This is a genomic window from Streptomyces sp. CB01881, assembly GCF_002953255.1.
Lineage (GTDB): Bacteria > Actinomycetota > Actinomycetes > Streptomycetales > Streptomycetaceae > Kitasatospora.
The window spans coordinates 2,039,781-2,097,451 of sequence record NZ_CP026498.1; the positions used below are offsets into that span (position 1 = coordinate 2,039,781).

Annotated in this window: 44 protein-coding genes and 1 pseudogene (1 of these 45 only partly in view); 18 read left to right on the top strand and 27 right to left on the bottom strand. The window is 76.0% G+C overall.

The genetic code is table 11. The features are described 5' to 3' along the window. Window positions 1-17: 17 nt before the first annotated feature. The 9 genes from C2142_RS08940 to C2142_RS08980 form a co-directional block, all read right to left on the bottom strand. The gene (locus tag C2142_RS08940) at window positions 18-245 is read right to left on the bottom strand and encodes a hypothetical protein (protein ID WP_148641895.1); all 228 of its coding nucleotides are present in this window, start codon (window positions 243-245) and stop codon (window positions 18-20) included. A gap of 168 nt (window positions 246-413) precedes the next feature. Then, complete coding sequence (locus C2142_RS08945; protein WP_148641896.1) at window positions 414-707, bottom strand: hypothetical protein; 294 nt, start codon at window positions 705-707, stop codon at window positions 414-416. Beyond that, window positions 704-1,459, bottom strand: coding sequence for a cupin domain-containing protein (locus C2142_RS08950; RefSeq protein ID WP_148641897.1), 756 nt, complete (start codon window positions 1,457-1,459; stop codon window positions 704-706). The genes C2142_RS08945 and C2142_RS08950 overlap by 4 nt, the downstream gene beginning before the upstream one ends. Window positions 1,460-1,685: 226 nt before the next feature. Continuing rightward, window positions 1,686-2,096, bottom strand: coding sequence for a hypothetical protein (locus C2142_RS08955; protein ID WP_148641898.1), 411 nt, complete (start codon window positions 2,094-2,096; stop codon window positions 1,686-1,688). After that, the gene (locus C2142_RS08960; protein WP_148641899.1) at window positions 2,093-2,542 is read right to left on the bottom strand and encodes a hypothetical protein; all 450 of its coding nucleotides are present in this window, start codon (window positions 2,540-2,542) and stop codon (window positions 2,093-2,095) included. Before C2142_RS08960 ends, C2142_RS08955 begins: the two co-directional genes overlap by 4 nt. Before the next feature lie 138 nt (window positions 2,543-2,680). Continuing rightward, window positions 2,681-3,805 carry a hypothetical protein gene (locus C2142_RS08965; RefSeq protein ID WP_148641900.1) on the bottom strand — a complete coding sequence of 375 codons (1,125 nt, stop codon included), beginning with the start codon at window positions 3,803-3,805 and terminating at the stop codon, window positions 2,681-2,683. A gap of 181 nt (window positions 3,806-3,986) precedes the next feature. Next, window positions 3,987-4,445, bottom strand: a complete 459-nt coding sequence (locus tag C2142_RS08970) for a hypothetical protein (protein ID WP_148641901.1) — start codon at window positions 4,443-4,445, stop codon at window positions 3,987-3,989. Beyond that, window positions 4,442-5,167 carry a cupin domain-containing protein gene (locus tag C2142_RS41480; RefSeq protein ID WP_148641902.1) on the bottom strand — a complete coding sequence of 242 codons (726 nt, stop codon included), beginning with the start codon at window positions 5,165-5,167 and terminating at the stop codon, window positions 4,442-4,444. Before C2142_RS41480 ends, C2142_RS08970 begins: the two co-directional genes overlap by 4 nt. Next, the gene (locus tag C2142_RS08980; RefSeq protein WP_148641903.1) at window positions 5,151-6,395 is read right to left on the bottom strand and encodes a sedoheptulose 7-phosphate cyclase; all 1,245 of its coding nucleotides are present in this window, start codon (window positions 6,393-6,395) and stop codon (window positions 5,151-5,153) included. Before C2142_RS08980 ends, C2142_RS41480 begins: the two co-directional genes overlap by 17 nt. Window positions 6,396-6,731: 336 nt before the next feature. Between C2142_RS08980 and C2142_RS08985 the strand changes: the two genes are divergently transcribed. The 7 genes from C2142_RS08985 to C2142_RS09015 all read left to right on the top strand — a co-directional run bounded on the left by C2142_RS08985 (window position 6,732) and on the right by C2142_RS09015 (window position 15,135). Continuing rightward, window positions 6,732-8,054 (top strand): alpha/beta family hydrolase, encoded by a 1,323-nt coding sequence (locus C2142_RS08985; protein WP_148642296.1) that lies wholly within the window; start codon window positions 6,732-6,734, stop codon window positions 8,052-8,054. A gap of 262 nt (window positions 8,055-8,316) precedes the next feature. Beyond that, window positions 8,317-9,531: a 4-hydroxyphenylpyruvate dioxygenase gene (gene hppD / locus C2142_RS08990; protein WP_148641904.1), complete on the top strand. Its 1,215-nt coding sequence runs from the start codon at window positions 8,317-8,319 to the stop codon at window positions 9,529-9,531. A 55-nt stretch (window positions 9,532-9,586) separates the two neighbouring features. Further along, window positions 9,587-10,786: a cupin domain-containing protein gene (locus tag C2142_RS08995; protein ID WP_148641905.1), complete on the top strand. Its 1,200-nt coding sequence runs from the start codon at window positions 9,587-9,589 to the stop codon at window positions 10,784-10,786. After that, the gene (locus C2142_RS09000; protein ID WP_206670945.1) at window positions 10,783-11,667 is read left to right on the top strand and encodes a hypothetical protein; all 885 of its coding nucleotides are present in this window, start codon (window positions 10,783-10,785) and stop codon (window positions 11,665-11,667) included. The genes C2142_RS08995 and C2142_RS09000 overlap by 4 nt, the downstream gene beginning before the upstream one ends. Further along, window positions 11,664-12,884: a fumarylacetoacetase gene (fahA, locus tag C2142_RS09005; protein ID WP_148641906.1), complete on the top strand. Its 1,221-nt coding sequence runs from the start codon at window positions 11,664-11,666 to the stop codon at window positions 12,882-12,884. The genes C2142_RS09000 and fahA overlap by 4 nt, the downstream gene beginning before the upstream one ends. Before the next feature lie 225 nt (window positions 12,885-13,109). Next, window positions 13,110-14,174 (top strand): enoyl-CoA hydratase/isomerase family protein, encoded by a 1,065-nt coding sequence (locus tag C2142_RS09010; RefSeq protein ID WP_148641907.1) that lies wholly within the window; start codon window positions 13,110-13,112, stop codon window positions 14,172-14,174. A 172-nt stretch (window positions 14,175-14,346) separates the two neighbouring features. Then, window positions 14,347-15,135 carry an enoyl-CoA hydratase gene (locus C2142_RS09015; protein ID WP_148641908.1) on the top strand — a complete coding sequence of 263 codons (789 nt, stop codon included), beginning with the start codon at window positions 14,347-14,349 and terminating at the stop codon, window positions 15,133-15,135. Window positions 15,136-15,300: 165 nt separating this feature from the next. On the opposite strand, the gene C2142_RS09020 is transcribed toward C2142_RS09015, so the two are convergent. After that, on the bottom strand, window positions 15,301-17,151 hold the full coding sequence (locus C2142_RS09020) for an NAD(P)-binding protein (protein ID WP_148641909.1): 1,851 nt from the start codon (window positions 17,149-17,151) through the stop codon (window positions 15,301-15,303). 256 nt (window positions 17,152-17,407) lie between these two features. Here C2142_RS09020 and C2142_RS09025 point away from each other — a divergent pair, with 256 nt between their 5' ends. After that, window positions 17,408-18,007 (top strand): HdeD family acid-resistance protein, encoded by a 600-nt coding sequence (locus C2142_RS09025; protein WP_148641910.1) that lies wholly within the window; start codon window positions 17,408-17,410, stop codon window positions 18,005-18,007. 38 nt (window positions 18,008-18,045) lie between these two features. Here the strand turns inward: C2142_RS09025 and C2142_RS09030 are convergent, their stop codons facing one another. Both C2142_RS09030 and C2142_RS09035 read right to left on the bottom strand, forming a co-directional pair. Further along, complete coding sequence (locus C2142_RS09030; RefSeq protein ID WP_148641911.1) at window positions 18,046-18,732, bottom strand: DUF6461 domain-containing protein; 687 nt, start codon at window positions 18,730-18,732, stop codon at window positions 18,046-18,048. A 92-nt stretch (window positions 18,733-18,824) separates the two neighbouring features. Then, window positions 18,825-20,279, bottom strand: coding sequence for a CoA transferase (locus C2142_RS09035; protein ID WP_241002463.1), 1,455 nt, complete (start codon window positions 20,277-20,279; stop codon window positions 18,825-18,827). A 328-nt stretch (window positions 20,280-20,607) separates the two neighbouring features. On the opposite strand from C2142_RS09035, the gene C2142_RS09040 reads away from it, so the two are divergent. Further along, entirely contained in the window at window positions 20,608-21,366 is a 759-nt protein-coding gene (locus C2142_RS09040) for an MBL fold metallo-hydrolase (RefSeq protein ID WP_148641912.1), read from the top strand. 193 nt (window positions 21,367-21,559) lie between these two features. On the opposite strand, the gene C2142_RS09045 is transcribed toward C2142_RS09040, so the two are convergent. Next, window positions 21,560-22,822 carry a cytochrome P450 gene (locus tag C2142_RS09045; RefSeq protein WP_148641913.1) on the bottom strand — a complete coding sequence of 421 codons (1,263 nt, stop codon included), beginning with the start codon at window positions 22,820-22,822 and terminating at the stop codon, window positions 21,560-21,562. Between the two features lie 90 nt (window positions 22,823-22,912). Continuing rightward, window positions 22,913-24,247 (bottom strand): bifunctional GNAT family N-acetyltransferase/ATP-binding protein, encoded by a 1,335-nt coding sequence (locus tag C2142_RS09050; RefSeq protein WP_148641914.1) that lies wholly within the window; start codon window positions 24,245-24,247, stop codon window positions 22,913-22,915. Window positions 24,248-24,656: 409 nt separating this feature from the next. Here C2142_RS09050 and C2142_RS09055 point away from each other — a divergent pair, with 409 nt between their 5' ends. Further along, window positions 24,657-25,508, top strand: a complete 852-nt coding sequence (locus tag C2142_RS09055; protein WP_148641915.1) for a hypothetical protein — start codon at window positions 24,657-24,659, stop codon at window positions 25,506-25,508. 264 nt (window positions 25,509-25,772) lie between these two features. Here the strand turns inward: C2142_RS09055 and C2142_RS39550 are convergent, their stop codons facing one another. Continuing rightward, a complete protein-coding gene (locus C2142_RS39550; RefSeq protein ID WP_148641916.1) occupies window positions 25,773-26,135 on the bottom strand; it encodes a zf-HC2 domain-containing protein in 363 nt (120 codons plus the stop codon). A 79-nt stretch (window positions 26,136-26,214) separates the two neighbouring features. Between C2142_RS39550 and C2142_RS09065 the strand changes: the two genes are divergently transcribed. The 4 genes from C2142_RS09065 to C2142_RS09080 all read left to right on the top strand — a co-directional run bounded on the left by C2142_RS09065 (window position 26,215) and on the right by C2142_RS09080 (window position 31,045). Continuing rightward, the gene (locus tag C2142_RS09065) at window positions 26,215-26,805 is read left to right on the top strand and encodes a sigma-70 family RNA polymerase sigma factor (RefSeq protein WP_241002464.1); all 591 of its coding nucleotides are present in this window, start codon (window positions 26,215-26,217) and stop codon (window positions 26,803-26,805) included. 264 nt (window positions 26,806-27,069) lie between these two features. Next, a complete protein-coding gene (locus tag C2142_RS09070; protein ID WP_148641918.1) occupies window positions 27,070-28,452 on the top strand; it encodes an MFS transporter in 1,383 nt (460 codons plus the stop codon). Window positions 28,453-28,499: 47 nt separating this feature from the next. Then, window positions 28,500-29,837 (top strand): cytochrome P450, encoded by a 1,338-nt coding sequence (locus C2142_RS09075; RefSeq protein WP_148641919.1) that lies wholly within the window; start codon window positions 28,500-28,502, stop codon window positions 29,835-29,837. A 104-nt stretch (window positions 29,838-29,941) separates the two neighbouring features. Next, complete coding sequence (locus C2142_RS09080; protein WP_148641920.1) at window positions 29,942-31,045, top strand: isocyanide synthase family protein; 1,104 nt, start codon at window positions 29,942-29,944, stop codon at window positions 31,043-31,045. Here C2142_RS09080 and C2142_RS09085 read toward each other — a convergent pair. The 4 genes from C2142_RS09085 to C2142_RS09100 all read right to left on the bottom strand — a co-directional run bounded on the left by C2142_RS09085 (window position 31,030) and on the right by C2142_RS09100 (window position 34,653). Next, window positions 31,030-31,851, bottom strand: coding sequence for an ABC transporter ATP-binding protein (locus C2142_RS09085; RefSeq protein WP_148641921.1), 822 nt, complete (start codon window positions 31,849-31,851; stop codon window positions 31,030-31,032). The genes C2142_RS09080 and C2142_RS09085 overlap by 16 nt on opposite strands. Next, the gene (locus tag C2142_RS09090) at window positions 31,848-32,882 is read right to left on the bottom strand and encodes an iron ABC transporter permease (RefSeq protein WP_241003153.1); all 1,035 of its coding nucleotides are present in this window, start codon (window positions 32,880-32,882) and stop codon (window positions 31,848-31,850) included. Before C2142_RS09090 ends, C2142_RS09085 begins: the two co-directional genes overlap by 4 nt. Before the next feature lie 81 nt (window positions 32,883-32,963). Next, entirely contained in the window at window positions 32,964-34,052 is a 1,089-nt protein-coding gene (locus tag C2142_RS09095) for an ABC transporter substrate-binding protein (protein ID WP_148641923.1), read from the bottom strand. Between the two features lie 190 nt (window positions 34,053-34,242). Continuing rightward, complete coding sequence (locus C2142_RS09100) at window positions 34,243-34,653, bottom strand: hypothetical protein (protein WP_148641924.1); 411 nt, start codon at window positions 34,651-34,653, stop codon at window positions 34,243-34,245. 271 nt (window positions 34,654-34,924) lie between these two features. Here C2142_RS09100 and C2142_RS09105 point away from each other — a divergent pair, with 271 nt between their 5' ends. The 3 genes from C2142_RS09105 to C2142_RS09115 all read left to right on the top strand — a co-directional run bounded on the left by C2142_RS09105 (window position 34,925) and on the right by C2142_RS09115 (window position 37,723). Then, a complete protein-coding gene (locus C2142_RS09105) occupies window positions 34,925-35,671 on the top strand; it encodes a helical backbone metal receptor (RefSeq protein ID WP_148642299.1) in 747 nt (248 codons plus the stop codon). Between the two features lie 114 nt (window positions 35,672-35,785). Continuing rightward, window positions 35,786-36,802 carry a lytic transglycosylase domain-containing protein gene (locus C2142_RS09110; RefSeq protein ID WP_148641925.1) on the top strand — a complete coding sequence of 339 codons (1,017 nt, stop codon included), beginning with the start codon at window positions 35,786-35,788 and terminating at the stop codon, window positions 36,800-36,802. Window positions 36,803-37,114: 312 nt separating this feature from the next. Beyond that, on the top strand, window positions 37,115-37,723 hold the full coding sequence (locus C2142_RS09115) for a hypothetical protein (protein ID WP_148641926.1): 609 nt from the start codon (window positions 37,115-37,117) through the stop codon (window positions 37,721-37,723). A gap of 233 nt (window positions 37,724-37,956) precedes the next feature. Here the strand turns inward: C2142_RS09115 and C2142_RS09120 are convergent, their stop codons facing one another. The 8 genes from C2142_RS09120 to C2142_RS09155 form a co-directional block, all read right to left on the bottom strand. Further along, window positions 37,957-40,443, bottom strand: coding sequence for a hypothetical protein (locus C2142_RS09120; RefSeq protein ID WP_148641927.1), 2,487 nt, complete (start codon window positions 40,441-40,443; stop codon window positions 37,957-37,959). Between the two features lie 207 nt (window positions 40,444-40,650). After that, window positions 40,651-42,195 carry a lipase maturation factor family protein gene (locus tag C2142_RS09125; protein ID WP_148642300.1) on the bottom strand — a complete coding sequence of 515 codons (1,545 nt, stop codon included), beginning with the start codon at window positions 42,193-42,195 and terminating at the stop codon, window positions 40,651-40,653. A 250-nt stretch (window positions 42,196-42,445) separates the two neighbouring features. Next, window positions 42,446-42,913, bottom strand: coding sequence for a MarR family transcriptional regulator (locus C2142_RS09130; protein ID WP_148641928.1), 468 nt, complete (start codon window positions 42,911-42,913; stop codon window positions 42,446-42,448). A 149-nt stretch (window positions 42,914-43,062) separates the two neighbouring features. After that, on the bottom strand, window positions 43,063-45,081 hold the full coding sequence (locus C2142_RS09135) for a hypothetical protein (RefSeq protein ID WP_241002465.1): 2,019 nt from the start codon (window positions 45,079-45,081) through the stop codon (window positions 43,063-43,065). After that, on the bottom strand, window positions 45,078-49,079 hold the full coding sequence (locus C2142_RS09140; protein WP_148641929.1) for a DUF5682 family protein: 4,002 nt from the start codon (window positions 49,077-49,079) through the stop codon (window positions 45,078-45,080). Before C2142_RS09140 ends, C2142_RS09135 begins: the two co-directional genes overlap by 4 nt. Before the next feature lie 4 nt (window positions 49,080-49,083). Next, window positions 49,084-50,286 carry an AAA family ATPase gene (locus C2142_RS09145; protein WP_148641930.1) on the bottom strand — a complete coding sequence of 401 codons (1,203 nt, stop codon included), beginning with the start codon at window positions 50,284-50,286 and terminating at the stop codon, window positions 49,084-49,086. Further along, the gene (locus tag C2142_RS09150; protein WP_153882762.1) at window positions 50,283-55,472 is read right to left on the bottom strand and encodes a hypothetical protein; all 5,190 of its coding nucleotides are present in this window, start codon (window positions 55,470-55,472) and stop codon (window positions 50,283-50,285) included. Before C2142_RS09150 ends, C2142_RS09145 begins: the two co-directional genes overlap by 4 nt. Then, complete coding sequence (locus C2142_RS09155; RefSeq protein WP_148641931.1) at window positions 55,469-56,329, bottom strand: DUF4132 domain-containing protein; 861 nt, start codon at window positions 56,327-56,329, stop codon at window positions 55,469-55,471. The genes C2142_RS09150 and C2142_RS09155 overlap by 4 nt, the downstream gene beginning before the upstream one ends. 216 nt (window positions 56,330-56,545) lie before the next feature. Here C2142_RS09155 and C2142_RS09160 point away from each other — a divergent pair. Continuing rightward, a pseudogene (locus tag C2142_RS09160) lies at window positions 56,546-57,671 on the top strand (hypothetical protein); its annotated part runs 1,735 nt beyond the window's last position; the annotation flags it as partial.

Below are 57,671 nucleotides of genomic sequence, written 5' to 3' on the forward strand. Positions count from 1 at the left end.
AAGGGCGGCGGGAGGACTCAGCCCTTGCAGTCCGTCTCACCGGCCTTGCACCTCCTGTTCTTCGCGACGGGCCGCGTCCTGTTCTTCGCGACGGGCCGCGCCGTCCTCCTCGCCGTGGACTCCGGCGTCCGGCAGGACCTCGCCGTTGCGCCGACGACGGTGCTCTTGAGTACGAAGGTCGCCGCTGCGCAGCCGACGACGACCGACGCGACGCCGAGCGTCTTCCTCGCGGTGTTCGTTGCCATGGGTGGTGCTCCAGACTCTTCGTCTTCCGGGCGGCCGGGCGGGCCGGCCGCTCTTCCACCACTGTGCGCGGGGGCCTGCCCCGGGCACATGGGCCCGCCGTCCCGTTCCGGTCCCAGGGTGCGGGTCCGAAGCCGGGACGGCGGGCGTCCGTGCAGGCCGGGGCGGGGTCAGCGGCTGCCGGTCCAGGGGCCTCCGGACGTGAACAGCCGGTCGGCGGTGGTGCGTTCGTAGGGCGCGGTGACATCGACGACCCGCCCGCCCCGGCCCTGGCGGGCCGTCCGGCGGGCGGCGGAGCGGTCGGCGCGGCAGCCGGTCGCGGCCGCGTGGCCGGCCCGGGCCGGCGCGATGGCCGTGGCCCGGCCGATGCCGGAACCGGTGACGGTGACGGTGACGGTGGCGGTGACGACTGCGGCCGCGCCCGGCAGCACGCCCCGGCCGGTGTCGGTCCCGGGCGTGTTCATCGCAGCACCTCCTCCGCGGCCGGCCGGACCTGGTAGCCGGCCCGGGCCGGACTCGCCGCGCCCAGGTAGCCGTACACGGCGGCGGTCGGATGTCCCGGACCGGCCCGGAAGCCGTGCCACTCCCCCGCCGGGACGTACACCAGGTCGCCCGGGCGGACCGCGACCTCGCGGGTCGCGGCGAGGTGCCGGCCACCGCCCGCGAGGACGAGGAAGAACTGGTCCGCGTGCGGGTGCCGGTGCAGTTCGTGGCTGCCGCCGGGGGCGAACCCGAAGGCCGCGACGGCGACCTGCCGGGCGCCCACCGTCTCCGCGGTGGCGAGCCAGTGCACGGCCGTCCCGGCCGCGCCTCCGGCGGCCGGGCCGTCCTCCCCTTCGGGCGGGCCGGTCCGTCGTGACGGGGCCGCGAGCGGCACTACTGACAGGCCCGGCACGGGCCGTGGGCCGGCCGACGGGCCTGCCCGGACGGTCAGGACGACGGCCGGGGCGCCGGGCAGCACGGCGAGTCCGCAGTCGCTGCCCGGCGGGTGGTAGAGGCCTTCGCCGGGGCCGAGGACCCGGCCGGCCGAGCGGACCCGGCCGGAGAGCACCACGGTCACCGACTCGCCGGCCGGGGCGGGCCGTTGCCCGACGCGGACGCCGGGCGACAGGGTCTCGACGCTCAGCCCGCCGAGGGCGGACGGCAGGTGGCGTGGGTCGATCAGCCAGCGGAACGCGGGGGCCGTCCGGGGGACGGCTGCGGGGACGAGGATCACGTCATTCCTCCTTGCGGGGTTCGGTGTTCACCGGCGCTCCGGTGTCCGCCGGTGGTGCGGTGTCCTCCGGTGCTCTGGCGGTGCAGTGCTCCCCGGTGGTGCGTGGTCCGCCGGGCGTGGGGCCGCGGCGGGAAGCGGTGCGGCCGTCGCGCAGGGAGGACGCGGCGCCGGGCCTCGAAGTGCAGGGCGGTCGTGGTGCGGGCCGGCCCGGGGGCGGTGACGGCGTTCACGGCCTGGTCCGTCGTTCGGCGCGGCGGCGGGCCAGGGCGTCCCTGGTCGCCGAGGCGCGGCGGGGTGCGGCGAGGGCGAGGCAGAGCAGCTCGGCGCCGAGCGGTCCGGCGTCCAGGTGCAGCGGGGTCCCCCGGCGGGCCAGCAGCAGGTCCCCGTCGACCGCCAGGTGGTCCGGCTCGTCGGGGGACCCGCCGACCAGGAGGGAGCCACGCAGCACGTAGAGGACGTTCTCGGTCTCGTTCTGTCCCGGCAGCACGTGGTGGGCTCCGGGGCTCAGCCGCAGGTGGTCGAAGGACTCGCAGGCGCCGGCGAGCATCGAACGGCGGGCCAGGCAGCGCAGCCGGATCCGTTCGCCGTGCGGACCGAGGATGACGGCGGCGGCGGCCGAGGCGGTGGTGATGATCACCTGGGCTCGCCTCCCTTCGGGCTTTCGGGGTGGTCCGGGTGGTGGGGCCGGCCGGCCGGGCCCGCCGGGTCCTCTCGGCCCGCCGAGCCGGTGGGGGCCCGGGAGCCTGGCGGGCGCCCGGCGACGGCGAGGACGGCGTGGAAGTACTCCAGGCCCGCGGTGCCGGCGGTCAGGACCGTCCGGGCGCCGAGCGGCAGGGTCAACGCGGTGCCCTCGACCAGCGGGACCGCGGCATCGGGGCCCGCCTGCCCGTCGGCGTCCGGGACGGTCGCCGTGCCCGAGCCGGCGGTGATGTAGAGGGCGTGTTCCACGCCTTCGGCGGCCACCTCGGTCCTGCGGCCCGGGTCGAGCCACTGGAGGCCGACCACGCGCAGCGGGCCGGTCAGGACGCGGCCCGGGTCGACGGCGCCGCGGCGGCGGAGGTCCGTGATGACGGTGCCCGTCATGACGTGAACTCCCTTCTGGTCTCCGGCGGTCCGTGCCGGTCCGCCTCTGCTGTCCACGGTGTGGCGCCCGCCGTCCCGGCCGCACGGGGAGCCGGTCCCGTCCTGTTCCCGGCCGCCGCCCGAGCCCCGCGCGCCGGGTCATCCGGCGGCAGCGGTCAGGCTCTCCGGGGCGGGGCCGCGGCTGTGCGGAACGACGGTCCGGCCCGGTCCCTCGACGGCCGCCAGGAGCGCGGAGGCGTCGACCGGGGTGAGCAGGCGGCCCCCTGCGCAGTGCGGGCGCCCGAGCCCGGCGAGCAGCAGCAGGCCGGGCCCGGCCGCGGTGGTGAGGGCCGCGGCCAGGGCCCGGGCGTCGGCCCCGGCGGGCGGCGCGGGCAGGGCGGTCGCCGAGCCGTTGCGGGCCAGCAGTTCGTTGTGGGCCCATGCCCCGGCGCCGTCCAGCAGTCCGAGGTGGGCCGCGATGCGGGCGGCGAGGAGCAGCCCCAGGGCGTCGGCGTCGCCCGGTGCGAGCGCCACGCCGGAGGCGGTGCCCACGGTTCTGCGGACGGCCTCGCCGAGGCGGCGCCCGTAGCCGAGCGCGAGGGCCGGTCCGGTCTCGAACGGGTCGAAGCAGACCAGCGCGGCCCTGGCGTCCGCACAGAGGGCGACGCAGGCGGCAAGGGTCTCCGGGGTGTAACGGGCGTCCGGGCGAAGGGTTCTGGCGAGCGCCGCGAACTGTGCCGGGCAGACGGCGAGGACGTGCCGGACGACCTCGACCATGCCCGCCCGGGTCTCGGGGGCGGGACGTCCGGCCAGCAGGTCGCTGCGGACCCAGACCAGCGCGGGCGCGGTCCGGACGGGTGCGGTCGGGGAGGGCGCACGGGGTGCGTCCGGGGGCGGGCGCAGCAGGGTGAGTGCCGGGCCGCACGCGGCCGCGAGGGTGGTCGGCAGACGGATGTCGGCCGGGACACCGCAGGCCCGTTCGCCGCCGACCGCGATCACCACGGTGCGGCCGTCGTCGGTCGGCCGGGCGGGTGACGGCCGGGCGGGTGACGGGCCGGGCTGTGTGAGCACGGTGCACGGCGCGATCGCCGCGGCGATGGCGCGGACCCGGGCGAGCCCGTCGGCGGGAGCGGCGGCGTCGGCCACCAGGACGAAGCGGTCGGCCCCGAACCCGGCGATCCGGTCGGCGAGTTCCGCCCAGGAGGCTTCGCCGCGGCGTACCAGCAGGGCGAAGTTCGCGGGTCCGGCCTGTATGCGGCGGTCGAGTTCGCCGGTGCGGCCCATCGTGGTCCTCCTCCAGCCGGGTCTCCGACCTCGACCATGGGCCGCCCGACGCCCCGGGCACCTGAGCCGCCGTTCCCGTCCCGGTCGGTCCCGGGACGGCCCGGTTCCCGTCCGGGACGGGACCTGCCGGAACGGGACCTGCCGGAACCGACCGGGAGGGACCCCCCGGGACGGCAACGGTTCAACCGTCGGTCGCCGGCCGCGCCCGCCCGACCTCCGGCCGGCGGGGCGGCCGGCGGGGCGGCCGGCGGGGCGGGCGGCGGGGCGGGCGGCGGGACGGCAGTGCCCGACTCGCCTCCGCCGGCAGGACGGTGACGCAGAGCAGCTCCGCGCCGAGCGGCCCCCCGTGCAGGTGCACGTCCCGCCCGCTCGGGGCCAGCAGCAGGACGCCCCTCCCGAGGGGCCGCTGCGGCTGCTCCGGGCAGTCGATCAGGTCGACGGTCCCCCGCAGCACGTACCAGGCGGCCTCGGTGCCGTCGCGCCCGGCGAGGTCGTAGCAGACTCCCGGCCCGAGCCGGACGTGCTCGACGGACTCGCACTCGCTGTGCAGCATGCCCCGGCGGGCGAGGCAGCTGGTCCGGATGCGCTGATGGCCGGGCCCGAGCAGCAGCCGGGGTCCGACGGCGCTCGCGACGATCACCGCGCACCACCCCCTGCGGCCTCCCCCGCCGTCCGCTCCACCACGAGCTCGGCGTGCACGTACTCCAGGCCGCCCGGGCCGTCCGCCAGGTCCGCCACGCTTCCGAGCGGCAGGGTGAGCGCCACCCCCGGGCGCAGCGGCAGCCGCACGTTCCCGGCCGCGGCCCGGCCGCCCCCGGCGGTGACGAAGAGCGTGTGCTCGACGCCGTCGGCGGCATGGCCGTCCCGCTCCCCCGGGGCGAGCCGGGCGAACCGCAACAGGCGCAGCGGACCGCCGAGGACGGCGGACGGGTCCACCGGACCGGCGTTCCGCAGGTCCCGGATCACCGTGCTGCCCACCGCGGCGGCGGTGTCCCACTGTGCGGGCAGCTCGATCACCAGCCGCTCCAGCGCGGACGCCCCGAGGTTGCGCAGGCCGTGCCGGGTGCCGGCCGCGGTCAGCACCGCGTCTCCGGCGCCGACGGCGTACGGGCGGCCGTCGAGCGTGATCTCGCCGTTCCCCGTGAGCAGGACGTCGACCTCCCGGGTGCGGGTGTGCCGGTGCTCCCCGCTGACGCCGCCGGGCGGGAGGCGCACCCACTCGACGGCCTCCCAGTCCCCGGCCAGCCCGGCGCGGCGGGCCAGGCAGGCCCACTGCGCGACCCCGGCCGCGCCGTGGACATCGTGGACGTCGGCGGGCGTGCCGGTGTCCGCGACCACGACCGCGCTACGCACGGACCTCACGTCCCTCGTGCTCCTCCCGGACCCGGTCGGCCGCCGCCCGGTCCCGCAACCACCGGGCGGCCCCGGCCAGCTCGCCGTCCGTCAGGTCGTCGACGAACACGCCGGAGCCGATCCCCGCGGGCAGCGGCAGCCGCTGCCGGCCGTCCCGGTGGCGGACGGTGTCGGCGAGCGCCTCGGCGAGCGTGACCGGTTCGACCAGCGGGTGCCAGACGGGCAGTTCGAGACGGCGCATCAGCCGGAGGATCCGCTCGGCCTGCTCCGGGTCGAGCAGGCCGCGGCGCTGGGCGACGACGGTCGTGAGCGCCATGTCGACGCAGACCGCCTCGCCGTGCAGCAGCTCGGGCAGCGCGCGCAGCTCGACCGTCGGGCTGAACGAGTGGCCGTAGTCCGTCAGCCGCGCCGGCCGGTGCTCCCGGAGACCGGGCTGCAAGTCCTGGAGCATTCCGCGCACGGCCCGGGTGAGCACCTCGGCACCGGCGCGGTGGCTGCCCCGGAAGCCTTCGTCCAGGAGGGCGCGGCCGTGCCGTTCGAGCAGCCCGAAGAGGTCCCCGTCCTTGATCAGCGCCACCTGGAGGATCTCGGCGAGCCCGTTCCCGAGGTGCCGGCGGTCCAGGGTGGCGAGGAATGCCGGGTCGAGCAGGGTGTCGGCGGCAGGGTGGTAGGTGCCGAGCCGGTTCCCGTGCCGCCCGTGGTCGACGCCCGTCGTGGCGCCGGCGCCGGCGCCCGCGTCCACCAGCGCGGCCAGGGTGGTGGGTACCCGGACGAACGGTGTCGAGCGCCGGTAGAGGCTGCACGCGAGGCCGACGACGTCGGCCAGCACGCCGCCGCCGATCGCGATCACCGGCTCGCCGCGCCGGTAGATGCCGGAGGAGTCCATCCGGTCGGCGACCCGGAACACCGCGTCCATGGTCTTGACCTGCTCGTGCACGGGCAGCACCAGCGTCTCGTGCTCGACCCCCTGGGCGGCCGGGTAGCGGTGGAGGAGGCGGCCGTAGAGCTCGCGCACCCGGGCCTCCACGACGACCAGGCGCCGCCCGGGCGGCCCGCCGGCCCGGGCCAGAGCGGGGTTGGCCGGGTCCAGCACGCCGGGCACGAAGCGGACCCGGTGGCGGACGGGCAGTGCGGTGGCCACCGTCCGGCCGGTGGCCTGGGCGCCGGTGGGGTTGCAGCCCGTGCGGCAGGTCCCGGCCCGGGCCGTCGGCGGCGGAACGGCTGACGGCGCCGGCACGGCCCGCGGGGTCGGCGGACGGGTCGTGCGGGTGGGGGACGGTCACGGCGTGGCTCCTTCTCCGTCGGCTCGCTGCTTCTCCGCCGGTTCTCCGCGTCGGGCGCGTCCCGGCGTCCCGGCCCCGTGCGCTTCGGGCACGTCCGGGCCTCGGGGCCGTCCGGTGTGGCGGCGCCGGACGGCCTGCCCCCACGGTCCGGTGCCCGCCGTCCCGGGCGCACGGGTGTCCGGCCCCGTCCGCGTCCCGGTGGTGGCTTGGGACGGCCCCGCCGGGCGCCCCCACGCCCGCCCCGCCGACGTACGGTGGAACTCGGAGGCCGCGCCATGCACGTCACCGGGATCAACTTCACCGACCGCACCGACGCGGGCCGCCGGCTGGCCGCCCGCCTGGGCCACCTGCGCGGGCCCGGCACCGTCGTCGTCGCCCTCCCGCGCGGCGGCGTGCCGGTGGCCGCCGAGGTGGCGGCCGCGCTCGGCGCCCCGCTCGACATCTGCGTGATCCGCAAGCTCGGCGTGCCCTACCAGCCGGAGCTGGGGATGGGCGCGATCGGCGAGGACGGCGTCAGGGTGCTGAACGACCAGGTGATGCGCGTCGCCGGGGTCGGCGCCGGGCAGCTCGCCGAGGTGGAGCGGGCGGAGCGCGCCGAGCTGGAGCGCCGGGCCCGCCGCTACCGGGGCGACCGCCCGCCCACCGACCTGCGCGGACGCACCGTGGTCGTGGTCGACGACGGCGTCGCGACCGGCTCCACCGCCCGGGCGGCCTGCCGGATCGTCAAGGCCAGGGGCGCGGCCCGGGTCGTGCTGGCCGTCCCGGTGGCGCCCCGGGACTGGACCGACCGGCTCTCCGACGCCGCCGACGAACTGGTCTGCGTGAGTACGCCGTCGCCGTTCTTCGCGATCGGCGAGTTCTACCGCGACTTCTCGCAGACCGGTGACGACGAGGTGCTGCGGCTGCTCGCCGCGGCCCGCGGCGAGCACCCCCACGCGCCGACCGAGGTGGACCGCGAGCTCACCGTGCCGGCCGCCGGCGTGCTGCTGGCGGGCCGGCTGACCGTCCCGGTGCGGGCGGCGGGCGTGGTGGTGTTCGCGCACGGCAGCGGCAGCAGCCGCCACAGCCCGCGCAACCGCCACGTGGCCGCCCACCTGAACCGCGCGGGCCTGGCGACGCTGCTGTTCGACCTGCTCACCGAGGCCGAGGAGCCGGACCGGCGCAAGGTCTTCGACGTCGACCTGCTCGGCACCCGGCTGACGGCCGTCGCCGGGCGGCTGGCGGACCAGGAGGAGACCCGGGACCTCCCGCTCGGCCTCTTCGGCGCCAGCACCGGCGCCGCCGCCGCGCTCTGGACGGCCGCCCGGATGGGCGACGGCGTGCGCGCCGTGGTCTCCCGGGGCGGGCGGCCGGACCTCGCCGGCCCCGAGCGGCTGGCCGCGGTCACCGCGCCGACGCTGCTGGTGGTGGGGGGCCGGGACACCGCGGTGATCGAGCTGAACCGGCAGGCGCAGTCCCGGCTGCGCTGCGAGAGTGTACTGGCGGTGGTCCCGCACGCAGGCCACCTGTTCGAGGAGCCGGGCACGCTGGACCAGGCCGCGGAGCTGGCCCGCGACTGGTTCCTGGGCCGCCTTCCGGCCGACCCGCCGGGGCCGCCCGGCGACCCGGCCTGACCGGGCCGGCGGGGCCGGCCGTCGGCGCGGACGGGAGGTGCGGGCAGGTTTTCCGCAGCAGCCCCGATCGGCAGCACATTTTGCCCAGCCGAACCGGGGATTTCCTGATCAGCTTGTACACATTGAACAGTGAAAAAGCGACCTGTTGCCCAACCACCCCGACAGGAGCAAGCTCTCCGCTCAGCCGCACCGCCCACCCTACGCGGCGCGGCCGCCTCAAGCGGATGCCTCAGAGCCGAGGCCCAAAGTGGAGGAACGACCGATGACCCCGCAGTCCCACGCCCTTGAGCTGACCCCCGAGGAGCGCGAGGCCGGCCTCGACGCCGACCAGCTGCGCCGCCTCGTCGGCCTCGTCGAGCACGACCCGGCCACCGACCCGTTCCCCGTGACCGCCCAGGACGCGGTCGTCTTCGTGGTCGGCAACGCCACCCAGACGGCGCAGTTCTACCAGGCCGTGTTCGGCATGGAGCTGGTCGCCTACTCCGGCCCGGAGACCGGCCGCCGCGACCGCAAGGCCTTCGTGCTCCGCTCCGGCTCCTGCCGCTTCGTGATCAAGGGCGGTGTGCTGCCGGACAGCCCGCTGCTGGACCACCACCGCCGCCACGGCGACGGCGTCGTCGACCTGGCCCTGGAGGTGCCGGACGTCGACAAGTGCATCGAGCACGCCCGCGCGACCGGTGCCACCGTCCTGGAGGAGCCGAACGACGTCTCGGACGAGAACGGCACCGTGCGCCGCGCCGCGATCGCCACCTACGGCGAGACCCGGCACACCCTGATCGACCGCTCCCGCTACCACGGCCCCTACCTGCCCGGCTTCATCGCGGCCGAGAGCAAGGTCAAGCACCCGGAGGGCTCGCCGAAGCGCCTCTTCCAGGCGCTCGACCACGCCGTCGGCAACGTCGAGCTCGGCAGGATGAACGAGTGGGTCTCGTTCTACAACCGCGTCATGGGCTTCGTGAACATGGCCGAGTTCGTCGGCGACGACATCGCCACCGACTACTCCGCGCTGATGTCCAAGGTCGTCGCCAGCGGCAACCACCGGGTGAAGTTCCCGCTCAACGAGCCGGCCATCGCCAAGAAGCGCTCGCAGATCGACGAGTACCTGGAGTTCTACACCGGCCCCGGCTGCCAGCACATGGCGCTCGCCACCAACGACATCCTCACCACCGTGGACGTGCTGCGTTCGCGCGGCGTCGAGTTCCTCAACACGCCGGACTCGTACTACGACGACCCGGAGCTGCGGGCCCGGATCGGCAAGGTCCGGGTCGACATCGACGAGCTGAAGAAGCGCGGCATCCTGGTCGACCGCGACGAGGACGGCTACCTGCTGCAGATCTTCACCAAGCCGATCGGCGACCGCCCGACCGTCTTCTACGAGTTCATCGAGCGCCACGGTTCGCTGGGCTTCGGCAAGGGCAACTTCAAGGCGCTGTTCGAGGCGATCGAGCGCGAGCAGGACGCCCGCGGCAACCTGTGAGCGTCGGGGAACGGTGAGCACGGCCGGCTGAGCACGGCCGAGGAGGAGCAGGACGATGGCGCACTACCGGCAGCTGGGCAGCATCCCGCCCAAGCGGCACACCCAGCACCGCACGCCCGAAGGCGGTCTGTACTACGAGGAGTTGATGGGCGAGGAGGGGTTCTCCTCGGACTCCTCGCTGCTCTACCACCGGGGCATCCCCTCGGCCGTCGTGGACGCGGTGCCGTGGGAGCTGCCCGACCAGTCGCTGGTGGCCAACCATCCCCTGCTCCCCCGGCACCTCAAGCTGCACGAGCTGTTCGCGGGCCAGGAGTGGAAGTCCGCGGACGTCGTCGGCAGCCGCCGTCTCGTCCTCGGCAACGGCGACGTGCGGATCTCGTACGTCGCCGCCGGGGCCCCGAGCGAGCTGTACCGCAACGGGCTCGGCGACGAGTGCGTGTACGTGGAGTCCGGCGCGGGCACGGTCGAGACGGTCTTCGGCACGCTGGAGGTCGGCCAGGGCGACTACGTGGTCATCCCCCGGGCGACCACCCACCGCTGGGTGCCCTCCGGCGACGAGCCGCTGCGGGCGTACTGCATCGAGGCGAACAGCCACATCACCCCGGTGAAGCGCTTCCTCTCCAAGTACGGCCAGCTGCTGGAGCACGCGCCGTACTGCGAGCGGGACCTGCGCGGCCCGTCCGGCCCGCTGCTGGTCGAGGGCACGGACGTCGACGTGCTGGTCAAGCACCGCGGCCCGAACGGCATCGCGGGCACCCGGTACACGGTGCCGCACCACCCGTTCGACGTGGTCGGCTGGGACGGCTGCCTCTACCCGTACGCGTTCAACATCCGGGACTACGAGCCGATCACCGGCCGGATCCACCAGCCGCCGCCCGCGCACCAGGTGTTCGAGGGCAACGGGTTCGTGATCTGCAACTTCGTGCCCCGCAAGGTGGACTACCACCCGCTCTCGATCCCCGTCCCGTACTACCACGCCAACGTGGACAGCGACGAGGTCATGTTCTACTGCGGCGGCGACTACGCGGCCCGCAAGGGTTCGGGCATCGGCCAGGGCTCGATCTCGCTGCACCCGGGCGGCCACACCCACGGCCCGCAGCCGGGCGCCTACGAGCGCAGCATCGGCGTGGAGTTCTTCGACGAGCTCGCCGTCATGGTGGACACCTTCCGCCCGCTGGAGCTGGGCGAGGGCGGCCGGGCCGGCGAGGACGCCGACTACGCCTGGACGTGGGCCGGCCGGGGGCCGCAGCGGTGACCGGTACCTTCGAGCCCGCCGGTGGCGGCATCCCCCCGCTCTTCCAGGGCCTCTTCGACGACGCGGCGGTGTTCCCGCCGGGGAACCTGCCGGTCGCCGAGGCGGTACCGGCGCACCGTGCGCACCGCTGCGCGTGGTACTCCGCCGCGGTCGGACCGCTCCTGTGCGGGGCGGGCCGGCTCGGCGAGCTGGCCGCCGCGGCCCCGGCCGGCGCGGGCGGGCCGCTCCGGGTCGGGCTCGTCCTGCCGGGGGGCAGTGCCGAGCTCGGCCCGGCACTCGCCGCCGCCGCGCCGTTCGAGGTGGCCGGCGTCGAGCTGGCCACCCGGGACGCCGCCGAGGCGGTGGCCGCACTGGACCTGCTGCTGCCGCCGGACGTCCCGGCCGCCGTCGAGCTGCCGCGCGAGCTGCTGCACGGCGACGCCCTGGGCGAGGTCCTGGACGTGCTCGTCGACAGCGCCTACCGGGCGAAGTTCCGCACCGGCGGGGTGGTGGCCGGCGCCTTCCCCGACGAGGACGAGCTGGCCGGGTTTCTCACCGGCTGCGCGCAGCGCGGCCTGCCGTACAAGTGCACGGCGGGGCTGCACCACGCCGTCCGGCACACCGACCCGGTCACCGGCTTCGAGCACCACGGCTTCCTGAACGTCCTGCTGGCCGCGCTGGAGACCGACCGCCGGGCCGCGGCCGAGGTGCTGGCGGAGCGCTCGGGCGAGGCGCTGGCCAAGGCCGTCCGCGAACTGACCGACCATCAGGTCACGGTGATCCGCAACTCGTTCACCGCGTTCGGCACCTGTAGCATCGCCGAGCCCCTGGACGACCTGGCCGCGCTCGGCCTGCTGTCGCCCGGGACCGGCCCCAGCCCCACGTCCCAGGAGGACCGTTGACCACGCCCCGCAGCTGGCTCGCCAGCGCCCAGGACTCGCCGTTCGGCGTGCACAACCTGCCGTACGGCGTCTTCACGGCCGCCGACCGGCCGGGCCACCGGCGGATCGGCGTGCGCATCGGGGAGTCCGTCCTCGACGCCGGGGCCGCCGCCCGGGCCGCCGGGGAGCCGTCCGTCCTGCTGGACGCCGACACCCTCAACCCGCTGCTGGGCGCGGGCCGTTCGGCCTGGACCCGGACCCGCGCGGCACTGACGCACTGGCTCACCGACGAGTCGTTCCGGGACGCGCTCTCGCCGCTGCTGCTGCCGGTGGCCGAGGTGGAGCTCCACCTGCCGTTCGAGGTCGCCGACTACGTCGACTTCTACGCCTCCGAGCACCACGCCACCAACCTGGGCCGGATCTTCCGCCCCGGGTCGGACCCGCTCACCCCCAACTGGAAGCACCTGCCGATCGGTTACCACGGCCGGGCGGGGACGGTCGTGGTCTCCGGCACCCCGGTGGTCCGACCGCACGGACAGCGCAAGGCGCCCGCCGACGCGGTGCCGTCCTTCGGCCCGACCCGCCGGCTGGACATCGAGGCGGAGGTCGGCTTCGTGGTCGGCACCCCGTCCACGCTCGGCACTCCCGTCACCCTCGGCGACTTCCGCGAGCACGTGTTCGGCGTCTGCCTGGTCAACGACTGGTCGGCGCGCGACATCCAGGCCTGGGAGTACGTGCCGCTCGGCCCGTTCCTCGGCAAGTCCTTCGCCACCTCGGTCTCGCCGTGGATCGTGCCGCTGGACGCCCTGGAGCACGCCCGGGTCACCCCGCCGGCCCGGGACGTCGAGCCGCTCCCCTACCTGGACGACCGGGGCGGCGAACCCTGGGGCCTGGACCTGGCGATGGAGGTCCGCCTGAACGGGCACCCGGTCTCCCGCCCGCCGTTCGCCTCGATGTACTGGACGGCGGCGCAGCAGCTCACCCACATGACGGTGAACGGCGCCTCCCTGCGCACCGGCGACCTCTTCGCCTCGGGCACCGTCTCCGGCCCCGCCCCGGAGACCCGCGGCGCACTGATCGAGCTCACCTGGAACGGCGAGGAGCCGGTCAAGCTCCCCGACGGCACCACCCGCACCTTCCTGGAGGACGGGGACGAGGTCACCATCACCGCCACCGCCCCCGGCCCGGACGGCGCGGTGATCGGCTTCGGCGAGGTCACCGGCCGGGTCGCGCCGTAGCGGCCCGCGCGGCGGCGGGCCCGGACACGGACGACCCGTGGGCGGAGGGACGGTACCGGTTGACCGGTGCCGCCCCTCCGCCCGTCCGGGGACGGGTCCCGGCCCGCCCCCGGACTCCCGTCGTCCGCCCGGTCGCCCGGCGGGCGGGAGCCTGGAGCCGGGCCTAGTACGGTGGACGGCGAGGATCTTCGGAACGAGCGGCGACGAGGAACGGGAGCGGGCCCGATGGGTGCAGAGGTGCTGGTCCACCAGGACGGCGGCGTCGGGCGGATCGTGCTCGACCGGCCGCGGGCGCTCAACTCGCTGACGCACGGCATGATCACGGCCGTCCACGCGGCGCTGGAGGAGTGGGCGGCGGACGACACCGTGCGGGCCGTGGTGCTGACCGGCGCCGGCGAGCGCGGGCTCTGCGCCGGCGCGGACATCCGGGCGATCCACGAGGACGCCAAGGCCGGCGGGGCCGGTTCGCGGGCCTTCTTCCGCGACGAGTACCGGCTCAACGCGCTGATCGCCCGCTACCCGAAGCCGTACCTCGCGGTGATGGACGGCATCACCATGGGCGGCGGCGTCGGCCTCTCCGCCCACGGCGCCGTGCGGATCGTCACCGAGCGCTCCACCGTGGCGATGCCGGAGACCCGGATCGGCCTGGTGCCGGACGTCGGCGGCAGCCGGCTCCTGGCCCACGCCCCGGGCGGGTTGGGCACGCACCTCGGCCTCACGTCCGCCTCGATGGGCCCCGGGGACGCGCTGCTCTGCGGCTTCGCGGACCACTTCGTCCACTCGGCGCGGATCCCCGCGCTGCTCGCGGACCTGACCGCACGGCTCGCCGGGCCGGCCACCGGGGCCGCGGCCGCCGTCACCGCCGCCGTCACCGCCCACGCCGAGGCCGCACCGCCCGCCGCGCTCGCGGCGCAGCGGGCGTGGATCGACGCCTGCTACGGCGCCGACACCGCCGAGGAGATCGTCGCGCGGCTGCTGGACACGGGGCTCCCGGAGGCCAAGGAGGCCGCCGAGCAGGTGCTCGGGAACTCGCCGACGGCCGTCAAGGTCACGCTCGCCGCGCTGCGCCGGGCCCGCACGCTGCCATCGCTGGAGGCGGTGCTGGACCAGGAGTACCGGATCTCCTGCGCGGCCCTGGCCGGGCACGACCTGGTCGAGGGCATCCGCGCCCAGGTCGTGGACAAGGACCGCAACCCGCGCTGGTCGCCCGCCGGCCTCGCCGGGGTGTCGGAGGCGGAGGTCGCCCGCCACTTCGCGCCGCGCGGGGACGACGAGCTGGGCCTGGCCTGACCGGGCCCGGCGGCCCCGCCCCGCACGACGGCGCCGGACCGCGTCGGCGGCGCCTCCCGTGACGACCGTCTCGCATGGCAAGACTGGCGCGAGCGGGGGTGCTTCGGAGATTGTTGGGCGGTCAGGGCGCACCTTGCACGGTGCCGAGCAGCGGAAATGGGAGTCAACGGCGATGACCGAGACCACCGAGACCTACGAGACGATCCTGGTCGAGCGCAAGGGCCGGGTCGGGCTGATCACGCTCAACCGGCCGGAGGCGCTCAACGCGCTGAACACCCGGCTGATGAACGAGGTCGTCGCGGCCGCCACCGCCTTCGACCGGGACCCGGAGATCGGCTGTCTCGTGATCACCGGATCGGAGAAGGCCTTCGCGGCCGGCGCCGACATCAAGGAGATGCAGGGCAACCGCTTCCCCGACGTCTACCTGGACGACTGGCTGGGCCCGTGGGACCGGCTCGGCGAGCTGCGCAAGCCGGTGGTGGCGGCGGTGGCCGGCTTCGCGCTGGGCGGCGGCTGCGAGCTGGCGATGCTCTGCGACATCCTGCTCGCCGCGGACACCGCGAAGTTCGGGCAGCCGGAGATCAAGCTCGGCGTCATCCCCGGCATCGGCGGCTCGCAGCGGCTGACCCGCGCGGTCGGCAAGGCGAAGGCGATGGAGCTCTGCCTGACCGGCCGGATGATGGGCGCCGAGGAGGCCGAGCGGGCCGGCCTGGTCTCCCGGATCGTCCCGGCCGACCAGCTGCTCGCCGAGGCGCTGGCCGTCGCCGAGAAGGTCGCCGCGATGTCGACCCCGGCCGCCATCATGCTGAAGGAGAGCGTGAACCGCTCCTTCGAGACCACCCTCGCCGAGGGCGTCCGCTTCGAACGCCGCCTGTTCCACGCCGCGTTCGCGACGGCCGACCAGAAGGAGGGCATGGCCGCCTTCGCCGAGAAGCGCCCGGCCTCCTTCACCCACCGCTGACCGGTCACGGGTAGCGGACGGCGGCCGGCAGGCTTCTCGGCTGCCGTCCGCCATCCGTTCGCCGTCCGCCATCCGTTCGCCGGAGCCGCCCACGGCCGGGGCCGCCGGGCGCCGGCCGTCCCCCGGCCGTGGCCGCTCCCGGTCCGCCGCACCCCGGCCCGCCCGTCAGTCCTCGCTCACCAGCGCCGTGTTGAGCCGGGCCAGACCGCTGCGGGTCGCGGCCACCACGATCCGGTCGCCGGGCGCGAGGGCGCGGGTGCGGTCGGGGTAGCTCCACCGGTAGGTGTGCGGGCTGCCGGCCAGGCGGACGGCGACCACGCGGACGCCGCCCGGGTCCTCCAGGTCGTGGCGGTTCATCCCGACCAGGCCGCCGCCGTCCTCGGCCCGCAGTTCGGCGATCAGCAGCACGTGCCGGAACACCGACAGCGTGCCCAGCACCTCGCGCCCCATCAGGGCGGCGGCGAAGGCGGGCGCGGCCAGGTAGGACGTCGACCGGGAGGCGGCGTTGTCCAGCGTCGCGTAGACGTGGCGGGCGAAGTTGTCGTCGAAGAGGCGGAGCACCACCCGCACGTCGGGCCGGCCGGCGCGGGCCTCCAGCGCGGCCTCCAGGTTGGTGGCGTCGTCCCCGCTGACCGCGACCACCGCCCGGCTGTGCTTCAGCCGGGCCCGGCGCAGCTGTTCCGCCAGCGGGCCGTCGTCGACGACCACCGGCACGCCGAGTGCGCGGACCGCGGAGATGCCGCGGGCCTGCGGGTCCCGCTCCAGGCCCACCACCGGCACGCCCAGACCGTGGAGTTGGGCGACGACGCGGGTGCCGACGTTGCCCAGGCCGGCCACGATGACGTGGTCCCGGGTGCCCGCCCCGGGGTTGCGGGGCTGGCCGCGCCGCCCGGAGCCGAGCACCTCGACCATGATGGCGGTGGCGACCGGCGCGAAGGTGATGCCGCAGAAGGTGATCACCACCTGGGCGACCCGTTGCCAGAGGCCGCCGGTGCCGGTGCCCGCGGCCGCGTCGGAGGGCTGGTCGGGCTGGGCCGCGCCGGCCAGGTCGAGCAGCGCGACGTAGAGCGACCAGCCGAAGTCCCGGTTGAGGTACCAGAGCACTCCGAAGGCCATCAGCACCGCCGCGAGCGCGGTGATCAGCACCAGCCGGAGCCGGGCGCTGGTGAAGAAGCGCAGGGTGTCGAGCAGCCGCCAGCGCAGTCGGCGCGTCCAGGAGATCCGGACCGGTGGTTCGCTGGGCAGGGTCTGCAGTGCGGCCACCCCGCCGGCCTCCTCGGGGTCCGGCTCCGGCCCCGCCCCCTGCTCCGGCCCCTCTCCCGGCTCCCGCTGCGGGGGCACTCCCCCGCCGGCCCTCCGGACCGGGCCGTCGTCGCCGAACTCGGAGGCCAGCCGGACGAAGGGGGCCGAGTCGCCCTCCTGCTCGGGCAGCAGCCTGATCCGGCTGACGTCCTGCCGGTCGATCCGGTCGGCGACGATGCAGATCCGGCCCGGGTCGATGTCGTCGTCGTAGGCGATGTGCAGGAAGCGGTCCCCGACCTGGACGGAGTTGGGGCGGGAGAGCGCGGCTGCGGCGAAGGCGGGTGCGGCGGTGGCGGAGCCGGAGAGCGCGGCGCCGTTCCTCAGCAGCCGTTCGATGTTCTCGCCGAGCCGCTGGTTGAACATCCGCAGCACGATGCGGATGTCGGGGTTGCGGTCCTGGGCGGTCAGCGCGGCGTGGATGTTCTCCTGGTCGCTGCCGTCGACCAGGGCGATCCCGCGGGCGGCCTCGACCCGGACGGCGCGCAGCGCCTCCTCCGTGATGCTGCCGAACTCGACCACGGCCGCGACCCCGGGCAGCCGTTCGATCTGTGGCGCGTGCTCGCGCGTGCGGTCCGGTACCAGCGCCACCACCGGGACCTCGTAGTGCTCCACGAGTTCGACGATCAGGCGGTGGGCGAGCGCGTTGCCGCCGCAGACGATGTAGTGCTGGCCGACCGGCTCGACCGGAGGGCTCCCCCACCCTTCAGAAGTCATATCGCCGGATGATATCGACCGCGCATGAGCAGAGGGTGTCCGCAGAGCGACTGAGGGGAAATCAGTTCCCCCTGCGGCCCCGACACTCGAACGGGCGTACCCGGCGGGCGGCCCGCCCCTTCCGTGACGATCATGAGAGCGCCACCCGTCCGAGGCCCACGCCCTTCACGGGCCCACGCCCCTTCAGGCCGACGCCCGGCCAGGGCCGCCCCCGCCCGGGCCCACGTCCGCCACCAGCCGTCAGGAGTACGCCACCGTGGTCCCCCCGATCATCACCCCCAACGGTTCCCCGGTCCAGGGCCCGCTCGCACAGCTCGCCAAGGCCGCCTGGCAGGTGCTGCTGTTCGCCGGGCTCGTCTCGCTCGCCCTCGGGATCGTCGTCTTCGTCTGGCCCAAGCAGACCCTCCTCGTGGTGGGCGTGCTGTTCGGCCTCTACCTGCTGATCATCGGGATCGTGCAGCTGGTCGCCGCCTTCGGCACGCACGCCACCACCGCACTGCGGGTGCTGGCCTTCATCAGCGGCGCGATCTGCGTCCTGCTCGGTCTGCTCTGCTTCCGCGACGCCGCCCGGTCGGTGCTGCTGCTGGCGATCTGGATCGGCATCGGCTGGCTGTTCCGGGGCATCACCCAGCTCGTCGTCGCGATCTCCGACGAGGCCATGCCCGCCCGCGGCTGGCAGGCCTTCGCCGGCGCGGCCAACACCCTGGCGGGCGTACTGCTGATCGTCTGGCCGGTCGGGTCGATCACCGCACTGACCGTGCTGGCCGGGTGCTGGCTGCTGTTCCTGGGCCTGATCGAGATCGTCACGGCCCTCCGGATCCACTCCCAGGCCAAGCGGATCCCGTCCGGCGTCTGACACCGGGAGCCGGCCGGCCTTGGCCGGGGAGCCGGGGGCTACGGCACCGGGGCGTAGCCGAGCCGGAAGCCGGCCGCGTCCAGGCGTTCCGGGGTGAGGCGGACGTCCGTCAGCCGCTCGGCGAGCGCGAACGCCGCCTCGGTGTGCAGCCGGGGCCGGGCCTCGGCGGCGTCCGGGTCCGTGTCCGGCGACGGCGCCGGGTCCGCGCCCGCGTGCTCGTCGTCGGTGAGGTCGAAGCCGCAGTGCGCGAGCAGCTCCGCGATCCCCGGGGCCTCGGCGTCCTCGCCGTCGCGCTGGGTGGGGAAGAGCGGCTCGAAGTGCAGCCGGTTCGCCGCCCCCTCCTGCCAGTGGAAGCTGTCCACCGCGTTGCAGTTGCGGAAGTGCGAGACCAGTCGGGTGCCCTCGGCGAGCCGCGGGAGCGCGTCCCACAGCGAGCCCAGGTAGCCGTTGACCTCGACCGCGACGGCCCAGCCGTCCAACTCGGTCACGGCGACGAGCATCAGGTCCTCGTCGCCGTACGGGGCGTGCTCGTCCTCGCCGTCGTCGAACGTCTCCCAGGCCTGGACCACCGCCGCCAGGCCGGTGACCGAACGGCCCGGGGCGGCGTCGAACCGGCGCAGCAGCTCGTCGGCGGAGATCCCCTGGACGTGCGTGAGGCAGTAGGCCTCGGCGAGGTCGGGGTAGCGCTCGTCGAACCAGGTGAAGTCGGTGGCGTGTGCAGACATGTCAGGGATGCTGCCAGATCCCTCCGACAGCGCCGGTGCCCGGCCGGCCGTCAGTGCTGCTCTGCCTGGTCACCGGGTGCCGCACCGCCTGCTCACAGCCAGGCCGGCGCGTCCGTCCCCCAGCGGCCCGGCGGGCGGGCCCAGTCGGTGGGGCCGCCCGCGTACGCGACCGGGGACAGGGCGTGGCGCAGCAGGCCGTACGGCGAAGCGGTCTCGGTGATCCACCGCTCGGGCTCGTACGGCCGGTCGTTCAGCGGTGCGGCGGGCGTGATGCCGTGCTGGAGCCAGGAGGCGGTGCCGGCCAGGGAGTAGCGCAGGTGGCGGCCGCCGGGGCGGCCGGTGCGCTGGTCGGTGAGCGCGCGCAGGACGCCGGCGGCGATCAGGTAGCCGGTGCCGTGGTCGAGGGCCTGCGCGGGCAGCACTCCGGGGGGTCGGCCGCCTGCGGCCCCGGCACCGCCGCCACCGGCACCGCCGTCACCGGCCTCGGTGAGCGCGATGCCGACGCCGGCCTGAACCAGGCTGTCGAAGCCGCGGCGCCCGACCCAGGGCCCGGACCAGCCCCAGGCGTTGAGCTGGGCGACGATCAGGCCGGGCCGGCGTTCGAGCAGGGCCTCGGGGGCGAGGCCGTGGGCGTCGAGGGCGCCGGGGCGGTAGCCGGTGACGACGACGTCGGCGGTGGCGAGCAGTTCCTCGAAGGCGGCGCGGCCGGCCGGGTCGGCGAGGTCGAGGCGGGTGGAGCGCTTGCCGAAGCCGGTGTCGACGTGGGCGTCCTCGGCCTCCGGCAGCCGGGTCGGGTCGATGCGCAGGACGTCGGCCCCGAGCAGCGCGAGGGTGCGGGTGGCGACGGGGCCGGCGATCACCCGGGTGAGGTCGAGGACGCGGACGCCGGCGGCGGGCAGCGGTGCGGCGGCCAGTGGGCGGGCGGCCGTCTCGCCGACCACCCGGACCTCCACCAGGGGGTGGGTGGTGTCACCCGGCGGCACGACGGCGACGGCAAGCGCCCCCGCCTCGTACGCGCGCTCCTGGATCCAGGCGGCCGGGTGATCGCGCAGCGTCCCGGCGAGCTGCTCGGGCCCGGTGTCGGCGGGCAGCCCGAGGGCGCCGAGCAGGCGGGTCCGGTGGTGCGGGTAGTTGGCGTGGGTGCGCACCCAGCCGTCGGCCGCCTGCCAGAAACCGGAGAGCGGCGCGAAGCTGACCGGCGTGCGGCCGTCGATCCGGAGATGGCGTTCGCTGACGAAGGCGGTGGCGACGGCGCCCTGGTCGATCGACACCTCGGGGACGGCTCCGGCGCCCCGCAGCGCGGACAGCTCCGCGGCGGCCAGCGAGCAGGCCGCGACGGTGGCCCGGGCCAGCTGCCGGACGGGGAGCCGGGCGGGCAGGACGCCGTCGGGCCCGTGGAAGGAGACCCGCTCCAGCAGCCCGGCCGGCCCGCCGAGGGCGGCCCAGGCGTGCGCGGTCGGCCCGTCGTGCGGGCCGGGCCCGCCGTCCGGAGCGGGCTGGTCGGACGGGGCGGGCTGGTCGGACGGGGACATCGGACGCTCTGTCATGCCCGCATTCTGCTCCGCTTCTCAGGCGTTCGCCGTGACGCCCGCCACCCGCGCCAGCGCCGCCGCGGCGGCGACGGTCATCCGGCGGACGGCCCGCGGCGTCGAGCCGGACCGGCCGCCGAGGCGGCCGCCGGCGGGCGCGGCCAGTCCCTATACCGCGGCGCAGGCCGTACGGGGCGGCGCAGGCCGGCACGTCGAGCGGGCCTCCATGTCGAGCGGGCCGGGGGCGGGACGAACGCCTTTCCGACCGTGGCCTCCCAGCCGGCGGATAGGGTGCGAACGGCGGGGGCCGGCCGTAGCTCCCGGACCGGCAAAGGGAGGCCACGCCATGCAGAGCACCGTCCGCCGTCTCGACCTCGGCCACTTCGTCCGTCCCGCGTCCGAGACGGGCGGCCCGAACGCGGGCGGACCCGCCGCGGGCGGACCCGCCGCGGGCGGGCCCGAGCCGCGCGTCGAGCCGGTCCTCGCCTACCTGGTGCGGCGGCCGGAGGGGCTGCTGCTCTTCGACACCGGGATGGGCGGCGGCGACCCGGAGACCGCCGACCCGGAGACGGAGGCCCACTACCGGCCGGTCCGGCGGCCGCTGCCGGCGGCGCTCGCGGCTGCCGGGGTCGCGCTCGCCGACATCGACCTGGTCGTCAACTGCCACCTCCATTTCGACCACTGCGGCGGCAACCCGCTGTTGGCGGGCACGCCGGTGCTGGTGCAGGCGGTGGAGCTGGCGACGGCCCGGCGCGGCGACTACACCTTCGACGCGCTGGTGGACTTCCCGGGCGCGGTCTACCGCGAGCTGGACGGCGAGGCGGAGGTCTGGCCGGGTGTACGGGTGGTGCCGACCCCCGGGCACACCGCCGGGCACCAGTCGCTGGTGGTGGAGCAGCCGGACGGCGGCACGGTGGTCCTGGCCGGCCAGGCCTACGACTTCGCCTCCGAGTACGGCTCGGCGGTGCTGGCCCGGCGGGCGGCCCGCGAGGGCGTCGCGCCGCCGCTGCCCGGCTACCGGGCGTGGGTCGACCGGCTGGCGCAGTTCACGCCGCGCCGGGTGCTGTTCGCGCACGACAACGCGGTCTGGGAGCCCGCCGAGTAGCCGTGGAGCGCGCCGGCGCGGAGGCCGAGGCCGGCGGACGGTGGCGGCGGGCACTCGTGGCTCCTGACCCTCCCTGCACCAGGACGAAGGACCCCCGGGCCCTGGATCGGAGGGAACCCTGGCGCGGGTTCCCCGGGTTCGGAGGGACCGCCGGCCCAGGTTCCCCGGGTTCGGAGGGACCGCCGGCGCGGTGTCAGAACGCGAACCGCAGTGCGCGGACGCGGTTGTCGAAGCTGGACGGGATCAGCTCCGGTTCGCCGACCGAGCGGGCCTCGGGCAGGCGGGTGAACAGCTCGCGGTAGAGCACCTTCATCTCCTGCCGGGCTAGGTGCGCGCCGAGGCAGTAGTGCGGGCCGCCGCCGCCGAAGCCGAGGTGCGGGTTGGGGCTGCGGGTGATGTCGAAGGCGTCCGGTTCGGCGAAGACGGCCTCGTCGCGGTTGGCGGAGCCGAAGTAGAGCACCACCTTCTCCCCCGCGCGCAGCAGGGGCCCCTCGGGGCCGCCGAGCCGGTGGTCGACGGCCAGGGTGCGGCGGAACTGGATGATCGGGGTGGCGTGGCGGACGATCTCGTCCACCGCGCCGCCGAGGTGGCGGTCGGGGTCGCCGAGCAGCAGGGCGCGCTGCGCGGGGTGGGCGGTGAGCAGGTGCAGGCCGTGGGCGAGCGCGTTGCGGGTGGTCTCGACGCCGGCCACCAGCAGCAGGGAGAAGAAGGCGCCGAGCTCCCGCCCGGTCAGCCGGCGGCCGTCGACGTCGGCGGTGACCAGGGCGGACACCAGGTCGTCGGTGGGGCGGCGGCGGCGTTCGCGGCCGAGGTCGGCGACCATGCCCTGCATCCGGGCGAGCGCCCGCAGCCCGCGCCCGGGCATCCGGAGCCGGCTGCGCAGCGGACGGGCCACGCCGGTGTGCTCGGAGGCGTGGTTGACCTGGTCGAGGATGGCGCGCCGCGGCTCCTCGGGAATGCCCATCATGTTGCAGATCACCTGGAACGGGAGCTCGGCGGCGACCGAGGTAACGAAGTCCTCGGGCCGCTCGTGCTCCACCCGGTCGACCAGGCGGGCGGCCACCTCGCGGATGTCGTCCTCGACCCGGGCGATCAGGCGCGGGGTGAAGGCACGGGAGACGATCCGGCGCAGCTGGGCGTGGCGGGGGTCGTCCAGGTTGACCATCGAGTCGCCGAACAGGAGCCGGACCCAGCGGGCGGGTTCGGGGGTGGTGACGCCGGGGCCGCTGAGGAAGACGGCGGGGGTTCGGCCGGCCTCGACCACGTCGGCGTGGCGGACGAGGGCGTGGAAGCCCCGGCCGCCGGACCGGCCGGCCGCCGCCCGCTCGCCGAAGTACACCGGGCCGGGCAGCCGGCGCAGTTCGGCGAAGGCGGCGGCACGGTCGGGGGCCGGCAGTTGCCAGAAGCGGGGGTCGGCGAGGTCGGCGGGGGCGTGGGGTGCGGTCGTTGTGCCCATGCCGGGGCCTCCTGTCCTGTCGGTTCCCACATTTAGTCAGCACCGACAGGGATCGTGTCAAACCGCAACTATCGTCATACAGAAGGACTTTCAGACCCTGGCGTGCGAGGTGATGTCCGCGCCGAACTCCTCGATCATCGCCGGGGTGACGGTCGGCCGGGCCTGGGCGATGGCCGCCAGGTAGTCGGCGGTGCTCGCGCCGTCGTCCCCGGAGGCGCCGCCGCCCGTACCGTCCGCCGGGGTGCCGTCCGGTGCGCTGTCGCCCGCCGGGGTGCCGTCCGGTGCGACGAGGTCCCGCTCGAACGCGGCCTGGGCGGCCACCCGGGCGGCGTGCTCGATGTCGGCCGGGGTGAAGAGCTCGCTCGCGCCGACCAGCGCATCGAGGTCCACGTCCGCCCGGCCCGCGGCGTACCGGGACCAGATCGCGGCCCGGGCGGCCGCATCGGGGGTGCCGATCGGGATCAGGTAGTCGAAGCGGCCGGGGCGCAGGAAGGCCGGGTCCAGCGAGCGGATCGAGTTGGTGGCGCAGACCAGCAGCCGCTCCTCACCCTCGCGGAAGCCGGGGATGAGCTTCAGCAGCTCGTTGGTGACGCCGTGCATGCCGCCCCGGGCGCCCTCGGTGCGGACCGGGGCGATCTCCTCCACCTCGTCGATGAAGACCAGCGCCCGCTCCAGTCGCCCGATCCGGGCGAAGGCGTCGCGCAGCGCGGCCGCCAGGTTGCCCTCGTCGGCCAGCCGGGACGGCAGCAGCTCGACGAACGGCCAGCCCAGCCGGGAGGCGATCGCCCGGGCGAAGGTGGTCTTGCCGGTGCCGGGCGGCCCGAACAGCGCGATCGCCCGCGGCGGGCGCACGCCGTGCCGGGCCGCCCGCTCCGGCTCGGCGAGCGGGAGGACCACCCGGCGCTCGATCAGGTTCTTCTCGGTCTCCATCCCGGCCACCTTGGCCCAGAGGTCGCCGGGCAGCAGTCGGCCGCCCAGCTCCTCCAGCAGCCCGCCGGCCGCGCCGGCCGGCGGCTCGTCCTTCTCGAAGTAGGCGGCCGCCGGGCGGCGGGTGTAGCCGGCGTTGTGCAGGCCCTCGCCGAGCAGCTCCTCCTCCGGCAGCACGTACGCGACGCGGCGCACCCGGCAGGCCACCAGCCGGCGCTCCAGCTCGCGCAGCAGCGCGCTGGCCAGGCCGCGGCCGCGCCAGCCCGGGGCGATCGCGATCCGCATCACCCAGGCACGCTCCCCCGCCACGGTGGCGAGCGCGGCGCCGATCGGCTCGCCCTGGTGGACGGCGACCACGGCAGGCTGGCGGGAGGTCAGCGCGCCGATGCACTCCGCGAGGGAGAACACCGACTCCTGGCCCAGCCCGGCCGTGGTGTCGATCAAGTGGACCACCGCCGCGAGGTCGTCCTCGCGGTAGTCGTGAATGAGCCAGTGCACCGGCCGGCCCGCCTCTCCGTTCCCCGCCGGCTCCGGGCCGGCCGCCCGACCGGCGGCGCTGCGCCGCACGGTGCCCGAACGGTACGGGCGGGCCCGGACGCCGGTCCCGTGCCGGAACGGACAACCCGGGCCCCGGCAACCGTACGAACCGCCTCTACCGCCGGGGACCGTGAAGAGCACCCCCGGGGGCGGACCCGGAGCGGTACCGGGCCGGGGTACCGGGCCGGCCACCCGGCGCCGGAGGGCGCGCCCGAGCGGCGGCTGGCCCGGCAGGGGCGGGCGAGCGGGACGGACGGGACGTCAGGGGCGTCCGGGGCATCCGGCGCGTTCGGGGCCGGGCATGCTCTCACGGGGCGGAACCGGCCAATACCCGAGGGGGCGGTACGGACCGGGCGAGGCGGGTGCGACGATGAGTGTCATCGTGATGACCGACCGGATCCGCTCGCTGCGCGCCGTGGTCTTCGCCGCGCTCTGCGTGGCGCTGGCCGCCACGGCGCACGTCGCCATGGCCGGCTCCGGGGTCTCCGCGCCGGTACTCGCGGGCGCGTTCGCGGTCACCCTCGGCTTCACCTGGCTGCTCGCCGGACGGCGGCGCGGACCGGGGCTGATCAGCGCCTGGATGGTGGCGGCGCAGACCGCGCTGCACCTGACGTTCGAACAGGCCGGGGCGCTCGCCTCCGGCAACGGACTCGCGCGGCTCGCTCCGACGGACTGGGCGGCACTCCTGCTCTGCAACCCGGACCGGGCGCCCGCCGGGCTCTCGCCGGCCGACCTGGCCCGGATGGCCGGCATCGATCCCGACGTCCCGCCGACCGGGGAGCTCCGGCCGCCGGCCGGGGCACACCACCTGGCCGCGCACGGCGGCAGCGCGTCCGCCGGGGCCGCCGACCAGGGGATGGCCGGCATGGCCGGCATGCCCGGGATGCCGGGCGGGGCGGGGATGTCCGGTCACGACATGGCGGCGCACGGCATGTCCGCCGGGATGATCGCCGCCCACCTGCTCGCCGCGCTCGCCTGCGCCCTGCTGCTCTGGCGCGGCGAGGCGGCGCTGGCCCGGCTGTTCGAGCTGCTCGGCGCGCTGGGCGCCGTGCTGGCGGGAGCGCTCCTCGCTCCCCTGCTCGCCCTCTGGTCCCGGCCGCACGGCTACCGGCCGCCGGTCCCGCCCAGACCCGCAGCCCACCGGGTGCGCCCGCCACGGCTGGTGCTGCTCTCGCACGCCCTGGTCCGCCGCGGCCCGCCGTACGCCGCCCCCGTCTGCTGACGCGCCCGCCGTCCGACACCCGGCGCCGACACCGGCGTCCGCCGTGCGGTGGGCAGGTCGCCCTGCGCCGTGCCGTGGCCGATCGGCCACGCCGCCAGGGCCCGGGTCCGCGTACGCCGACGCCCCCACCGGGGCGCCACCGCGTACGGGCCGGCCCCACCGACGCCGAGCGTGCCGCCCGCAGCGGCACCGCTCCCAGCCCTCCCCTCAGGACCTTCCATGCCTGACCACGACGGCGCACCGGCCTGCTCCGGCGCCACCGTCCTACCGCACCGGCCCGCCGTTCCCCTGTCCGGGACGGCCGGCCGCCGCGGACCCGTCCGCCCCGCGGCCGTCCCCGCCCGGACCGTCCCCGCCGAGGCCTTGCCCGCCGAGCCCCTGTCCATCGACGCCCTGTTCACCGTCGCCCTGCCCGCCGAGGCTCGCGAGGAGCTTCGCCGACCAGTCCGCCGACGGGCCTCCGGCCCCGGCCCCCGCCACCGCACCGCGCAGCCGTTCCGCCCGGTCCAGCCACTCCCGGCAGGCCCCGCACCGGGCCACGTGCTTGTCCAGCCGCCGGTCCGGCAGACCGGCCGGCTCACCGTCGATGCGGGCGGAAAGAGCGGTGCGGAACTGGACGCATCTCATCCGACCATCGTCCCGCATCGCCCGGCGCAGCGGACCGGCCGGGTGGGCGCGACCGCAGGCGCCGACCGGGGAGGCCGCCGTGGATGACGAACAGCTGACGGCACTGGCCCTGTCCGCCCGGGAAGGCCGGGCGGCCGATGTCGAGGCCTTCGTCCGGGCCACCCAGCGGGACGTGTGGCGGTTCGTCGCCCACCTCACCGACGTGCAGTCCGCCGACGACCTCGCGCAGGAGACGTTCCTGCGCGCCCTGCGCAGCCTGCCCGGGTTCGCCGGCCGCTCCTCGGCCCGGACCTGGCTGCTGTCGATCGCCCGGCGGACCGTCATCGACCGCTACCGGACGGCCGCCGCCCGGCCGCGCTGCGCCGCCCTGCCGGACTGGCAGGAGGCCGCCGAGCGGCAGGGCACCGCGCCCGCCTCCGGGTTCGAGGACGGGGTCGCGCTCGGGGACCTGCTCGACCGGGTGCCCGCGCAGCGCCGGGAGGCGTTCGTGCTCACCCAGGTCGTCGGGCTCAGCTACGCCGAGGCCGCCGAGGTGGCCGGCTGTCCGGTCGGCACCGTCCGTTCCCGGGTGGCGCGGGCCCGCGAGGAGCTGATAGCCCGGCTCCGGGCGGCCGAGCGCGGCGAGGCTCCCCCGCCCGGCCCGGCCGCCGAGCTGGCGGCCGCCTGCTGACCGCCGCCCTCCGGCAGCTGACGACCGGCAGCTGACGGCGCCACCCGTGACGGCCGGGCCGGGGTGGTGGCACCACCACGGCCCGGCCGTCACCACCCCGGGATCGCCCGGGATCGCCCGGGATCAGCCGGAACCACGGAAATCCGGCCAAGCGGGAAGATTCCTTCAAGTGTTCGGAACTGGAGCCCCGCCGCCTCCGACTGCTGTACCGGACGCCGCCGCCGAGGCGGTGTCCGGAACAGCGCGGGGAATCGGAGGAGCACCATGTCAGCGCAACAGCCGCTGGCCACGGGTGGGCTGACCAGGGAACAGGCGGCACCCGAGGACCGGTGGAGCCTGGTGGTGGCCGCCGGGCTGCTCTCGTTCGTGGCGATGCTCGACATGAACGTGGTCAACCTGGCCCTCACCGACATCGCGGACGGCCTGCACGTCTCCCCGACCACCGCGCAGTGGGCCGTACTGGGCTACCAGCTCCCCCTGGTCGCCCTGCTGCTGCCCGCCGGGCGCTGGCTCGACCAGGTCGGCGCCCGCTCCGCCCTCCTGTTGGCGGTCACCGGCTTCGCGCTCTGCAGCGTGCTCGCCGCCGTTGCCCCGTGGGCGAGTTGGCTGGTGGCCGCCCGGCTGGCGCAGGGCGCGTTCGGCGCGGTGATGTTCGTACTGATGCCCGTGCTCGCGGCCACCGCCGTCCGGCCGGAGCTGCGCGGACGGGCGATGAGCGTGCCCGCCACGCTCGGCCCGCTCGGCGCCGTCGCCGGGCCGGTGGTCGGCGGCCTGCTGCTCGACCACGTCGGCTGGCGGGCCGTCTTCCTGGTCAAGCTGCCGATCTGCCTGGCCGCGCTGGTGATCGCCCACCGCAACGCTCCGCACGGCGGCAGGCTGCGGCTTCCCGACCGGGGTTCGCTCGGCGACGCCGCCCTGATCGGCTCCGCCGTGGCCGCCGTCCTGCTCGGGCTCACCCTCGCGCCCGACGCGCCGGCCTGGCTGCTGCTCGCCCTGCCCGCAGCGCCGCTGGTCCTCCTCTGGCTGCGCCGCCCCGGCGGCCGGCCGGTCGCCACCGTGTTGCGCGAGTCCGGCACCGCCGCCGTCAACGGCTCGGTGCTGTCGCTGGCCGCCGGGTTCGCCGCCACCCACTACCTGCTCGCCCAGCACCTGCGCCGGGACGACGGGATCAGCGCCACCACCACCGCCCTGACCATGCTGGCGTTCCCGCTCGGCATGGTGCTGGCCGGCCGTTTCGGCGGGCGGCTGGCCGACCGCTGGGGCGCCCGGCCGACCGCGCTGACGGGTGCGACCGTCACCGCCCTCGGCATGCTGCTGCTCGTCCCGATCGACACCGGCTGGTCGCCGCTCGACATCTCCTGGCGGCTCGCGCTCGCCGGGACCGGCATGGGCCTCAACGGCGGCCCGGTCCAGGCCCTGGTGATGACCGCCGCCAGGCCGCAGCAGCTGGCCACCGCCGGGTCGGCCGTCCAATTGGCCCGCAGTCTCGGCTTCGCCCTCGGACCCGCCCTCGCCACCGCGGCCTCCCTGTCCGGCCACGGCGCCACGACGGGCGTCCGGGCCGGGCTCGTCCTCGCCACGCTGGCCGCCGTTCTGGCCGTGGCCCTCCTCTCCCTGCACCACCGCACCGACCGCGCGGGCACCTGACGCCCCGCCCGCGCGCACCACGGACCACCGACCGGAGGAACCTTCGCATGACCGACACCGTCCACGATCCGACCGCGGGAGGGCCGGCCGACGACGCGCCGCGCTGCCCGTTCGGATACGACGAACTCCCCGACCCGGTACCGCTGTACGGACCGGAGTACAAGCGCGACCCCTATCCGCTCTACCGGCGGATGCGCGAGGCCGGCCCGATCCACCGGGTGCGGTTCCCGAGCGGGATCGCCGCCTGGCTGGTCACCGGCTACAAGGCCGCGCACGAGACCCTCAACGACCCCCGGCTCGGCAAGAACCACCGCCTGGGCAACGCGGGTTGGCGCAGGCTCGCCTCGATCATGCCGGAGCCGCAGCACTCGCAGCTCCAGGTCCACCTGCTGCACCAGGACCCGCCGGAGCACACCCGGATGCGCCGGCTGGTACTGGACGCGTTCGCCCCGCGCCGGGCGGAGAGCCTGCGCCCGCGCCTCCAGGAGCTGGCCGACGCCCTGGTCGACGACCTGCCGGAAACCGGCGGCGCCGACCTGGTGGCGGGCTTCGCGGCCCACTTCCCCTTCCGGGTGCTCGCCGAGGCGATAGGCCTGCCGCAGGAGCTGGCCGTCCGCTTCGACCGCGACTGGGGCAAGGTCGTCCAGCCGGTCGGCCCACTGGACCCGGGCCGGCCGGCCTACGAGGGCCGGCTGCGCGGCCTCCAGGCGTACATCGCCGACGTGGTCGCCCACAAGCGCGCGCACTACGACCCGGCCGGGTCCGACGTCGACCTGCTCGGCCGGCTCGTCGCCGCCCGTGACGCGGGCGAGTTGAGCCCCGAGGAGCTCGACTCGATGGTGTTCCAGCTGCTGGTGGCCGGCCAGGAGCCGGTGACCAACCAGATCACCACCATGCTGATCACCCTGCTGCGCCGCCCCGGCCAACTCGCCCGGCTGCGCGAGGGCATCGCCGCCGACCCGGGCCTGCTCACCCGAGCGGTGGAGGAACTGCTGCGCCACGACTCCGCGTTCGAGCTCACCACTTGGCGCTTCCTCGCCGAGGACGGCGACCTGCACGGCACGACCGTCCCGGCCGGGGACTCCGTGATCGTCTCGCTCTGCGCGGCCAACCGCGACGACGAGCAGTTCCCGGACGCCGACGTCCTCGACTTCGACCGCACCCCCAACGCCCACCTGGCCTTCGGGCACGGCATCCACTACTGCCCCGGCGCCGCCCTGGCCCGGGTCGAACTCCAGGTCGCCCTCGGCACCCTGCTCACCAGGCTGCCCGGGCTGCGCCCGTCCGCCGAGCACGGCGAGGACCTCGAATCGCTCGCCTGGGTGCCCGCCGTCCTCGCCCGGGGGGTGAACCGCCTGCCGGTCGCCTATGACAAGCGGGCCTGACCCGCCCGACCACTCCCCGGCACCCCCTCAGCGTCCCGGCGACCAGTGCCGGGGCGTGGCTACGCCTGCCCCGAAGCCCGTCCACCGTTCCGTGGAGGATCACCATGCCGCCCGCCGGCACCGTTTCCACCGACTCCCAGACCGCCGACTCACCGGCCGCGGCCGACCAGGGCGCGGCCGACCGGTCCGCCACTCCGTCCGCCGCCGGCCCCTCCGGCGCTACACCCTCCGCCGCCGCTACACCCTCCGCCGCCGCGCCGGCCGCCCCTGCTCCGGCCGGCGCCGTCACGGACCCGCGGGAGGTCGCCCGGATCTCCGCAGGGATCCTCGGCCTGCTGCTGCCGCACCGCCGCGCCTCCGACCCCGAGGTGCACGCGACGCCCGCCGACTTCCCGCTCCAGCTGGAGCAGCTGGCGGACTTCCTCGCCACCGGCGACCCGGTCCTGTTCACCCTGCCGGGCTTCCCCTGCAAGTCGCCCAACCCCGCCAAGGTGCTGAGCCACCTGCCCGACGAGGGCGAGCGGCTCTCGCTCACCTTCCTCAACGGTCTCTGCGAGGAGATCGGCAAGCTCTACGAACCCGGCGCACAGATCCTGATCTGCTCCGACGGGCACATCTTCGGCGACCTGATCCACGTCCCCGACGACCACATCGACCAGTACTCCGACGAGCTGACCGCCATGATCGAGCGCGAGGGCCTGACCCACCTCGCCACCTACGACCTGCGCGCCGTCCTCGGCGACCTGCCCTTCGACGAGAAGCGCGCCCGGGTGCACGCCCGGTACGCGCCCACCCGGGAGGAGCTTCGCGAGCAGGTGATGACCGACGAGGAGACCCTGAAGCTCTACCGCGGCATCACCCGTTTCCTCACCGAGGACACCATCGGCTTCGAGGGCAGCCGGTCCGCGCTCCAGCGCGAGTGCCGCCGGCGCGCCTACGGCGTCATCCAGCGCAGCCGGGCCTGGGGGGACCTGATCGCCGAGCAGCACCCGCGGTCCTTCCGGCTCTCGATCCACCCGCAGAAGGCGGGCGTCCTGAAGTTCGGCATCCGGCTGCTGGAGGCCGCCGACGCCTGGATGACGCCGTGGCACTCCTCGGTACTCCACCGGCCGGACGGCCGCTGGGAGTTGATGCGCAGCGAGCAGGCCGCCCAGGTCGGCCGCCTGGTCGAACTGGGCGGCCGCCCCAGCCACTACGAGACCTCCTGAGGCTCCATCAGCCCGTCCGGAAGCGAGCGGGCGGACGCGGGTGTGCGGTGGTCGAAGGCGATCAACGGGTCACCGGTGAGAGGGTGTTCGACCACCGCCGCCCGCACGCCGAACACCTCGGCGAGCAGGTCGGCGGTCAGCACGTCCCGCGGCGCCCCGGACGCGACCAGGGTGCCGCGGTGCAGCACGTGCAGCCGGTCGCAGACCGAGGCCGCCGCATTGAGGTCGTGCAGTGCGACCAGCGTGGTGCGGCGCTGCTCCCGCAGCAGCGCGAGGAGCTCGACCTGGTGCCGGACGTCCAGGTGGTTCGTCGGCTCGTCCAGCACCAGGACGTCCGGTTGCTGGGCCAACGCCCTCGCCAGCAGGACGCGTTGGCGCTCACCGCCGGAGAGCTGGGCGAACCGGCGGTCGCCCTCGTCCGTCATGCCCACGCGCTCCAGCGCCCCGGCGACGATCCGGTGGTCCTCGGCGTCGTCCGCAGCGAACGCCCGCTTGTACGGGGTGCGGCCCATCGCCACCACCTCGCGGACGGTCAACTCGAAGTCCCCGCCGCGCTCCTGGGGCAGGGCGGCGATGTGCCGGGCGGACTGCGCGGGGCTCATCCCGGCCAGCTCGCGGCCGGCCAGCAGGACGCGCCCGGCGCTCGGCCGCAGGTGCCGGTAGACGGTGCGCAGCAGGCTGGACTTGCCGCTGCCGTTCGGCCCGACCAGCCCGGCGATCTCGCCCTCCTTGGCGACCAGGTGGACGCCGGCCACCACCGTCCGCCCGGACAGGGTGACGCTCAGGTCCTCGACCGCGATCCTCAATTCCGCTCCAGTCGTCGGTCCAGCAGGTAGAGCAGGGTGGGCGCGCCGAGCAGGGCGGTGACCACGCCGATCGGCAGTTCCTGGGTGTCCAGCGCGGTGCGGGCGATGGTGTCGACCACCACCAGCAGCACCGCCCCGGTCAGGGCGGAGAGCGGCAGCAGCCGGCGGTGGTCGCCGCCGGCCAGCAGCCGGCAGACGTGCGGCACCATCAGGCCGACGAATCCGATCGCGCCGGAGACGGCGACCAGGACGCCGGTCAGCACGCTGGTGACGACGAAGATCTCGCGGCGCAGCCGGGTGACGTCGACGCCGAGTCCGGCCGCCGTCTCGTCGCCCATCAGGAGCGCGTTGAGCCCCCGGGCGCGAGCCTGGAGCAGGCCCAGCCCGAGGGCCACGGCGGCGACGGGGACGGCCAGTTGGCCCCAGACCGCACCGCTGAGGCTGCCCATCAGCCAGAACAGCACGCCCCTGGTCTGTTGTTCGTCGCTGGTCTGCAGGACGAGGTAGCTGGTGAAGCCGGTGAGGAACTGGCCGATGCCGATCCCGGCCAGGACCAGGCGCAGCGGGGAGAAGCCGCCGCCGCGCCGGGCCAGCAGCCAGACCAGGGAGAAGGCGGCGAGTGCGCCGAGGAAGGCGGCCAGCGAGATGGTCAGCCCGGCGGTACCGCCGAAGGCCATTTCGAGGCCGAGCCCGCTGCCGAGGACGATCACGGCCACGGCGCCCAGCGAGGCGCCGGAGGAGATCCCGAGCAGGTAGGGGTCGGCGAGCGGGTTGCGGACGAGTGCCTGGACGGCGGTGCCGACGAGGCCGAGCCCGGCCCCGACCGTCGCCGCCAGCAGGGCGCGCGGGACGCGCAGCTGCCAGACGATGAGGTCCCGGGTGCCGGGCTCGGGTGCGCTGCCGGTGAGCCGGCGGCCGATCACCGACCAGACCTCGCCCGGGGGGATGTCCACCGACCCCAGGGAGACGGCGGCGGTCAGCGCGGCGACCAGGGCGAGGGTGAGCACGGCCGCGAGCGGCCCGGCGCGCAGGGTGCGCGTCCGGGGCCGCCCGCTGGCGGTGTCGGCGGTGGTGGCGGTGTTGGTGGCGGCAGTGCCTGCCGGTGTCACGGCCTACCGGCCGTTCTTGACGAGGTCCGGGTGCACGGTGGCGGCGATCTGCCGGACGGTGTCGGCGTTGCGGACCCCGCCGATGGTGGTGACCTCGGATCCGATCCGCAGGAACCTGCCGTCCTTGACGGCCTTCAGGCCCTGGGTCGCGGGGAAGCCCTTCAGGAACGCCTCGGCCTCGTCAAAGGCCTTGCGGGTCTCCTCCTCGGTGCCGCGGGTGCGGACGGCGAGCTGGATCCAGTCCGGGTTCTTCGCGACGACGTCCTCCCAGGAGACCGGCCTGAAGTCGGCGTCGCAGTCCGCGAACACGTTGCGCGCGCCGGCCAGGGTGATCACCGCGTTGGCGACCTGCCGGCCGCAGACGGCGACCGGCTGCTTGGTGCCGGCGTCGAAGTCGAAGAAGAAGTAGCCGGGCCGCTGGTCGGCGGGAACGGCGGCGGTCGCGGTGCGCACCTCGCCCACCGTCCGCTCCATCCCGGTGACCAGCTCCTCGGCCCTGGCGCCCGTGCCGGTGACCGCGCCGAGCCGGCGCAGGTCGTTCTCGACCTCGGCGAGGTCGGTGCGCGGCCCCTTGGCGGCCTTGGGCGTGCCGGAGCAGGCGGTGGAGAGGAGGAAGACGTGCTGGATGCCCGCCGCCGTGAACTCCTCCTCGCTCGGCCCGGCGCCGGCGCCGCCCATCATCGGCATCGCCCCGAAGGCGTCCACGTAGAGGTCGGCGCCGGAGCCGAGCAGCTTCTCCTTGGCGATCCCCATCTCGCCCAGCACCGGCACCTTGGCGCCCTGTTCGGCGATCGGCGCCGGCAGGCTGCCCTTGCCCGGCGGGAATCCCGTGCCGATCACGCGGTCGCCGGCACCGAGCTGGAGCAGCATCTCCAGGCCGGCGGCGTTGCTGGTGACGATCTTCTTCGGCGCCTGCTTGACCGTGGTCTCCTTGCCCGCGCAGTCGGCCACCTTCACCGGGAACCCGCCGGCGGCGGCGGTCTGCCCGCCACCGCCGCCGCTTCCGTCCGTGCTCCCTCCACCGCCGCTCCCACACGCCGTGGCGAACAGGGCAACAGCGGCCGCGATACCGCAGAACACGCGAGGGCGCATGAGAACTCTCCTGGTCAATGGTCGTGCTCGGGCCCGTCCTACGAACCCGGACCAGGTAGTCGGCCGCCACCCCCGCCCGGTTCCCGGGACTTGAGGATCGTTCGGAGCCGCGGGCAGGGCCGGTCAGGCGAGGCGGCGCCGGGGCCGGGGCCGGGCCGACGCACCCGGGTCAGGCGAGGCGGCGCCGGGGTCAGGCGAGGCGGGGCCGGGGTTGGGGCGGCGGGCCGTCCAGCCGGGCGAGGGCCGTGCGTACCGCGATGCGTCCGGCGGCGTGGAACGACCGGTCGTGCGAGTCGACGTCGTGCACGACGGTGCGGTGCACGACGACGGCCACCGCCACCCGGCCCGCGGCCGTCCGCCCGGCCAGTTCCTCCTGCATGCCTGCGGCCAGGGCCGCGTGGTACCCGGCCAGTTCGCCCGGCGTGGGGCTGCCGATCACGGTGGCGTCGCGCGCGGCCTCCAGGACGAAGCCTTCCTCCCAGGGCTCGAAGTCCACCGTGACGTCGGCGAGGTCGCAGGGGCAGCCGGCCTGACGGGCGTACACCGCGCGTACGCCCCGGACCGGCTGCGGCGGGAAGGTCATCGGCTCGGTGTCGTCCATGGGCTGACGGTAGTCCACCGTCGGCCGCGGGCACTCCGGGGGCCAGGAGGCGGGAAACGGGAGGCGGGGGCCGGGAGACGGGATTCGGCGGCCGGTGCCGAGCGGAGTGGGCGGAACGGGCGGGCGGAACGGGCGGGCGGAACGGGCGGGCGGAGCGGGGGTGGGCAGGCCTTACGGTGGGCGGGTGCCGCAGACCGTTCTCCCGCCCCGCGATCCCTCCGGTCCCCCCGTGGACGACCTCGGGCTGCCCGTGCCGCTCGGACCGGGGCCGGTGAGGCGGGTGGTGTCGCTGGTCCCCTCGCTGACCGAGGCCGTCGCCGTCACCGCCCCGGGGCTGCTGGCGGGCGCCACCGACTGGTGCTCACACCCCGCCGACCTGGCGGTGGAGCGGATCGGCGGCACCAAGAACCCGGACGTCCACCGGATCGCGGCACTCGCCCCGGACCTCGTCATCGCCAACGACGAGGAGAACCGCCGGCCCGACCTCCACGCGCTGCGGGCCGCCGGCCTGGCCGTCTGGGTCACCGACATCCGCACGCTGGACCAGGCGTTCTCCTCGCTGCACCGCCTCCTGACGGCCGGCTGCGGCCTGCCCCGCCCGGCGTGGCTCGACGCCGCCGAAGCCTCCTGGGCCGGCGTCCGGCCACTGCCCGGCGCCGACCGCCTCCGCGCCGTCGTGCCGATCTGGCGCCGCCCCTGGATGGTGCTCGGCCGCGACACGTTCGCCGGCGACCTGCTCGGGCGCCTCGGCGTCGACCTGATCCACGCCGGCCACCCCGAGCGGTACCCCGCCGTCCCGCTGCCCGAACTGCTCGCCGCGGAAGCCGACCTGGTGGTCCTTCCGGACGAGCCGTACCGCTTCACGGCGAACGACGGCCCCGAGGCGTTCCCCGGTGTCCCGGCCGCGCTGGTCAGCGGGCGGCATCTGACCTGGTACGGACCGTCCTTGGTGGAGGCGCCGGGGCTCCTGGCGGCGCAGCTGACACGGGCGTCGGTGCACGGGCACGAACGGCGGTGAGATGCGCGCCGGACCCGTGGCAGGCCCACTGGTCGGTGCGGTGATCCGACCATCGTAGGATGTCGCCCTCTCGCCGGGACGGCCGGTGACACAGGGGGGCGGAACAACATGAAGGTGCGTGCTTCACGGCAGGCGCTGGTCCTGGTGTCGGCGGCGGCCGTGTCCACCGCACTGCTGACGGGCTGCGGCAGCAAGAAGGCGGACGACACCGCCGGGGGAACGCCGGCACCTGCGGCGGCCACCGTCACGGACGCCCCGCCGACCACCGCGCCGACGGCCACCGCGTCGCCCAGCGCGACGACGAGTGCCACCGCCACCCCGAGTGCGAGCGCCTCGCCGAGCGCGACGGCCGGCAAGACCGCCAAGCCGAGCCCGACCGCCTCGGCGAGCAGCGCCAAGCCCACCACCGCCAAGCCCGCCGACCCCGCCCCGAAGGCCGCACCGGCCCCCGCTCCGGTGGCGGTCGCGGCGCCCGCGCCGACCCCCAAGCCCGGGCCGGTCGCGCCCCCGCCGCCGCCCGCGCCCGCCACCCCGCACGTCCCGCCGCTGCAGAGCGGCTGCACGCCGAGCAAGCCGCAGCCCGACGAGCCCAAGGAGGCCGTCGCCACCGCGCTGACCACCGCCGCCGGCCAGGCCCGCACGCTCAACCTCAGCAGCGGCGGCACCGACAAGCTCCCGCCCCTGCCGGTCAACCTGGTCAAGGCGATCGCCTGGCAGGAGAGCGGCTGGCAGTCCGGCATCCTCGCCTGTGACGGCGGCATCGGCACCATGCAGATCATGCCCGCCACGGTGAGCTGGATGAACAGCAAGTTCGGGACGACCTCCGACCCGAAGACGCTTCCCGGCAACGTCCAGCTCGGCACCCAGCTGCTCGACTGGCTGGTCGCCTACTACGGCGACTCCTCCTTCGGCGGGAAGTACGACCTCTCCCCCGACCCGGCCACCGGCAAGACGCCGCTGCTCGACCTGGTCGTCTCCGCCTACAACGCGGGCGCGGGCAACGTGCACTACAACACGGTCACCGACCCGGCCACCGGCACCACCACCGGGAGCCTGGCCATCCCCAACCCCGGCTACGTCGCCAGCGTCAAGGCGCTGATGTCCAGCGCGCCCTGGAACAAGGCGGGCTGAGCGGGAACGCTCCCCGGTCTGTTGAAGGGCCCCGTCGCCGCCCCGGGGTCGCCCCGGGGCCGACAGCGCTTGACGCCGGCGCCAGGAAGAGGCCCGGCACCAGCGAGCCGACGGGACTGCTCGCAGCGCAGGTCACGTTGCAGCACAGGTCAGGTTGCACCGCAGGTCACGCGTCCGGCAGGCTCCCCGGATGCCTCCTTCGCACAGCGATATGCCGCTGGTGACCACGAGGCCGTGTGGGCGGACATGCGTCGCCTCGGGCCGGTTCCCAATGCCCTGTCCGAAGACTGCGCGGCCGTTGCAGCGGAGACGATGCGCAGGGTTCACCGTCATGTCGGTCGCCTCGGCGATGCGCCGGCGGAACTCGGCCTGGTCCCGATCGCGGGACTGGATGCGCTCAAGCCGCCGACGCCGGCCGACCACGTCGAACTGGATGCGCTGGCCGAGGAGGCCGGTGCTCTGCCCTTCGCCCTCGACGCCTGTCTTCGCCACGTCGGCAGGGTGGTGTTCGCCGGGGACTGTCCCGCGGTGGACCTGACCTGGACGGAGGGGGACCAGTACGACGTCGCGGGCCTGTACCCGGATCCGCTGGTACTGCCGGACGTCGAGCACCTGCGCCACTGCTGGGACGGGCATCGGGAGCCGCTGCGGGACCGTCCCGAATCGGAGGGAGCAGGATTCCTCTTCGAGTTCGCCCCGGACGAGCTGCACAAGGCCAACATCAGCGGTTCGACCCACGACATCCTCCTCGCGGAGGCGACGGCCGACCCCGTCGTCCGGGGAGTCGATGGCCGTCCGGGCATCACCCTGGTCGAGTACCTTCGCCTCTCCATTGCCTGGGGCGGAATGCCCGGCTGGTCGTTGCAACCCGACCGAGCGCCCTCCGCCCTGGCAGCGCTCCGAGTCCGCCCGGACTTCTAGCTCCGAGGAGCACGGAGGCGCCGCGCCGACCCCGCGACGCTCGGCCTGCACGGATCCCCGGACATGCAGGAAGGCGGCACCACCGTACGAACTCGGTGGTGCCGCCTTCCGTTCACCCTTCAGCCCCGCGGCCGTGCCGCCTGACCGATCCGGCGGGCGATACCGACGATCCTGCCGCTGCTCCGTTCAGAGCCGGTCAGAGGCAGTCAGAGGCAGGTCAGAGCCGGTCAGCGTCAGGCACGCGCGGCCGTGACGGCGGCGCCCAGCGCCTCCTTGATGCGCGGGCCGAGCCGGGCGAAGCCCAGCTCCTTCATCGCGGCCCGCAGCAGCTCCTCCTCGCTGCGATCCACACCGTCGCCGTCCACCCACCGCACCACGGCGAGCAGTTCGTCGGCGGAGTAGGCGGTGACGGGACGGCCCGGCGTGAAGTCGGGCTTCTCGGCCCGGGCGGCGGGGACCTCCGGCTCGGCGACCGGCTCCACGACCTCCGGCTCGGGCTCCTCGGCCACGACCGGCTCGACCTCGACCTCGGTCACGGGCTCGGCCTCAGCCTCAGCCTCGGCCTCGGCCTCAGCCACGGGCTCGACCTCGGCAACCGGCTCCGACACCTCGGCGACGGCCTCAGCTTCAATCTCCTCGGACACCACCTCGGCGGCGACGGGCTCGACCTCGGCGACCGGCTCGGCCTCGGCCACGGGCTCGACCTCGGCCACGGGCTCGGCGACCGGCTCCACAACCTCCGGCTCCGGCACCTCGGCCACGACCGGCTCGACCTCGGCCACGAGCTCGACCTCGGCAACCGGCTCCGACACCTCGGCGACGGCCTCAGCTTCGGTCTCCTCGGACACCCCCTCGGCGACGACGGGCTCGACCTCGGCGACCGGCTCGGCCTCAACGACGGGCTCGACCTCGGCCACGACCGACTCGACCTCAGCCACGAGCTCGACCTCGGCAACCGGCTCCGACACCTCGGCGACGGCCTCAGCTTCGGTCTCCTCGGACACCCCCTCGGCGGCGACGGGCTCGACCTCGGCGACCGGCTCGGCCTCAACGACGGGCTCGACCTCGGCCACGGGCTCGGCGACCGGCTCCACAACCTCCGGCTCCGGCACCTCGGCCACGACCGACTCGACCTCAGCCACAGCCTCGACCTCGGCAACCGGCTCCGACACCTCGGCGACGGCCTCAGCTTCGGTCTCCTCGGCGACGGGCTCGACCTCCACCGCGAGCTCGGCCTCGGCCTCAACGACCGCTTCCGGCTCGGTGACCTCGGCCGCGGCCTCCACCTCGGCAACCGGCTCCACAACCTCCGGCTCCGGCACCTCGGTCACAGCCGACTCGACCTCGGCCACAGCCTCAACCTCGGCCTTGGGCTCGGCCTCCACGGCGGGTTCGGCCTCGACCGCAGCAGCCGGCTCCACAACCTCAGGCTCGACCTCCTCGGCCACGACCGGCTCGACCTCGGCCAGGGGTTCGGCCTCGACCTCGGCCTCCTCCGCCTGCTCGACCTCCACCGCGGCCTTCACCGGGGTGATGTCGACCAGGTCGTCCGCCGCGGGGGACGGCGCCGGCAGGGTGACGACGGGCTGGATCTCGACGGGCTCCTCAGCCGTGGGCTGCTCGTCCTCGGTCACCTCGGCGTCGGCCTCGGCCACCGCGTCAACCTCCGGCCCGGCGACCTCGACCTCGGTCTCCGCCTCGGCGGCGTCCTCCCGCTCCGTCAGCCCGTCCCGCTGCCCGCCCGCCAGGGCCTGACGGGCGTTGAAGGCGGCCTCGGCGGTGCGGCGGTCGGCGCGGGCGGCGGTGAGCTCGGCGAGCAGGTCGCCGAGGCCGGCCTCCTCCAGGGAGGTGCGCAGGGAGCGGATGGTGGGAATGCGGTAGAGGGTGCCCTCGTCGGCGGCCAGGCGCTCGACCAGGTCGATGAGCTCGCCGAACGGCAGCGCGTCGAGGTCGCGCTCGGGCAGCAGGCGGGCGAGGTCGCGCAGGCCGGTGCCGATCGCCTCGAAGGCGGCGGCGGTGCGCTCGGCCAGGGCGCCGTCGGCCGGCGGGACGGGCAGGGCGCCGGACGGGGCGAGGACGGCCCAGGCGCGGCGCTCGATCTCGGCGGAGGCGAGCGCCTCGTGCAGTTCCTCGGGGCGCACCTTGCGGCCGTCGGCGGCCAGCGCAGCGGCCTGCTTGCGCAGTGCACGCCCCTTGAAGAAGGAGAGCTTGACGCCGCGCTCACGGCGCCAGGCGCGGTCCGCGGTGGCGGCGACGAGCGCGTCGAGGTCGGCCTCGTAGGCGGCGCCGGTCAGGGTGGACGATGTCTGGTGGACGCGCTGGAGCGTCTCGGCGAACAGGGCGGCGACGGCGACGGTACCTGGCTCGCCGAGCTTGGCGTCGGCGGCGAGGGCGGTGACGGCCTCCCAGGTCTGCTGGAGGTCGCGGCCGCGCAGCTCGGCGAGGGCGGTGGAGGCGGCGCGGGCGTCCTCGGGAGTGGCGACGGTGTCGACGGCCTCGTACCAGGCGTGGGTCTCGGCGGTGAGCGTGAAGGCGCCGAGTTCGGCGTAGCGGCCGAGTTCCTCGCGGAGGTCGGTGTCCGCCGCCTGGCTGCGGGTCTGCTCCAGGTCCGTGGCGTCCTTGGCGTCGTTGGCATCGGCGTCGGCCACGGTGGCGGCGTCGGCGGCCTTGGCATCGGCGGCGTCGGCCGCGTCGGCGTTGCGCGAGTGAAGCACTGTCATGTGAGGTCCGGTTCTGGGCGACTGCGGCGGGGCGGGCGGCGAGGGGGACGGCGGACCGGGTGCGCACGGAGGCCCCGGCGGGTGGGGCTGGGGGCGCGCGGTCGGCCTACCGGTTGTGGAGGCCAAGAATACGGGTGCCCGTTCGAGCCTTGCACGCACCCACCGCCCGACGGACCGGTGTCGCGTGCCACACCGCCCGCCTGGCCGCTACCCGGGAGGGCCGATCGGGTGGTGCGGGGCGGGGCCGGGCGGGTGACCGGGCCGGCGGCGCAGCCCGTCCACCGGCACGCTCCGGGTGCGCCGACCGAGCGGCGGCCGGTAGCCGGATCGGGCGAGGGTGTCGATGGTGACCGGCGCGAGGTACTCGTGGAGTGGCGTCCGGTGCCACCAGGCTCCGGTTTCGCGCAGTTCGCGCCAATCGGTGAACCGGTAATGGTGGAGGGTCGCCCGGACGTGGGTCGGCGGGGCGTCGGGGAAGGGGTTGTGGCGCAGCAGCCGCAGGGTGGCCGGGTCGTTGGTGAGCAGCCGCGCGACGAACGGCAGGAACCAGGGCCGGGCGTAGGCGGGTGAGATGCCGGCGAACCACATCAGCCAGTCCAGGCGCAGGTGGTAGGGGGCGTACTGGCGCGGGAGGCGGCGCACGTCGCCGGGCTTGCCCTTGAAGTCGTACTCGCGCCAGACGGTGTGCCGGGTGACGGTCGGCTCGTCGGTGCCCTCGACGACGACCTCCTGGCGGATGCGGTTGACACTGCCGAAGGCGCCGTAGGTGTTGACGAGGTGGAGGCGGTTGAAGGAGCGGTTCATCACCTGCCGGCGCGAGACCAGGTTCCGTACCGGCCAGTAGCTGAGGACGGCGACGACGACGGCCAGCGCGATCACCACGGCCTCGAACCAGCCGGGGGTGCCGCCGTACGTGCGCGGGTGGACGGGCAGGCCGAGCCGGGTGGGGTCGACGGCGGCGAGGGCGAGCGTGATGGTGAGCCAGTTGAGCCAGGCGAAGTTTCCGGAGGCGACCAGCCAGAGCTGGGTGGCCACGATCACGCAGGCGGCATAGGTGGCGACCGGCTGCGGGAGGAAGAGGCCCACCGGGACGAGGAGCTGGGTGACGTGGTTGGCCGCCGCCTCGACCCGGTGCAGCGGCGCGGGCAGGTGGTGGAAGAACCAGCTGAGCGGGCCGGGCATGGGCTGGGTCTCGTGGTGGTAGCGCAGGCAGGTCAGGTCGCGCCAGCAGCTGTCGCCGCGCAGCTTGATCAGTCCGGCGCCGAACTCGACCCGGAAGACGAGCCAGCGCATCAGCCAGAGCACCAGGACGGGCGGGGCGTCGTCGTCGTTACCGAGGAAGGCGGCCAGGAAGCCGGCCTCCAGCAGCAGGGATTCCCAGCCGAAGGAGTACCAGGTCTGGCCGACGTTGACGATCGAGAGGTAGAGCACCCAGAGCAGCGCCCAGAGGAGTACCGAAGCCCAGAGCGGGACGGCGTCGCCCAGCCCGGCGACCAGGCCGGCGGAGACCGCGGCGCCGGTCCACGCGACGGCGGCGAAGAAACGGTCGCTGTAGTGGAGGTGGAAGAGGCCGGGGGCCTGGCGGAACGACACCCGGGCGGTGTAGCGGGGCACGGGAAGCATCCCGTCGGCGCCGATCAGCGCTCTGAACTGGGCGGCGGCGGCGAGGAATCCGGTGAGGTAGACGGCGGCCAGCAGCCGTTGCACGAGGAGCCTGCTCAGCCAGTACTCGGGGGCGGCGAACCAGTCCATGCGGCCCATGCCTACCACCGGCCCGGGCTACCGGGCGTCCGCGCGGGTGTGCGGCGGGGGCGGTTCACCCGGGCGGCACTCCTTCCCGTTCGCGGCGCGAGCCGGCGGCGGGCGGAAGCCGGCGACCTCGGGCGCCGGGCGGCGTCCGACACCCGGCGCCCGGCGCCGGGCCGACCCCGGCGGGCCGAACGTTCGGCACGGGGGTCAGGCGGCCGGGATCAGGCAGTGAGGCCGGGGCCAGACGGGCGGGTCAGGCAGTGGCCGGGGCGGTGGGGGTGGGCTCCAGCTCGTCCAGGGCGTTCACGAGCGGGGCCAGCTCCGGAATCCCGGTGGCCTTCGCCAGCGTCGCCTCCAGGGTGGCGTCGTGCACCGGGCGTGCGGCCTGGAGCAGGTGGCGTCCCTCCGGGGTCAGCTCGGTGTAGATGCCGCGCCGGTCGTCCGCGCAGAGGAAGCGGCTGAGCAGGCCGCGGTCCTCCAGCCTGGTCACCAGGCGGGTGGTCGCGCTGCTGCTCAGCGCCGCCGCACGGGCCAGCTGCTGCATCCGCATGTGCCAGCCGTCCTGTCGGGAGAGGGCGTCCAGCACCGTGAACTCGACCACCGAGAGCTGGTGCTCGGCCTGCAACGCCTTCTCCAGCGCCGTGTCGATGAGCCCGTGCAGCGCGGCGAGCGTACGCCACCCGCGGGCGCGGATCTCGGCGGCATCGTCGTGGATACCCATGGCTCGCCCTTCTCTTTCCGGTCCCGTCACTGGTGTCGGCGCCGGTGCCGTGTCCGATCCGGGCCGATGGTGTGACGACCGGTCGAACGTCTCCCATCCACCAAGTATGCCATTTGGCGCGGTTTACCTGCCTGTACAAGTACTTTTCCTTATAGGACGGGTGCCACCTCCTCCTCCTGCCGCGCCCAGCCGCCCGCGCAGAGCGCCGAGGCCAGCTCCTCGCTGTAGCAGGCCGCCGCCAGCCACGCCGTGGTGAACGCCTCGTGATCGTCCGCCACCACCCGGCCGAACACGTCCCGCGGCTGGTCCCCCGCCGCAGCGCGCAGCCCGCCCAGCAGCGCCGCCCCCGTCGCGAGGCCCGCCGCTCGCAGCCGTGCCCCGTCCGCGTCCAGCGTCCCGGCCTTCCCCGTGCCGAGGGCGAGCGCCGGCCGCCCGCCGGTCACGGCCTGCTCGACCCGGCGGGTGAGCAGGTGGACGGGGACGTCGGGTGCGTCGGGTGCGTCGGGTGCCCGGACCGAGACGTCCGGGCCGGCCTGCTCCACGGGGCCGACCGGGTCGTGCAGGCGCTCGGGAACGGGCCCCGGAAGGGGCTCCGGGTGGGGCTGCGGGAACGGCCCGGCGAGGCGTTCGGGGAGGGAGAGGTCGGCGGTCTGCAGCCGCTCCAGGCCCAGGTTGACCCGGCCCGCCCGGTCGGCGGGCAGGGCCAGCGACGGGACGCCCGCCTGATCGTGCGGCCCCGCCTGTCCCGGCCCGTCCGGGGCCGGGGCGACCGCGAGCAGGCGCAGTTCGGGGCGGGCGGCCCGTTCCAGCCGGCCGATCACCCGCAGCCGCAGCCCCGGCGCGGTCGCGAGCAGCGCCAGATTGCCCCGGAATGCCAGGCCCGGGTGGTCGTGCGCCGCGCGCAGCGCGACCACCAGGCCGTCGCAGTCGGCGAGCAGCCGCGCCGGACCGGCCGCCCCGTGCGGGGCGGCGCCGAGCAGCGTGACGTCCAGGAACAGCAGGTCGCTCCCGGCCGGCCGGCCCTCGTACGGCGACGTCGCCGCCGACAGGGCACGCTCCACCTGCGCGGCTGCCGGCTCCGCCCAGAGCCCGGCCGCCGGCTCCGCCGTCCACGCGGCACCCGCCGCGCGGACCGCCTTCACGGAGGCCCCTGCACCGAGCCGCCCGCCGGCGGACCTGGTCGCCCCCTGGACGACCAGCCCGGCGCGGCTGAACTCGCGATGGCTGAGCAGCGCGTCGCCCAGCCGGACCGCCCGGCCGCCGGCGCCGACGGCCTGCGGTGCCGCGGCCGTGGCATCGGCGTGCGGCATGACCTCCGCCACCGTGCTCAGCCGCCCGGTGGCGTCCACCGCCCAGGTGAGCACCCCCGCGTGGGTGGCCGTCAGCACCGGCTCGGAGAACAGCCCGTACAACCGCAGGCCGCCCGCCTCCGCGTACGTCTGCCGGGCGGTGCCGCGCAGGTCGGCGGTGCCGCCGTGGCCGTTCACCATGGCCGTGGTCAGTTCGAGCAGCTCGCGCACGGCCGCGACCAGGTCGGCGAGCCGGTGGTCCGGCTCGCCCGAGCGTGCCGCGCGGACCCTGGTCACCACGGCCACCGCCGCCGCCGACGGCCGGTGGAGCCCCGCGAGCCGGGCCCGGTGCCCCGCGCGGAGCAGCTCCGCCTGGACCACCGCCCCCGCCCCGCCGACGCCGGCGGCGAGGACGGCGGCGGCGGCCCGGTACAGGTGCCGGACGGCGGCCGACTCGGCCGGGGTGAGCGGTGCCTCCGGCCCGGGGGCGGCGGCCGGGGGCTGTTCGCCACCCGCGTCTGCCGGTGGGGCCGCTGCCGTGGCGTCCGCCGGGGGCACGGGCTCCTGTTCGTCCTCCGCGAGCCGGCAGACGGTGACCGCTGCCGCGCGGTGCACACAGGCGGGCGCGAGCAGGCAGCCGCAGCGGACGCCGGCCTGGTCGACGACCACTCCGCCCGGCGCGTGCAGGACCAGCTCCGCCTCCTCGTCGACCGCGACCCGCCAGTCGTCGCCGGAGCGCTCCACCGGCCGCGCGGCCAGCTTGGCGGCCGCACCGTCCAACCGCTTCTGCAGGCGCGCCGACAGCCCGCCGACCACCTCGGCGACCACCTCCGGCCGCACCGCCGGCCACGTCGTGCCCGCTTCCATCGATGCCGTCATCGGATCTTCTCCCCCACCCAGCGGGCCAGTTCGAGCGGGCTGAGCGCCGCCACCGGCATCCCGGCCGCGACCAGTTGGCTCGCGACCGCCTTCGAGTACCGCGCCGTCCCCGTGTCGTCGAGCGCGGCGCAGCCGAGCAGTCGGCAGCCCGAGTCGACCAGCGCCCGGGTCTGTGCGAGCAGCCCTCCGACCGGGCCGCCCTCCTCGAAGTCGCTGATCACCGCGACCAGCGTCCGGGACGGTACCGTCACCAGCTCACGCGCGTACTTCAGCCCGTTCGCGATGTTCGTTCCACCGCCGATCCGGACCTCCAGGAGCAGGCTCAGCGGATCGTCCACCCGCTCGGTCAGGTCGACGACCTCGGTGGAGAACGCGACGAAGTGGGTGCTGAGCGCGGGCACCCCCGCCAGGATCGAGGCGGTCAGCGCCGCCCACACCGTGGACGACTCCATCGACCCGGAGACGTCCACGACCAGGATCAGCCGCCAGTCCGCCGCCTTGCGGGCCCTCGTCCGGAAGACGGGCCGCTCGGGGACGATCACCGTCCCGCCGTGCTCGTCCCCCGGTCGCGCCGGGCGGGCGGTGGCGAGGTTGGCCCGGATCGTCCGGTCCAGGTCCAGCCCGCCGCCCGGCCGGCGGCTGGGCCTCGGCACGCTGATCCCGGTCAGCGCCGGGCGCAGCCTCGTCGCCAGCTCCCGGGTGAGCTCGTCCACCAGCCGCCGAACCAGCGGGCGCAGTCCGGCGATCCGCGCCTCGGGCAGCCCGCCGGCGTGTTCGAGCACGGTGCGGAGCAGTTCGACGGAGGGGCGGACGGCATCCGGGTCGATCGCCTCCAACGCGTCCGTCCGGCCCTGCGCCGCGGCCGCGGCCAGGACCTCCTCCCGGATGCCCGGCCCGAACAGCGCGGCCAACTCCTCGCCCCACTCCCGTACGCCCGGATACGGCGCCTCCCGGCCGCCCCGGTTGCCGCCCGCACCGCCCCGGCCCTCCAGCCCCGGCCCGGAACCCTCACCGCGGCCGGTGCCGTACAGCTCGTCGAGCGCGGTGGCGAGCCGGGCGGACCGTCCGGCGAGGCCGCCGTTCCCCGGCCGCCCGAGCAGCAGCCGCCACCGCTCGGCGGGGGCGAGGAACTGGGCGGGTGCGTCGGTCCGGGTGGTGGGGGTAACGGGGGTGTCGGGGGTGTCGGGGGTGTCGGGGGTGGTCGGGGTGGTCGGGGTGGTCGGGGTGGTCGGGGTGGTCGGGGTGGTCGGGGTGGTCGGGGTGGTCGGGGTGACGGGGGTGGCGTCCGGCGTCGCGGCGAACGCCTCCGGGAGGAGGCCGCGCCGGCCCAGGGCGGCGCGGGCCGCGAGGTCGGCGCGGGCCCAGCCGGCGAGCAGCGCGGGCGCGACGGCGTCGGGCAGGGCGTGCAGGCGGGTGCCGAGCCGCTCCTCGACCAGGACCAGCAGCCGGTCACGGGCCGCCGGGCTGAGGGTGTCGAAGCCACCGCGCAACGCGGGCAGCCGGTCCAGGAACCCGGTGTCCGTCAGCGTGGTGACCCGTTCCAGCACCGGTTCGAGCACCTCGGGCGCGGTGTCGAAGAGCCCCTCGGCCGCCGTCAGCAGCCCGACCAGCGCGCGCCCGAGAGCGAACCGGCTTTCGGGGCCGGTGGCACCGTCGACCCACGAGGCGGCCCGGCCCCCGAACGCCGTCGGAGCGTCCTGGCCGAGCAGCACCCGCACCGCCCCCGCCGCACCACGGACCAACGGGCTCCCCCCGTCGGCGAGTTCGGCCAGCGTCCGGCCGAGCCGGACCCCGCCCGAGCGGTCGGCCCGGCGCGCGAGCTCCACCAGAGCACGGGCGTCCGCCGGATCGTCCGACCCGCCCAGGCCCTCCAACTGACGCACCGCGGCGGCGGTCAGCAGCTCCCCTGCGGCCGCCAGTGCTTCACCGGACACCGGGTTCAGGTCGGCAGCGGCCGCGGCCCCCTCGACCGGACCGGCCGGCGACGGGGAGGCGGAGGCCCCGGCCCGGCGAACGCCGTCGCCCGGACCGGACTCCCCGCCGCCGGGCCCGCCCACCGGAGGAACGAACGCCGGCACGGGTGCGCCGGCCGCGTCGGCCGTGCCGGCGTCACCGAGCGCTCCGGCCTCGCCGACCAGGCCGGACGGGTCCGGGGCGAGGCCGGGGACGTGGCCCGCGGTGAGACGGTCGAGGAGGGCGAGGGCGTCGAGGAGTTCGGGGAGGGCGGCGGTCTCGGGGAGGACGGTGGTGAGCTGGCCGAGGCGGGTGCCGGCGAGGACGGGGAGGCCGCAGGCGGCGGCTTCGGCGAGGCCGGTGAGGACCTCGCGGGCGGTCGGACCGCCCTCCTGCCGTTCGCGCCGCAGGCGTTCCCGCAGGGCGCCTTCGGCCGCCTGGGCCGGGGTCACCCCGCGGGTGCCGGCGACGGTGAGCATCGCCGCGGTGGCCGGGGTCCACTGCACGCGCCAGCGGGTGCCCAGGGTCTCGGTGCCTCCGGCGCCGGTGGTGGCGACCGGTTCGGCGTACGGGACGGCGCAGGCGGTGAGGCGGTGGAGGAGCAGCTCGCGACGGCGGTCGAGGGCCGAGCGCAGCGGGTCGAGGCGGAGTTCGCGCGGTCCGGCCTCGGCGGTGTCGGCGGGGCCGGGGAGGCCGAGCCGGGCGAGGAGGGCCTCGACGGCGGGCGCCAGGCCGCTGCGCGGAGCACCGGGGGCGGCGCGACCGGTGCGGGTGCCGACCAGGACGCTCTCCAGGGCGCGGGCGACGGCGCGGCCCCGGCCGAGCGGTTCGCCCTGGGCGAGGACGGTCTGCACGGCCTCGACCAGTTCGCCGCGGCCGGGGGCGGCGAGGCCGCGCAGGCGGGCGAGGTCGCCGGCGAGGCGGACGATCTCGCGGGCGTCGGCGGGGCCGGAGGGGTGGTCCTGGGTGCGCAGGGCCTCGCAGATCCGGACGGCGGTGCGGACGAGCGCCTCGGCGAGGTGCTCCGGGTCACCGCCGGCGGCGAGGACGGTGTGCTGCCACTCGGGATCGCGGATGCCGGCCGGGTAGCCGGAGCGGGCGTCGAGCAGGGGGTAGGTGTAGGGGATGAGCGAGACCACGTGGCCGCCGTCGGGCACCGGCTGCGCCTCGGCCTCTACACCGTCCTGCGGGTCGGCCTGCCGATCTGGCTGTGGGTCGGGCAGCGGATCGAGCAGCGCGGGTGCGTGGAAGGCGCCGACCACGGCGGCGACCCGCCGCCCGCCCGCCGCCGCGGCCCGGATGCGCGCCCGCATCCACTCCTCGCGCCGCAGGTCGTACCGGTCGATGCCGGTGCGGGCGGCGGCGTCGTGGCGCATGGCCCAGCCGACCAGCAGTGCGGCGCGCCGGACGGCCTCCGGGGTGGAGCCGGGGGCCGCGGTCTCGACCAGGCGGTCCCAGAGGTCCTCGTCGTCGTCGCGGCCGGTGAGCCGCCGGCGCAGCGCGTCGGCGACCCCGGGGTGGCCGCCCTCCCCCGGTGCGTCGGCCGGGCCGTCGGCGTGGGCGGAACGGCCCTGGCCCCGGTGGGCGAGCGGCAGGTCGCAGGCGAGCGCCTCCACGCCGTTGCGCCGGGCCCACCGCAGCGCGGCCAGCTCCGGGGAGAAGTCGGCGAACGGGTAGAAGGCGAGCCCGGACGCACCGTCACCCGCGTGCTCCCCCGCGCCGCCCCCGGCCCCGCCGGGGGCGGCGGCGAGGGCGACCGGCGCCTCGGTGGACTCGTCCGCCAGCCAGCCGAGCCACGGCTGGAACTCGGCGGGCAGCTCGACCAGCACCACCTCGGGGCGGGCGGCGTCGAGCAGCGCGGGCACGACCGCGCTGAGCGAGGGGGCGTGGTGCCGGACCCCGATCAGGTACGGCCCGGGTGTGGCGGTGCCCGAGGCGGCCAGCCGGGCCGCCTCCGACTCCACCACCCCCCGCGGGTCGGCCGGCACCCGGCGGGGGTCGTCGGCGTCCGCTCCGTGGGCGTGGACCGCGCTGCTCGTCGTCATCGCCTCACGCCTCCAGTGCCGAGCGGAGGTCCCACAGGGTGCGCCAGGTGCCGGCGCCCTGCTCCGCACGGCGGCGGACCGGGCCGTCCCAGTAGCCCAGCAGGCGGGCGGCGTCCGACGGGTCGTCCTTGCGGACGACGCCGATCAGCTGGCCGGGCAGCCGCCCGAGCAGGTCGCCGCCGTCGGGCAGGTAGGCCGCGGAGACGCCGAGGGCGGTGGCCACCGAGACGGCCTCGGCGGTGCTCATCACGGTGGACGGACGCTCGACGTCCCACCCCTCGGTGGAGCGGCCGGTGCGCAGGTCACGGAAGGCGGTGACGAGTGCCTCCAGCACCGCGTCGTCCACCGCGTACGGCGCTCCGGCGCGGGCGACGGCGGCGGTGGACTGGCGGCGGACCAGCTCGACCTCGGCGGCGAGGCTGCCGATCGGGCCGACCGTCTCGAAGTTGAACCGCCGTTTGAGGGCCGCCGACATCTCGCTGACGCCCTTGTCCCGCAGGTTGGCGGTGGCGATCAGGGTGAAACCGGCCGCGGCGTGCAGCTGGCCGTCCGGGGTGCCGGCCAGCTCCGGGACGGCGATGCGCCGTTCGGAGAGCAGCGAGACCAGGGCGTCCTGGACCTCCGGCAGGCAGCGGGTGACCTCCTCGACCCGGGCGACGGCGCCGGTGGTCATCGCGGTGAGCACCGGCGAGGGCACCAGCGCCTCCCGGCTGGGGCCCTTGGCGAGGAGCAGGGCGTAGTTCCACCCGTACTTGAGCTGGTCCTCGGTGGTGCCGGCGGTGCCCTGGACGGTGAGCGCGCTGGTGCCGCAGACGGCTGCGGCGAGCAGCTCGGAGAGCATCGACTTGGCGGTGCCGGGCTCGCCGACGAGCAGCAGGCCGCGCTCGCCGGCGAGGGTGACGACGCAGCGCTCGACCAGCGCCCGCTCACCGACGAACTTCTGCTCGACGGCGAGGCTCTTCCGCCCGGCCTTGAGCTTCTCGCCGGCGCTGCCCATCACGAAGGTGACGACGGCGCGCGGGGTGAGCCGCCAGCCCGGCGGGCGGGGGCCGGAGTCGTGCGCGGCCAGGAACTCCAGCTCGGCGGCGTACTTCTCCTCCGCCGGGACGCTCTGCCGCGTCGGGGTCGCCGCCCCGGCCTTCGCCGTCCGGGCGGCCGGGGGCCCGGCGGCCGGGGGGTGGGTGTTCACGGTCTCGGTGGTGCTCATCGGCGGGCCTTCCTGCGCTTGCTGGTCCGGAGCTCTTCGTAGCCGGGGGTGTCGCCGTCGCCGATCCGCTGCCAGGCCCGGGCGAACAGCTCCGGGACGGACAGGTGCGGCAGGACGGTGTGGTGGGTGGGCAGTTCGTACAGGCCGGCCTTCCAGGTCTCGGCGGGCAGGCCGGGGGCCTTGGCCTCCTGCCAGCCGCCGGGCAGGAAGAGGCTGCGGCCGGCCCGGGCCCGCTTGGCCTCCAGCACCAGGCCGGTGGCCGCGAGTTCGGCGCGGGCCCGCTTCAGCCGGGCGGGCTTCCAGCCGGTCCATCGGGCGACGTTGCGGTCGGTCGGATCGGGCAGCGCGAGCAGCTGGAGGTAGAGCGCGGCGGCGTCCTCTCCGAGGCCGTGCGCCTTGGCCGCCTCGGCGACCAGGTCGGGCACGCTGAGCTGCGGGTCCTGCGCCCAGCCGGTCGGCGCCCCGCCCTCGGGCCCGGCCTCCGGCAGCGACACCAGCCGCTCCAGCTCGCCGCTCAGGACGGCCTCCAGGGCGCGCCGCTCGCCGGCGAACCAGTAGCTGGCGGAGAGCCCGCCGAGCAGCTCCAGCAGGGGGTCGTCGGCGCCGGTGAGCCCGGCCGGGCGCAGCCAGACGCACTCGTCCTCGCCGCCGCCGGGGGCGAGGACGAGTGCCTCACCACAGCGGACCAGGCCGTCGGCGTCGGCGCCGCCCTCGGCCGGCAGCCCGTACCGGGTGCGCAGGACGGCGGCCAGCTTCTGGTCCTTGAGGGTGAGATGGAGGTCGTGGTCCAGCAGCAGGCCGGGGTCGGCCAGGCGGGCCCGCAGTGCGGCGACGGCCTGCGGCAGCAGCGGGCGCAGCGGGCTGTCGGCGGGCAGGTGGTAGGCCAGCCAGCGGAGGGCGTCGACCGTCCCGGCGAGCGTGTTGCCTCCGGGCACGGCGGCGGGGTCGTCGGCGCGCAGGCGGACCGCGCCACCGTCCTCGTCGGCGCGCACCCGGTAGCCGGTGGTGCGGCTGAGCCAGGGCGTCCGGGCGGGGTTGAGCACCGCCTCGATGTGGCCGATGGAGGCGCCGCTGACGATGGCCTGGGCGTCCTCGGGCAGCGTGACGAGCGTGCCCAACAGCTCCGTCCAGCGGGCCGCGCCGGCGGCGGTGTCGGGGCCCTCGGTCCAGAGGCGCTCCGGGTCGGCGGGCAGCAACGCGGCCCAGACGTCGGCGAGGGCGGTCCGGTCCCGGTCGCGGAGCCAGTCGCGGGCGGCCTTGGCCTCGGCGTTCCTGAGGCCGTACTCCTTGAGCCGGTCGGCCGGCAGCACGTTGCCGTACCACTGGAAGAGGGTGCCGGTGGGGCTGAGCAGCAGGGTGGCGCGGGTGGTGCCGATGCCGGTCCGCGCCGCGAAGTCGGCCGCGTGGTCCGGCTCCCGGGTGGTGGCGCCGCGCAGGGCCAGGACCCGCCGGAACCCGGCCAGCCACGCAGCGCTGATCCGCTCCTCGGTGTTGCGCTCCTCGACGGTGGTGAAGTGGGCGACGGGGCCGAACGCGCCGCTCGGGTCGTGGTCGACGGCGAGCCAGTGCACGCGGTCGCCGTGGTGGTGGCGGCAGCCCAGGACGACGACGGTGCGGTCGCCGTGCCGCAGCACCTGCCCGGCGCGCTTCTTGTGCCGGTGCTCCCGGCCCGCCTCGTTGAGCGGCTCGCTGAGGGTGATCTCGCGCAGGGTGGCGCCGCGGTCGGCGAGCAGGCCCTTCGTCAACTCGTCGAGCAGCAGCACGAGGGCGGACCGCTCGGCGCTCCCGGTGAGCGGGGCCGCGGCGGCGTAGGCGAGGGTGCCGAGCCGGCCGAGCAGGTGGAGCCAGCCGTGGTGGTTGTCGTCGCCGAGCAGCCGGACCTGGAGCGGGGCGGACCAGCCCTCCCCGCCCTCGGGCACCGCGGGCGGGGCGGCGAGGACGGCGGTGACGGTGCGCAGGTTGTTGAGGGACAGCCACCCGCCGTTGCTCCCCCAGGACGGGCCGAAGCCGCCGAGGTCGGGGAGCAGGACGCCGACGGCCTGGCGCAGCTCGTGGTCACGGCCGTGCTCGGGCTGGTACGCGGTGCCGGCCCGGGCGGCGTCGGCCTTGGGGCGTGCCTCGGCCTCGGGCTGCGGGAGGAACCGGGCGACCCGGTCGAGCAGGTCGGCGGCGGCCCGGGCGAGCCCGGCGACGCCGGCGCGCAGCAGCGGGTGGGAGACGCCGGGCAGCGCCTCGCCGACCGCGGTGACGGGCACCCTGCTGCGGGACTTCTTGCCGTTGGCGAGCAGGCGGCGGGCGCCCTGGACGGTGAGCCAGCGCTGCTCGTCGGCGGGCACCGGCTCGACGTCCACCGGCCAGGCGGCGTCGATCAGCCGGGCGGCCTGCTGGTCGGTGACGGCGCGCAGGACGCGCGAGCCCTCCTCGTCGCGCGGCCGCAGGGCGTGCCAGTGGACGAGCGGCGGGACGTACGCGGTGCCGGCGGCCGCCGGCCCGCCCGGACGGCAGACGCTCAGGTCGGCGGTGGTGTCCGCGTCGGCCGTGGTGACGGTGCCTCCGGTGGTTCCGTCCGCGTGGGTTCCGCCCGCCGGGTCGGCGTCGGTGCGGGCCTCGGCGGCGCCGGGCAGGGCGAGGGCCAGGCCGCCGCCGCGCTCCTCGACGACCAGCGGGCGGGCGCCGCCGGGCAGGGCGAGCCGGCCGACCGGAAAGCGCCGGGCGTGGGTGCCGTCACCGGCCAGGACGAGGGTGGTGCCGTCGGCGGTACCGGTGGTGACGCGGCCTCCGTCGACCCGGACCCAGCTGCCGAGCGCGGCACCGTCGGTGCCGAGCGGGGTGGCCTCCAGCCCGGGCTGCATCGGCAGCAGCCGGGTGCGTTGCACGTCGAGCCGGCCGGCGGTGGCAGTGGCGGCGATCCGCGGCGGCTCGGCGGCGCGGCCGAGGGTGCCGGTGGCCGGGTCCAGCTCGGTGAGGTGGCCGCCGCCGCGGCCGTGGCGGACCGTCCAGTGGCCGGTGCCGTCGCCGGTCACCGGGTGCTCGGCGGGCATCCGGGTGTCCCCGGCGTGCAGCGGGCGCTCTCCGGTGGTCCGCCCGCCGCCGGGCAGCGGGAGGGACGGGACGCCGGGCTCGTCGTTGCCGCCGTAGTAGCGGACGATGGTCTCGCCGCCGAGGACGAAGGTCTCGGCCGGGCGACCGGACCAGTAGGCGTGCTGCTTGCCGTCCCGGTACCAGGCGACGAGCAGCTCGTCGTCGACGTAGCGGAGCCGGGGCCGCTGCCACCGCTCCAGCTTGTCGGGGATCCGCAGGGTGTGCTCCAGCACGATGCCCTGCGGGCCGGCCACCACGACCTGGTCCTTGCGGGCCAGGATCAGGTGCGGCCAGGCGTCCTCGGTGTACAGGCCCTCGGGGAGCTGGCGGCCGGCCGGGCCGCCGGGTGCCGTGCCCGACTCGACGCCGAGCCTGCGGAGCGCCTCTTCGAGGGCGGGCCAGCCGAGTTCGTCGAGGATGCCGGCCCGCAGGGTGCGGGCGAGCAGGCCGGTGACGTCGAGCCCGGCGATCCGCTCGGCGGCGGCCGGGTTCTCGCTGCGGATGGCCGTGCGGCTGGTCCGCAGGACGCGCAGCAGGTCGGCGGCGTTCGCCAGGCCGCGGGCGGCCAGGAGTTCGTCGGCGCGCGCGTCGGACCACTCGACGAACAGCTCGCGCAGCACCGGGAGGGCGGGCACCTGCCGGGCCACGGCGGCGTCCCAGGCGCCGGGGACGGCGGCGCGCAGCGCGGGCCGGAACCGCGGGTCGGCGGCGAGCGCGGCGAGCGTGCGGCTGTCGGGACCGGACCGGGCGACCCAGGCGGAGAGGTCGAGGGAGAGGCCGTCGGCGGGGTCGGCGACCGGGACGCCCTCGGCGAGCAGCAGGTCGAGCACGCCGAGCTGGACGGTGCTGCGCCGCACTCCGGTCAGCAGGTCGACCGGGACGCCGTCGGCGCGCAGCCGGCCGGTCATCCGGCCGGCGAGGGCGATGGTCTCGGAGCCGGGGCTGTCGTTGTTCCAGCCCCGGCCGACGTGGTTGCACCAGCTCCGCAGCCAGTCGGCGGGATCGGTGGGCCCGGCACCCTCCGCGGGCGCGGTGCGCGGCCCGGTGAGCAGCTGCTCGGCGCCGCTCTCGGCGAGAACGGCGAGCCAGGAGGCGTCCTGGGCGTTGCGGTCGGAGGTGCCGGCCGGGTCGGGCAGGATCTCCAGCAGGCGGGCGCGGACCGCCTCGTCCCTGCGGCCCAGGTCGATGACGGCGCCGTGCCAGGACTTCCAGAACGCGCCGGGCGCCCGGTTGACGGCGGGTGAGGCGAGCAGCTCGGCGAGGAGCGCCCCCTCGTGCTCGGTACGGTCCAGCCCGGCGGCCCGGATCAGGGCGCGGGCGTCCTCGGCGACGCCCGCGTAGGGGGCCATGCCGGCCGCCGAGCGTTCGGTGCAGAGCTGGCGGAACCGCTGCCAGGCGGTGAGCGGGTCGAGCCGGGTGCTCAGCTCCTTGACGTACTGGCGCAGCGACTTGACGGTGAGCGCGCCGGCCAGCGCGAACTCCAGGAAGACGGCGCGCAGCCGTTCCTCGTCCACGGTGAGGCTGTGGGTGCGCTCGGCCTCGCGGGCCTTGCCGAAGAAGGTGCCGGCGTAGGTCTGGTTGCCCTGTTCGAGGAAGATCCGGCCGACCTCCTCGCAGTAGGTGGGCAGGAAGTGCGGCACGGCGCGGCCGAGGCGCACGGCGAGCGCCTCGAAGCCGTCCTTGGCGTGCCCGGGCTTGGACCTGGCCTGCCGGGCGAGCCGCTCCATCTCCTTGACCAGGGCGAGCGCGTGGTGCCCGTTGGCCGGGTCGTGGACCAGCGCCCAGGCGGGGAAGCCCAGCGCCTCCTGGCGGACCTGGCCGACCTCGACGGGCTCCTCCGCGGGCCTGAGGCCGAGGAACTCGACCGCCAGGTCCTCGGCGGGACCGAGCGCGCCGGGCACCAGCCGGACGATCCGGCGCCCGTCGAGCGCGGGGTGGGCGTAGCTGCGGGCGGTGAGCACGTCGGCGGGGCTGTCGGGCTGCCCGGCGCCGGGCAGCGTGCCGGCCGGGAGCACCGCCCCGGCGTCCAGCAGGCGCTCGGGCTGTCCGGTCGTACCGGTGCCGCCGCTCTCGGTGCGGCCGGTGTCGGTGGCGCTGGTGGTCATGCGGCTTCCTCCCCTTCGATCGTGCGGCCGGCGTGCAGCGCGGCGGCCATCCGCATGCCCTCGGACCAGGCGACCGGCCCGACCTGGGCGAGCGGCAGGACCTTGCCGCCCGGGCCCGTCCAGCTGAGTGCGCCGGTCTCGCACTCGTCGTACTCGTAGTAGTCGCCGACCCAGACGCGGGCCTCCAGGGCGACGCCGCCCTCGACGACCGGCAGGACGGCGTGGCCGCCGCGCACCCGGTAGCCGAGCCGGGCGCAGCGGCCGAGCAGCTCGCGCAGCTCCTTGTAGCGGCCGCCCGCGTAGGTCGTGACCTCGGTGCCGGGCGCGTCGGCGCCGGCCGGGCGGTGCCACACCTCCCGGTACAGCTGCTGGACCTGCTGGGCGACGCCGAGTTCGACGGCGAACTCGCGCAGCTCGTCCAGGTCGTCCAGCAGGACGGGGTGGGGTATCCGGATCTCGGCGTCGGTGAGGCGCACGGTGTCCCCGTCGAGGTCGACCAGGCCCAGCCCGCGCTCGGCGTCGGCCCCGCGCAGGAACCCGGCGACCGAACCGTCCGCGCCGGTGACCACCAGGTCGCGCAGGACCTCCTGCCAGGCCTCGTCCGCCCAGACCGCGGTGACCACGGCGGCGGGCACCGGCAGCGAGCGCACCATCCACCGCTCGGCGTCGTCCAGACAGCGCCGCCGGTGCGCGGCCAGCCATTCGGTGAGCTGCCTGAGTCCGGTGACCACCGGATCGTCGTTCAGCTTCGACGGGACGGACTTCAACTGGCGGCCGGCCGCGTTGCGGCAGACCACCTTGCCCTCCTCGTCGAGCGCGACTTGGTAGCCGCCCGTTCCCGCTTCCACCCACGCCACGGCCGCTCTCCTCCCAGCTGCTGGTCAGTGATGCGAGGAACGTAACGGGACACACTGACAACGCGTCGGCCGGGGGACCGCCTCCGGGCAGGCTCGATTCCAAACCCATCGAACGGGTGAACGATGGGAAGTTCCGGCCCCGATCCGGTAGATTCGCCCGGAATCTGATCGGCACACGAAGCGGCTCCGGGCCGCCAGGTCGGCACGGGGGAATCGGTGGGGACCGGACGGGCGGAGACCCGGCGCCAGGAGGCGCTGCTGGAGTGCTGGCGGGCGGTGGAGCTGTTCAGCCCGCCGCCGATCCCCGCGCCCCGCCGCCGGCGCACCGGCCGGTCCGGCGGTGCCGACGAGACGCTGTGCGACCTGACCCCGGTCCCCGGGGAGCCGCGCCCGCTGCTGCCCTGGGCGCCCGGCCACCCGGTGACGGCGGCCCGGCTCGCCCCGCGCGGGAAGATGTGGCGCCACGAGGTCTACGGCGGGGTGTTCGAGCTGGAGCGGCTGCGCCAGGCGATGATCGCGGCGCTGCCGCACGGCACCGACCCGGACCCGGGCGTGCCCGCACGGGAGCTGGTGCTGAACGGGCAGAGCGCGATGTACGCGCTGGTCCTGGACGAGCACGGCCGCCTGGTCGAGGACACCCCGGTGGTGTCGGCCTGCGCCTGGGCGGCCGGGCGGCTCTTCGACCCCGGGCCGTCGGCCGACGGCTGGCTGGACGGCTTCGAGGACCTGGACGAGGCGTTCGGGCTGGCCGTCCGGGAGCTCACCGCGACACCGATCCCGCACGTCGCCTGGACGGAGTCCCAGCGGCCCGGGCCGCCCGCCGCGGCCTTCCGGGACTCCGGCCGGCCCACCGACGACCGGGCTCCCCGACCCCGCGCGGACCCGAACGGCGGGCGCTCCGGGAGTGGTTGGCAGCGGCTCGTCGCCGAGATCCTCGGCGGCGCGGCGGTCGGCGCACTCGCCGCCCTGTTCGGCGAGGTCGCGGGCGCGGCCGCCCAGGGCGCGGTGGAGCCGCTGGTCCGGCGGACGGTCGACTGGGTCGAGGCGCGCCGGGCCGCCCGGGACCGCACCGGCGGGACCGCGCAGGCGGACGCGGGAGCCCCGGCGGGCGCCGGCGGCGCGGGGGCCGCAACGGCGCCGGGCGACGGCAGCGCCACCACGACCCGGTCCGGTGGCGGCGCAGTTCCGGCCGCGGTCCCGGTGGACGACGAACCGGCGGCCCCGGGCGCGGGGGAGGACGACGGCCCCCGGCCGGTCTCCTTCGCGGACCTGGTGGCACTGACCGCCCAGATCGCCGACCTGTGCGGCGTCCAGCACCTCCTGGACCCGGCCACCATCCGGA

What these genes read in the sequence shown, in the direction of transcription:
- C2142_RS08940 (WP_148641895.1), bottom strand. Translation starts at nt 245, where the DNA reads ATGGCAACGAACACCGCGAGGAAGACGCTCGGCGTCGCGTCGGTCGTC.
- C2142_RS08945 (WP_148641896.1), bottom strand. Translation starts at nt 707, where the DNA reads ATGAACACGCCCGGGACCGACACCGGCCGGGGCGTGCTGCCGGGCGCG.
- C2142_RS08960 (WP_148641899.1), bottom strand. Translation starts at nt 2,542, where the DNA reads ATGACGGGCACCGTCATCACGGACCTCCGCCGCCGCGGCGCCGTCGAC.
- C2142_RS08965 (WP_148641900.1), bottom strand. Translation starts at nt 3,805, where the DNA reads ATGGGCCGCACCGGCGAACTCGACCGCCGCATACAGGCCGGACCCGCG.
- hppD (WP_148641904.1), top strand. Translation starts at nt 8,317, where the DNA reads ATGACCCCGCAGTCCCACGCCCTTGAGCTGACCCCCGAGGAGCGCGAG.
- C2142_RS08995 (WP_148641905.1), top strand. Translation starts at nt 9,587, where the DNA reads ATGGCGCACTACCGGCAGCTGGGCAGCATCCCGCCCAAGCGGCACACC.
- C2142_RS09010 (WP_148641907.1), top strand. Translation starts at nt 13,110, where the DNA reads ATGGGTGCAGAGGTGCTGGTCCACCAGGACGGCGGCGTCGGGCGGATC.
- C2142_RS09015 (WP_148641908.1), top strand. Translation starts at nt 14,347, where the DNA reads ATGACCGAGACCACCGAGACCTACGAGACGATCCTGGTCGAGCGCAAG.
- C2142_RS09020 (WP_148641909.1), bottom strand. Translation starts at nt 17,151, where the DNA reads ATGACTTCTGAAGGGTGGGGGAGCCCTCCGGTCGAGCCGGTCGGCCAG.
- C2142_RS09030 (WP_148641911.1), bottom strand. Translation starts at nt 18,732, where the DNA reads ATGTCTGCACACGCCACCGACTTCACCTGGTTCGACGAGCGCTACCCC.
- C2142_RS09035 (WP_241002463.1), bottom strand. Translation starts at nt 20,279, where the DNA reads ATGACAGAGCGTCCGATGTCCCCGTCCGACCAGCCCGCCCCGTCCGAC.
- C2142_RS09040 (WP_148641912.1), top strand. Translation starts at nt 20,608, where the DNA reads ATGCAGAGCACCGTCCGCCGTCTCGACCTCGGCCACTTCGTCCGTCCC.
- C2142_RS09045 (WP_148641913.1), bottom strand. Translation starts at nt 22,822, where the DNA reads ATGGGCACAACGACCGCACCCCACGCCCCCGCCGACCTCGCCGACCCC.
- C2142_RS09055 (WP_148641915.1), top strand. Translation starts at nt 24,657, where the DNA reads ATGAGTGTCATCGTGATGACCGACCGGATCCGCTCGCTGCGCGCCGTG.
- C2142_RS39550 (WP_148641916.1), bottom strand. Translation starts at nt 26,135, where the DNA reads ATGAGATGCGTCCAGTTCCGCACCGCTCTTTCCGCCCGCATCGACGGT.
- C2142_RS09070 (WP_148641918.1), top strand. Translation starts at nt 27,070, where the DNA reads ATGTCAGCGCAACAGCCGCTGGCCACGGGTGGGCTGACCAGGGAACAG.
- C2142_RS09075 (WP_148641919.1), top strand. Translation starts at nt 28,500, where the DNA reads ATGACCGACACCGTCCACGATCCGACCGCGGGAGGGCCGGCCGACGAC.
- C2142_RS09080 (WP_148641920.1), top strand. Translation starts at nt 29,942, where the DNA reads ATGCCGCCCGCCGGCACCGTTTCCACCGACTCCCAGACCGCCGACTCA.
- C2142_RS09095 (WP_148641923.1), bottom strand. Translation starts at nt 34,052, where the DNA reads ATGCGCCCTCGCGTGTTCTGCGGTATCGCGGCCGCTGTTGCCCTGTTC.
- C2142_RS09100 (WP_148641924.1), bottom strand. Translation starts at nt 34,653, where the DNA reads ATGGACGACACCGAGCCGATGACCTTCCCGCCGCAGCCGGTCCGGGGC.
- C2142_RS09115 (WP_148641926.1), top strand. Translation starts at nt 37,115, where the DNA reads ATGCGCAGGGTTCACCGTCATGTCGGTCGCCTCGGCGATGCGCCGGCG.
- C2142_RS09120 (WP_148641927.1), bottom strand. Translation starts at nt 40,443, where the DNA reads ATGACAGTGCTTCACTCGCGCAACGCCGACGCGGCCGACGCCGCCGAT.
- C2142_RS09125 (WP_148642300.1), bottom strand. Translation starts at nt 42,195, where the DNA reads ATGGACTGGTTCGCCGCCCCCGAGTACTGGCTGAGCAGGCTCCTCGTG.
- C2142_RS09130 (WP_148641928.1), bottom strand. Translation starts at nt 42,913, where the DNA reads ATGGGTATCCACGACGATGCCGCCGAGATCCGCGCCCGCGGGTGGCGT.
- C2142_RS09135 (WP_241002465.1), bottom strand. Translation starts at nt 45,081, where the DNA reads ATGACGGCATCGATGGAAGCGGGCACGACGTGGCCGGCGGTGCGGCCG.
- C2142_RS09140 (WP_148641929.1), bottom strand. Translation starts at nt 49,079, where the DNA reads ATGACGACGAGCAGCGCGGTCCACGCCCACGGAGCGGACGCCGACGAC.
- C2142_RS09145 (WP_148641930.1), bottom strand. Translation starts at nt 50,286, where the DNA reads ATGAGCACCACCGAGACCGTGAACACCCACCCCCCGGCCGCCGGGCCC.
- C2142_RS09150 (WP_153882762.1), bottom strand. Translation starts at nt 55,472, where the DNA reads ATGACCACCAGCGCCACCGACACCGGCCGCACCGAGAGCGGCGGCACC.